At 66.2% G+C, this 57,671-nt stretch carries 51 protein-coding genes (2 of these 51 cut by a window edge); 21 read left to right on the top strand and 30 right to left on the bottom strand.

The genetic code is table 11. The features are described 5' to 3' along the window. The 7 genes from WFK36_RS07065 to pheS form a co-directional block, all read right to left on the bottom strand. Window positions 1–551, bottom strand: partial view of an acetylornithine transaminase gene (locus WFK36_RS07065; protein ID WP_336790877.1) — the 5' portion only. 640 nt of this gene lie to the left of the window's left edge; only the first 551 of its 1,191 coding nucleotides appear in the window; it begins with the start codon at window positions 549–551; the stop codon falls past the left edge of the window. After that, window positions 548–1,444, bottom strand: coding sequence for an acetylglutamate kinase (gene argB, locus WFK36_RS07060; protein WP_336790875.1), 897 nt, complete (start codon window positions 1,442–1,444; stop codon window positions 548–550). Before argB ends, WFK36_RS07065 begins: the two co-directional genes overlap by 4 nt. Beyond that, on the bottom strand, window positions 1,441–2,685 hold the full coding sequence (gene argJ, locus WFK36_RS07055) for a bifunctional glutamate N-acetyltransferase/amino-acid acetyltransferase ArgJ (protein WP_085950673.1): 1,245 nt from the start codon (window positions 2,683–2,685) through the stop codon (window positions 1,441–1,443). Before argJ ends, argB begins: the two co-directional genes overlap by 4 nt. A 128-nt stretch (window positions 2,686–2,813) precedes the next feature. Continuing rightward, entirely contained in the window at window positions 2,814–3,851 is a 1,038-nt protein-coding gene (gene argC, locus WFK36_RS07050; RefSeq protein WP_336790873.1) for an N-acetyl-gamma-glutamyl-phosphate reductase, read from the bottom strand. Between the two features lie 112 nt (window positions 3,852–3,963). After that, window positions 3,964–5,103, bottom strand: a complete 1,140-nt coding sequence (locus WFK36_RS07045; protein ID WP_336790871.1) for a metallophosphoesterase — start codon at window positions 5,101–5,103, stop codon at window positions 3,964–3,966. Next, window positions 5,100–7,580 (bottom strand): phenylalanine--tRNA ligase subunit beta, encoded by a 2,481-nt coding sequence (pheT, locus tag WFK36_RS07040; protein ID WP_336790869.1) that lies wholly within the window; start codon window positions 7,578–7,580, stop codon window positions 5,100–5,102. Before pheT ends, WFK36_RS07045 begins: the two co-directional genes overlap by 4 nt. Before the next feature lie 34 nt (window positions 7,581–7,614). Beyond that, complete coding sequence (pheS, locus tag WFK36_RS07035) at window positions 7,615–8,619, bottom strand: phenylalanine--tRNA ligase subunit alpha (protein WP_336791007.1); 1,005 nt, start codon at window positions 8,617–8,619, stop codon at window positions 7,615–7,617. Window positions 8,620–8,858: 239 nt separating this feature from the next. On the opposite strand from pheS, the gene WFK36_RS07030 reads away from it, so the two are divergent. Both WFK36_RS07030 and WFK36_RS07025 read left to right on the top strand, forming a co-directional pair. Beyond that, on the top strand, window positions 8,859–11,099 hold the full coding sequence (locus tag WFK36_RS07030) for a protein kinase domain-containing protein (RefSeq protein WP_336790867.1): 2,241 nt from the start codon (window positions 8,859–8,861) through the stop codon (window positions 11,097–11,099). 120 nt (window positions 11,100–11,219) lie between these two features. Continuing rightward, entirely contained in the window at window positions 11,220–13,568 is a 2,349-nt protein-coding gene (locus tag WFK36_RS07025; protein WP_336790865.1) for a protein kinase domain-containing protein, read from the top strand. Window positions 13,569–13,634: 66 nt separating this feature from the next. Here WFK36_RS07025 and WFK36_RS07020 read toward each other — a convergent pair whose 3' ends face one another. The 8 genes from WFK36_RS07020 to infC all read right to left on the bottom strand — a co-directional run bounded on the left by WFK36_RS07020 (window position 13,635) and on the right by infC (window position 19,782). Beyond that, on the bottom strand, window positions 13,635–14,618 hold the full coding sequence (locus WFK36_RS07020) for an ABC transporter substrate-binding protein (protein ID WP_008379947.1): 984 nt from the start codon (window positions 14,616–14,618) through the stop codon (window positions 13,635–13,637). A gap of 65 nt (window positions 14,619–14,683) precedes the next feature. Then, window positions 14,684–15,520, bottom strand: coding sequence for an ABC transporter ATP-binding protein (locus tag WFK36_RS07015; protein ID WP_008379948.1), 837 nt, complete (start codon window positions 15,518–15,520; stop codon window positions 14,684–14,686). Next, complete coding sequence (locus WFK36_RS07010) at window positions 15,517–16,587, bottom strand: FecCD family ABC transporter permease (RefSeq protein ID WP_008379950.1); 1,071 nt, start codon at window positions 16,585–16,587, stop codon at window positions 15,517–15,519. Before WFK36_RS07010 ends, WFK36_RS07015 begins: the two co-directional genes overlap by 4 nt. Next, complete coding sequence (locus WFK36_RS07005) at window positions 16,584–17,642, bottom strand: FecCD family ABC transporter permease (RefSeq protein ID WP_008379951.1); 1,059 nt, start codon at window positions 17,640–17,642, stop codon at window positions 16,584–16,586. Before WFK36_RS07005 ends, WFK36_RS07010 begins: the two co-directional genes overlap by 4 nt. A gap of 34 nt (window positions 17,643–17,676) precedes the next feature. After that, the gene (locus WFK36_RS07000; protein WP_157436035.1) at window positions 17,677–18,471 is read right to left on the bottom strand and encodes a TrmH family RNA methyltransferase; all 795 of its coding nucleotides are present in this window, start codon (window positions 18,469–18,471) and stop codon (window positions 17,677–17,679) included. A gap of 42 nt (window positions 18,472–18,513) precedes the next feature. Then, the gene (gene rplT, locus WFK36_RS06995) at window positions 18,514–18,894 is read right to left on the bottom strand and encodes a 50S ribosomal protein L20 (RefSeq protein ID WP_008379955.1); all 381 of its coding nucleotides are present in this window, start codon (window positions 18,892–18,894) and stop codon (window positions 18,514–18,516) included. Between the two features lie 40 nt (window positions 18,895–18,934). Then, entirely contained in the window at window positions 18,935–19,129 is a 195-nt protein-coding gene (rpmI, locus tag WFK36_RS06990) for a 50S ribosomal protein L35 (protein ID WP_008379957.1), read from the bottom strand. Window positions 19,130–19,215: 86 nt separating this feature from the next. Continuing rightward, window positions 19,216–19,782: a translation initiation factor IF-3 gene (gene infC / locus WFK36_RS06985; protein ID WP_075051990.1), complete on the bottom strand. Its 567-nt coding sequence runs from the start codon at window positions 19,780–19,782 to the stop codon at window positions 19,216–19,218. Window positions 19,783–20,023: 241 nt separating this feature from the next. Between infC and WFK36_RS06980 the strand changes: the two genes are divergently transcribed. Next, window positions 20,024–20,425 carry a DUF1844 domain-containing protein gene (locus tag WFK36_RS06980; RefSeq protein ID WP_008379960.1) on the top strand — a complete coding sequence of 134 codons (402 nt, stop codon included), beginning with the start codon at window positions 20,024–20,026 and terminating at the stop codon, window positions 20,423–20,425. 42 nt (window positions 20,426–20,467) lie between these two features. Beyond that, window positions 20,468–20,773 carry a hypothetical protein gene (locus WFK36_RS06975; protein ID WP_008379962.1) on the top strand — a complete coding sequence of 102 codons (306 nt, stop codon included), beginning with the start codon at window positions 20,468–20,470 and terminating at the stop codon, window positions 20,771–20,773. Window positions 20,774–20,787: 14 nt separating this feature from the next. Here the strand turns inward: WFK36_RS06975 and WFK36_RS06970 are convergent, their stop codons facing one another. Further along, the gene (locus WFK36_RS06970; RefSeq protein WP_336790857.1) at window positions 20,788–21,735 is read right to left on the bottom strand and encodes an esterase/lipase family protein; all 948 of its coding nucleotides are present in this window, start codon (window positions 21,733–21,735) and stop codon (window positions 20,788–20,790) included. A 40-nt stretch (window positions 21,736–21,775) separates the two neighbouring features. Then, window positions 21,776–24,649 carry an excinuclease ABC subunit UvrA gene (uvrA, locus tag WFK36_RS06965; protein WP_008379965.1) on the bottom strand — a complete coding sequence of 958 codons (2,874 nt, stop codon included), beginning with the start codon at window positions 24,647–24,649 and terminating at the stop codon, window positions 21,776–21,778. A gap of 117 nt (window positions 24,650–24,766) precedes the next feature. Between uvrA and WFK36_RS06960 the strand changes: the two genes are divergently transcribed. From WFK36_RS06960 to WFK36_RS06950, 3 genes are all read left to right on the top strand, one after another. Then, window positions 24,767–25,459, top strand: a complete 693-nt coding sequence (locus WFK36_RS06960; protein ID WP_336790855.1) for an MBL fold metallo-hydrolase — start codon at window positions 24,767–24,769, stop codon at window positions 25,457–25,459. Between the two features lie 129 nt (window positions 25,460–25,588). Beyond that, window positions 25,589–26,320 (top strand): DoxX family protein, encoded by a 732-nt coding sequence (locus tag WFK36_RS06955; RefSeq protein ID WP_336790853.1) that lies wholly within the window; start codon window positions 25,589–25,591, stop codon window positions 26,318–26,320. A gap of 86 nt (window positions 26,321–26,406) precedes the next feature. Further along, window positions 26,407–28,698, top strand: a complete 2,292-nt coding sequence (locus tag WFK36_RS06950; protein ID WP_336790851.1) for a HelD family protein — start codon at window positions 26,407–26,409, stop codon at window positions 28,696–28,698. Window positions 28,699–28,766: 68 nt separating this feature from the next. Here WFK36_RS06950 and WFK36_RS06945 read toward each other — a convergent pair whose 3' ends face one another. Both WFK36_RS06945 and uvrB read right to left on the bottom strand, forming a co-directional pair. After that, the gene (locus WFK36_RS06945) at window positions 28,767–29,210 is read right to left on the bottom strand and encodes a universal stress protein (RefSeq protein WP_205332120.1); all 444 of its coding nucleotides are present in this window, start codon (window positions 29,208–29,210) and stop codon (window positions 28,767–28,769) included. A 159-nt stretch (window positions 29,211–29,369) separates the two neighbouring features. Next, on the bottom strand, window positions 29,370–31,523 hold the full coding sequence (gene uvrB / locus WFK36_RS06940; protein WP_008379978.1) for an excinuclease ABC subunit UvrB: 2,154 nt from the start codon (window positions 31,521–31,523) through the stop codon (window positions 29,370–29,372). 121 nt (window positions 31,524–31,644) lie between these two features. Here uvrB and WFK36_RS06935 point away from each other — a divergent pair, with 121 nt between their 5' ends. The 4 genes from WFK36_RS06935 to WFK36_RS06920 all read left to right on the top strand — a co-directional run bounded on the left by WFK36_RS06935 (window position 31,645) and on the right by WFK36_RS06920 (window position 34,590). Beyond that, window positions 31,645–32,115 (top strand): QcrA and Rieske domain-containing protein, encoded by a 471-nt coding sequence (locus tag WFK36_RS06935; protein WP_336790846.1) that lies wholly within the window; start codon window positions 31,645–31,647, stop codon window positions 32,113–32,115. A gap of 21 nt (window positions 32,116–32,136) precedes the next feature. Next, entirely contained in the window at window positions 32,137–32,676 is a 540-nt protein-coding gene (locus tag WFK36_RS06930) for a ribonuclease FAU-1 family protein (protein ID WP_336791004.1), read from the top strand. Next, a complete protein-coding gene (locus tag WFK36_RS06925) occupies window positions 32,673–33,632 on the top strand; it encodes an LppU/SCO3897 family protein (RefSeq protein WP_336790844.1) in 960 nt (319 codons plus the stop codon). Before WFK36_RS06930 ends, WFK36_RS06925 begins: the two co-directional genes overlap by 4 nt. A 115-nt stretch (window positions 33,633–33,747) precedes the next feature. Beyond that, window positions 33,748–34,590 (top strand): LppU/SCO3897 family protein, encoded by an 843-nt coding sequence (locus WFK36_RS06920; protein ID WP_336790842.1) that lies wholly within the window; start codon window positions 33,748–33,750, stop codon window positions 34,588–34,590. A gap of 57 nt (window positions 34,591–34,647) precedes the next feature. Here the strand turns inward: WFK36_RS06920 and WFK36_RS06915 are convergent, their stop codons facing one another. Beyond that, on the bottom strand, window positions 34,648–35,397 hold the full coding sequence (locus WFK36_RS06915; protein WP_336790840.1) for a TetR/AcrR family transcriptional regulator: 750 nt from the start codon (window positions 35,395–35,397) through the stop codon (window positions 34,648–34,650). A gap of 205 nt (window positions 35,398–35,602) precedes the next feature. On the opposite strand from WFK36_RS06915, the gene WFK36_RS06910 reads away from it, so the two are divergent. Further along, window positions 35,603–37,270 carry a DEAD/DEAH box helicase gene (locus WFK36_RS06910; RefSeq protein ID WP_336791002.1) on the top strand — a complete coding sequence of 556 codons (1,668 nt, stop codon included), beginning with the start codon at window positions 35,603–35,605 and terminating at the stop codon, window positions 37,268–37,270. Further along, the gene (locus WFK36_RS06905) at window positions 37,267–37,806 is read left to right on the top strand and encodes a hypothetical protein (RefSeq protein ID WP_336790839.1); all 540 of its coding nucleotides are present in this window, start codon (window positions 37,267–37,269) and stop codon (window positions 37,804–37,806) included. The genes WFK36_RS06910 and WFK36_RS06905 overlap by 4 nt, the downstream gene beginning before the upstream one ends. Window positions 37,807–37,858: 52 nt before the next feature. On the opposite strand, the gene WFK36_RS06900 is transcribed toward WFK36_RS06905, so the two are convergent. Further along, entirely contained in the window at window positions 37,859–39,421 is a 1,563-nt protein-coding gene (locus tag WFK36_RS06900; protein ID WP_336790837.1) for a hypothetical protein, read from the bottom strand. Here WFK36_RS06900 and coaE point away from each other — a divergent pair. Then, the gene (gene coaE / locus WFK36_RS06895) at window positions 39,366–40,271 is read left to right on the top strand and encodes a dephospho-CoA kinase (protein ID WP_336790835.1); all 906 of its coding nucleotides are present in this window, start codon (window positions 39,366–39,368) and stop codon (window positions 40,269–40,271) included. The genes WFK36_RS06900 and coaE overlap by 56 nt on opposite strands. Before the next feature lie 45 nt (window positions 40,272–40,316). Here coaE and dmpG read toward each other — a convergent pair whose 3' ends face one another. From dmpG to WFK36_RS06880, 3 genes are read right to left on the bottom strand one after another with little or no spacing between them, the layout of a single operon-like run. Next, complete coding sequence (dmpG, locus tag WFK36_RS06890; protein WP_336790833.1) at window positions 40,317–41,342, bottom strand: 4-hydroxy-2-oxovalerate aldolase; 1,026 nt, start codon at window positions 41,340–41,342, stop codon at window positions 40,317–40,319. After that, on the bottom strand, window positions 41,339–42,298 hold the full coding sequence (locus WFK36_RS06885) for an acetaldehyde dehydrogenase (acetylating) (protein ID WP_008380002.1): 960 nt from the start codon (window positions 42,296–42,298) through the stop codon (window positions 41,339–41,341). The genes dmpG and WFK36_RS06885 overlap by 4 nt, the downstream gene beginning before the upstream one ends. Next, window positions 42,291–43,106, bottom strand: coding sequence for a 2-keto-4-pentenoate hydratase (locus tag WFK36_RS06880; protein WP_008380004.1), 816 nt, complete (start codon window positions 43,104–43,106; stop codon window positions 42,291–42,293). Before WFK36_RS06880 ends, WFK36_RS06885 begins: the two co-directional genes overlap by 8 nt. Before the next feature lie 120 nt (window positions 43,107–43,226). Here WFK36_RS06880 and WFK36_RS06875 point away from each other — a divergent pair, with 120 nt between their 5' ends. Continuing rightward, window positions 43,227–43,952 carry an IclR family transcriptional regulator gene (locus WFK36_RS06875; protein ID WP_052005425.1) on the top strand — a complete coding sequence of 242 codons (726 nt, stop codon included), beginning with the start codon at window positions 43,227–43,229 and terminating at the stop codon, window positions 43,950–43,952. An 87-nt stretch (window positions 43,953–44,039) separates the two neighbouring features. Here WFK36_RS06875 and WFK36_RS06870 read toward each other — a convergent pair whose 3' ends face one another. From WFK36_RS06870 to WFK36_RS06845, 6 genes are all read right to left on the bottom strand, one after another. Beyond that, the gene (locus WFK36_RS06870) at window positions 44,040–45,371 is read right to left on the bottom strand and encodes an MFS transporter (protein WP_419717465.1); all 1,332 of its coding nucleotides are present in this window, start codon (window positions 45,369–45,371) and stop codon (window positions 44,040–44,042) included. A 171-nt stretch (window positions 45,372–45,542) separates the two neighbouring features. Next, window positions 45,543–46,544 carry an amidohydrolase family protein gene (locus WFK36_RS06865; RefSeq protein ID WP_336790830.1) on the bottom strand — a complete coding sequence of 334 codons (1,002 nt, stop codon included), beginning with the start codon at window positions 46,542–46,544 and terminating at the stop codon, window positions 45,543–45,545. Window position 46,545: 1 nt separating this feature from the next. Continuing rightward, entirely contained in the window at window positions 46,546–47,067 is a 522-nt protein-coding gene (locus tag WFK36_RS06860) for a 3-hydroxyanthranilate 3,4-dioxygenase (RefSeq protein WP_336790828.1), read from the bottom strand. 32 nt (window positions 47,068–47,099) lie between these two features. After that, the gene (locus WFK36_RS06855) at window positions 47,100–47,534 is read right to left on the bottom strand and encodes a RidA family protein (protein WP_336790826.1); all 435 of its coding nucleotides are present in this window, start codon (window positions 47,532–47,534) and stop codon (window positions 47,100–47,102) included. Continuing rightward, on the bottom strand, window positions 47,531–48,319 hold the full coding sequence (locus tag WFK36_RS06850) for a 2-keto-4-pentenoate hydratase (protein ID WP_336790995.1): 789 nt from the start codon (window positions 48,317–48,319) through the stop codon (window positions 47,531–47,533). The genes WFK36_RS06855 and WFK36_RS06850 overlap by 4 nt, the downstream gene beginning before the upstream one ends. A 29-nt stretch (window positions 48,320–48,348) precedes the next feature. Then, entirely contained in the window at window positions 48,349–49,824 is a 1,476-nt protein-coding gene (locus WFK36_RS06845; RefSeq protein ID WP_336790824.1) for a 2-hydroxymuconic semialdehyde dehydrogenase, read from the bottom strand. Window positions 49,825–50,000: 176 nt separating this feature from the next. Here WFK36_RS06845 and WFK36_RS06840 point away from each other — a divergent pair, with 176 nt between their 5' ends. From WFK36_RS06840 to WFK36_RS06815, 6 genes are all read left to right on the top strand, one after another. Then, entirely contained in the window at window positions 50,001–50,867 is an 867-nt protein-coding gene (locus WFK36_RS06840; RefSeq protein WP_336790823.1) for an alpha/beta hydrolase, read from the top strand. Window positions 50,868–50,871: 4 nt separating this feature from the next. Further along, window positions 50,872–51,816 carry a LysR substrate-binding domain-containing protein gene (locus tag WFK36_RS06835; RefSeq protein ID WP_336790821.1) on the top strand — a complete coding sequence of 315 codons (945 nt, stop codon included), beginning with the start codon at window positions 50,872–50,874 and terminating at the stop codon, window positions 51,814–51,816. Between the two features lie 124 nt (window positions 51,817–51,940). After that, on the top strand, window positions 51,941–53,410 hold the full coding sequence (locus WFK36_RS06830) for a class I adenylate-forming enzyme family protein (RefSeq protein WP_336790819.1): 1,470 nt from the start codon (window positions 51,941–51,943) through the stop codon (window positions 53,408–53,410). 31 nt (window positions 53,411–53,441) lie between these two features. Continuing rightward, a complete protein-coding gene (locus tag WFK36_RS06825) occupies window positions 53,442–55,289 on the top strand; it encodes a DUF3556 domain-containing protein (protein ID WP_336790817.1) in 1,848 nt (615 codons plus the stop codon). Further along, a complete protein-coding gene (locus WFK36_RS06820) occupies window positions 55,286–56,710 on the top strand; it encodes a phytoene desaturase family protein (RefSeq protein WP_336790815.1) in 1,425 nt (474 codons plus the stop codon). The genes WFK36_RS06825 and WFK36_RS06820 overlap by 4 nt, the downstream gene beginning before the upstream one ends. Beyond that, a protein-coding gene (locus WFK36_RS06815; RefSeq protein WP_336790813.1) for a PucR family transcriptional regulator crosses the window boundary here: on the top strand, window positions 56,710–57,671 show its 5' portion. Its footprint extends 304 nt past the window's final position; only the first 962 of its 1,266 coding nucleotides appear in the window; it begins with the start codon at window positions 56,710–56,712; its stop codon lies off the right edge, out of view. Before WFK36_RS06820 ends, WFK36_RS06815 begins: the two co-directional genes overlap by 1 nt.

The following is a 57,671-nucleotide window of genomic DNA, read 5'->3' as shown; positions in this document are numbered from 1 at the left end:
GGCTCCAAGATCACCGCGGCCGTCTTCTCCGACACAGCGGCCTCGAGTGCCGCGACGTCGCCGTAGGGAACGAAGTCGACGCCTCCGGGCATCGGCTCGAACGGCGCCCGCTTGGCCGGTTGCCCGGTCATGGCGAGCGCACCCATCGTCCTGCCGTGGAACCCGCCTTCGGCGGCGATGATCTGCGGACGCCCGGTGCGCCGCGCGAGTTTGAAGGCGGCTTCGTTCGCCTCCGTCCCCGAGTTGCACAGGAACACCCGGCCGTCGTGGCCGAATGCCCCGAGCAGCCGCTCGGCGAGATCGATCACCGGCGGTGCGATGTACAGGTTCGACACGTGGCTGAGCGTCGACAGCTGAGCGGTGACGGCGTCGACGATCGCGGGGTGCGCGTGCCCGAGCGCGTTCACCGCGATGCCGCCGAGCAGGTCGAGGTACTCCTTGCCGTCGGCGTCGTACACGACGGCGCCCTCGCCGCGGACCAACGCGACCGGAGGTGTGCCGTAGTTGTTCATCAGCGATGCGTTCCACCGCTGCTGCAACGGTGCGGTCATGATTCGACCCCTTCTCCAAGGTCCGCGACGACCGACGTTCCGGCCGTCGACGCGGTGAGCAATGCGGCCAGCACCGCGTGCGGTTCCCGGCCGTCGATGACGTGAGCTGCGCCGATGCCCGATTCGACGGCCCGCATGCACGCCTCCATCTTCGGGACCATGCCGGCGTCGAGCCTCGGCAGCAAGGCCGCGACCTGCGAGACGCTGATAGTCGAGACGAGCGACGACCGATCGGGCCAGTCGGTGTACAGACCCTCGACATCGGTGAGCATCACGAGGTGTTCAGCTTGCAGAGCCGCAGCGATCGCCCCCGCAGCGGTGTCCGCGTTGATGTTGTGCACCACGCCGTCGGCATCGGGCGCGATCGTGGAGATCACCGGGATGCGACCCGCGGCGATCAGATCGTCGACGGCAGACGTGTCGACCGCGGTGATGTCGCCGACGAGGCCGATGTCGGTGGGCTCACCGTCGACCATCACGGAACGACGCGACGCCGTGAACAGGTGGGCGTCCTCGCCGGTGATTCCCACCGCATACGGGCCGTGCCGATTGATCAGGCCGACGAGTTCACGTCCGACCTGCCCGAACAGCACCATGCGGGCCACGTCCATCACCTCGGGGGTCGTGACGCGGAAACCGCCCCGGAACTCGCCGTCGAGGCCGAGTCGGGCGAGCATCGCGGAGATCTGCGGGCCTCCGCCGTGCACCACGATCGGATGGATGCCGCAGGCCCGCAAGAGGACCATGTCGGCGGCGAAAGCCGCCTTGAGCTCGTCGTCGACCATCGCGTTGCCGCCGTACTTGACCACAACCCGCTTGCCGTGGAGGGCTTGCAGTGCGGGCAGTGATTCGGCGATGATCCCGGCTTTCGCCAGCGGCGTGAGGTCGGTCATGACGAGTACGCCGAATTCTCTTCGACATACGCATGCGACAGATCCGTTGTCCGGATCGTCGCGGCGCCGTCACCGAGTTTCAGATCGGCCACGACGTGGATGCGATCGCCCGACAGGTCGACGTCGCGGGCGCCCGGAACACCGGTGCCGTTCTCGCACACCATCGACCCGTTGAACGAGACGGCGATGGCGTCGGGATCGATGATCACCGGGGTCACCCCGATCGCAGCGAGCACACGCCCCCAGTTCGGATCGGAGCCGAACAACGCGGTCTTCACCAGCGAGTCCCGCGCGACCGACCGTGCGACGACAAGCGCGTCGGCGTCGGTCTTCGCACCGGTCACGGTGATCTCAACCCGCTTGGTGACACCCTCCGCGTCGTTCTGCAGCTGTGCGGCGAGGTCGTCGCAGACGGCGAACACCGCTGCGTCGAGCTCGTCCTGCGACACCTCGATGGCGCTGGCGCCCGACGACAGAAGCAGCACGGTGTCGTTGGTCGACATGGCGCCATCGATGTCGAGCCGGTCGAAGGTGCGTTCGGTCGCGTGCCGGAGCGCGACGTCGAGCTGCTCCGGCGTCACCTTCGCGTCCGTCGTCAGAACGATCAGCATCGTCGCCAGCGACGGAGCGAGCATGCCCGCACCCTTCGCCATCCCGCCGACATTCCAGCCACCGGGATGATGCAGGGCGACCTGCTTGGGGATGGTGTCGGTGGTCATGATCGCGTACGCCGCATCGGTCCCGCCTTCGATGCCGCCGCCCATCTCGTGCACGATCTCGGTGACGCCCGCCAGGACCTTGTCCATCGGCAGCCGATCACCGATCAGGCCCGTCGAACAGACCGCGATCTCACCGGCACCCGTCTCCGTGCCCCAGTTCGACAGTGCTGCGGCGAGCGCCTCCGCCGTCGCATGAGTGTCCTGGAAACCGCCCGGACCGGTGCACGCGTTGGCGCCACCAGAGTTCAGGATCACCGCGCGCAGACGCTGAGCCTTGAGCACCTGCTGCGACCAGCGAACCGGAGCCGCCTTGACCTGATTGGCCGTGAACACGCCCGCCGCGTCGTACTCGGGCCCCTCATTGAAGACAAGGGCGAGGTCGGCGTTGCCGTTGACCTTGATGCCCGCTTTGATGCCCGCAGCCCGGAAGCCCAGAGGCGCGGTCACACCCTGGCGACGAACCATGCGACCCCCTGACACCTCGTCGGTGAACTCCACCGGCGTCATCGGCGGATTGGTCATGGATCCGGTCACTGTCTCTTCAGCTCCTGTCGTCACGGCGTCATCAGTTCCTGTCGTCACGGCGTCATCAGTTCCTGTCGTCACGGCGTCATCAGTTCCTGTCGTCACGGCGTCATCAGTTCCTGTCGTCACGGTGCGACTCCTACGGTGGTCAGACCCTCTGCTTCGCCGAATCCAACGGCGAGGTTCATCGATTGGACGGCTGCGCCGCCGGTGCCCTTGGTCAAGTTGTCCACCACACCGATCGCAGTGAACGTACCGGTGCGGTCGTCGACGGCGATGCCGATCTGCACTGCATTCGAACCGATCACCGAGCTCGTCTCCGGGAACTCGCCCTCTCCGAGCACGAACACGAACGGCTCATCGGCGTATGCGGCCTCATACACGGCTCGGAGTTCGGCCTCGGTGGCGGCGGTTCGGGCCGTGCAGGTCGCAAGAATGCCACGCGACGTCGGCACCAGGACCGGAGTGAACGAGACGTCGACCGGTGCATTCGCCGCCGACGACAGTGCCTGAGTGATCTCGGGAGTGTGCCGGTGAGCACCGCCGACACCGTAGGCACGGACCGATCCGATCACTTCTGACGCCAACAGATTCGCCTTCGGCGCCCGACCGGCACCCGACGTGCCGGACATCGCCACCACACTGACCCGAGTGTCGACGAGACCCGACGCCACCGCGGGCAGCAACGACAGGATCGAGACGGTCGGATAGCAACCGGGAACGGCGATCCGCGTCGCACCGGTCAACGTCTCACGGTTTCCCGGCAGTTCCGGCATCCCGTACGGCCAGGTTCCGGCGTGCGTGCCGCCGTAATACTGCGTCCACTCGGAAGCGTCCTTGAGCCGGAAATCCGCACCGCAGTCGACGATGAGCGTCGACGGAGGAAGAGCGTCGGCGATGACCGCCGACTGTCCGTGCGGGAGGCCGAGGAAGACCACGTCGTGGCCTGCGAGGATCTCCGGGGTGGTCTCTTCCAGGATCCGATCCGCGAGCGGCAGCAGGTGCTTGTGGTGCTCGCCCAGCCGTGTCCCGGCGTTCCCACCGGCGGTCAGCGCACCGATCTCGAGCTCGCCGGTCGCGAGGCGCGGGTGTCCGCACAGCAGTCGGAGGATCTCGCCACCCGCGTATCCACTCGCTCCGGCGACGGCAACCTTGATAGTCATGCAATCATTATGCATCATCGCGTAAATAAATGCACTCCTCGTTTCGAACGAGACTTCCGCCCCGAACTCTCGCTGCAAGCGTGATTTCCAGGGGCGAGTGGGCGGCGAGGGATCACTGCCGCAAGGTCAGCACCGTGATCTCCGGGGGCGCCAACACCCGGACAGGCGGACCCCACGCACCCGTCCCCCGCGTCACATACACCGGGGTTCCGTCGACGTCGCCCCAGCCGGCGCGCACCGGCTGCTGCAGCGCGACGATGTAGGTGTTCGGCCAGAGCTGACCGTCGTGCGTGTGGCCGGACAACTGCAGTTCGGCGCCCCCGTACTGGGCTGCGTCGAACGCCTGCTTCGGCTGGTGTGCAAGCAGGATCAGCGGCCGAGAGGTGTCACGGCCGCCGAGAGCGGCGCGGTAGTCGGGTTCGTAGGGGGCGGGCGCGGTCGCGTCGTACACACCCGCCAGGTCGACCACACCCTCGCCCTTGCGAAGTTCCACGCGCTGATTGCGCAGCACCGTGATGCCGAGCGTCTCCCAGAAGTCGAGCCACGCACCGCCGTCGTCGACGTAATACTCGTGGTTGCCGCTGATCGCGAACACGCCGAGTGGTGCGTGCAGATCACGGAGAGGCTCGAGATCGGCGCCGACCTTCGCGACGGTGCCGTCGGTGAGGTCACCGCCGAGCACGATCAGATCGGGGTCGGTCGCGTTGACCCGATCGACGACCTCACGAGTGAATCCGACGCCGCGCGCCGGGCCGACGTGCACGTCGGTCACCAGGGCCACCCGGACGCCGTCGAACGACGCGGGCAGCTTGGCGACCCGCGCGTCGACGTCGACGATCCGGGGGTTCGCGGCCTCCGTCAGTCCGTAGCCGGTCAGCGCCGACGCCACCACGACGACGACCGCGGTCGCCGGTGCGAGCACACGTCGACTCATTCCCCCGCCGGATTCACCACGCAGTCGTCGGGCGAGCCTGACGACAAGGGATGCAAGACCGATCAGGACTATCCCGATCGCCAAGTAGTAGACGGCGGCCGCCCAGGTGAATCCGATGAAACCGATCGGCCGAGCCCACGACGGGTCGAGAGTGTCGCCGACCTGGAACGCAGCCGCCGTCGACGCTCCGAGCACCACGAGGGCGACGTTCGCGACCAGCGCCCGGCGTCCGGTGAGTCCGGGCGCCCTGACCAGCCTGCGATGCAGCCAGAAGGTGATCAGCCCGGCGACTGCGACCTCGACAACGGAGCGGATCACCGCAGGCGGGCTCCGACACGTTCCGTCGCACGCGCGACCGCTGACAGCTTGGCTGCGGTGGCGTCGTCCTCGGTGAGCGTCCGATCGTCGGCCCGGAAGGCGAGCGCGAATGTCAGCGACTTGTTGCCCTCGCCGACCTGCTCACCGGTGAACACGTCGAACAGGGTGATCGCTTCGAGCAGCTCGCCCGCGCCGTCACGAAGGGCGTCGAGCACCTGCTGGGCCGGGACCTCGGCAGCCACCACGACATTCACGTCCTGCAGAACTGCCGGGAAAGGCGACACCTTCGGCGACGGCAGCACCTGGACCAGCGGCAACGCGTCGACGTCGATCTCCACGGCGCACAGCCGTGCGGGCAAGCCGGAACGTTCGAGCACCGCCGGGTGGAGTTCACCGGCATGCCCGACGACTACTCCGTCGACCTCCAGACGTGCGCAACGACCGGGATGCCACGGAAGCTCGTCGTCGGCGACCAGCGTCAACTCGACGCCTGCGGCCGCAGCGATCTCGCGCGCGGCGGCGAACGCGTCGTACGCGTCGGCGGCGCGACCGGGACCCCACGGGCCCGCGGGATCGCGGAGTCCGGTGAGGACGGCGGCAGCGTGCAACGGCTGCCTCGGCAACGACGCGTCGAGAGCGGCCAACTCGTCGTCGGTCGGACGTCCGCTCACATCCAGTGCGCCGACCGTCGGGCCCTGGTCACCGCCGAGGACGACCTGTCCGATCGTGTACAGCGCAAGGTCTCGGCGTCCTCGCGCGATGTTGCGCGCCGCCATCTCGAGCAGCCCCGGCAGCAGAGTCGTATTCAGTTGGGGACGGTCGGACTCGAGCGGGTTCAGCACCGAGACCGCAGCCCGACGCGGATCGTCGTCCGCGAGACCCCAGGTGTCGAAGACACCCGCAGGCATGAAGGGATACGGAAGCACTTCGACGAAGCCGTCGGCAGCGAGCGCGACACCGATCGCCCGGCGGCGACGCTGCGCCGCCGTCAGTCCGGTGCCACCCGGGGCGCGCGGAACAACGGCCGGAATGTCCTCGAGCCCTTCCAGGCGCAGCACTTCTTCCACCAGATCTGCCCGCTGCCGCAGGTCGGGACGCCACGACGGCGGGGTCACCGCCAGCAACTCGCCGGAGTCGTCGACGGAGCAGCCGACTTCCCGCAGCCGTGCGGCCGTGGTGCCTGCCGCATACGTCACGCCCGCGGTCGTGTCGGGCTCGTCGGCGGCGATCTGAATCGCGGCGACCGGCGCCACGTCGACGCGAACATCGGCGATCGGGCCTGCGACCTGCCCACCCGCCAGTTCGACGATCAGCGACGCGCCCCGATCGGAGGCCACCGCTGTCAGTTCCGGATCGACCAGACGCTCGAAGCGCTTCTGCGCCTCCGAGCTCATCTTGTGCCGCTTGCCGGTCCGGAACACGCGGACCTGATCGAAGTTCGCAGCTTCCAGGAGGACCGCGGTCGTCGAGTCGGTGACCTCGGTCGACGCGCCGCCCATCACACCGGCAAGTGCAATCGGGCCCGAGTCGTCGGCGATGACCACGTCTTCCGGGTCGAGCGTGCGGACCACACCGTCGAGCGTCTCTAGAGTCTCGCCGACCCGCGCCGAGCGGACAGTGACCGTGCCCTGCACCTTGTCTGCGTCGAACGCGTGAAGCGGCTGGCCCAGTTCGATCATCACGTAGTTCGTGACGTCGACGATCGCCGAGATCGGCCGGATGCCAGCCACCATGAGCCGCTTGGCGATCCACCACGGCGACGACGCCGTCGCGTCGACCCCGGTGATCACCCGGCCGGTGTAGCGGGTCGCCGCACTGTCGGCGTCGATCGTGACGGGCCACGGCTCGCGGTCCACGTCGGCGGCGAGCGGCTCACCCGGCAATCCGGCGTCGACGAACGGCACCGAGAACGCACTCGCCAGTTCGCGGCCGAGCCCGCGCATCGAGAACGCGTACCCGCGGTCGGGCGTCACGTTGACGTCGATCGCCGTGTCGTCGAGGCCAAGCACCTCGCGGGCGTCCGCGCCCGGCTGCGCCGTGCCGGGGGTCAGGACGAGGATGCCGGAATGGTCGTTGCCGACCCCGAGCTCGGTGACCGAGCAGATCATGCCGTCGGACGTCTTGCCGTACGTCTTGCGCGTCGCGATCTCGAACGGGCCAGGCAGGACGACTCCGGGAAGCGCGACGACGACGAGGTCGCCGACTGCGAAGTTCCGCGCGCCGCACACGATGTCGCGGGGCGCGTCCTCCCCGACGTCCACCTGGCAGAAGCGGATCGGCTTCTTGAACTCGGTGAGCTCTTCGATCGCGGCGACGCGGCCGACGACGAGCGGCCCGGTGATCTCCGGGAACGGCTCGACGTCCTCGATCTCGAAACCGACGCGGACGAAGCCTGCGTCGATGGCGGCGGTCGACGCCGACCAGTCGGGGGCGCCCTTCTGCAGGACTTCGGTCAGCCAGGACTGTGGGAGTCGCACGGGGTAACCAATCTTCTTTCGTGTCGAACGGGTCTTAGAAGGCAGGGCCGAACGGGACGGTGAAGCGCACGTCGCCCTCCACCATGTCGCGCATGTCGGGCAGGTCGTTGCGGAACTGCAAGGTGCGTTCCAGACCCATTCCGAACGCAAATCCCGAGTAGACATCGGGGTCGATTCCGTTGGCGCGCAGGACGTTCGGGTTGACCATTCCGCAGCCGCCCCACTCGACCCAGCCGGGTCCGCCCTTCTTGGCGGGGAACCAGACGTCCACTTCGGCGGACGGCTCGGTGAACGGGAAGTAGCTGGCGCGCATGCGGGTGGTGGTGTCCGGGCCGAACAGCGCCTTCGCGAACACCTCGAGCGTGCCACGCAGGTTAGCCATGGTGAGCCCCTTGTCGACGGCCAAACCCTCGATCTGGTGGAACACCGGCGTGTGTGTCGCATCGAGTTCGTCGGTCCGGAAGGTGCGGCCGGGGCACGCCACGTAGATCGGCACGTCACGGTCCAGCATGGATCGGACCTGCACCGGAGAGGTGTGGGTCCGCAGTACCTGACGCGAGCCCTCGGGCGCGATGTAGAACGTGTCCTGCATCGACCGGGCCGGGTGGTCCGGCAGGAAGTTGAGCGCGTCGAAGTTGTAGTGCTCGGTCTCCACCTCGGGACCTTCGGCGATCTCCCAGCCCATGCCGACGAACACGTCGGCGACCTGCTCGGCGATCACCGTGATCGGGTGCCGCGCGCCGGTCCGGCGGCGATCTGCGGGAAGCGTGACGTCGATCGACTCGGCCACCAGGACGGCCGCGTCCCGTTCGGCCGTCAACACGGCGGTCCGCTCGTCCAGGGCTGAGGCGACTTGCGCCCGGAACACGTTGACGAGCTTGCCCGCCTCGGCACGTTCACTCTTCGGGATCGAGCCGAGTGCACGACGCGCGAGGGCGATCGGCGACTTGTCGCCGACGTGGGCGATCTTCGCGGTTGCGAGCTGGTCGAGGTCGGCCGCTGCGGCGAACGCTTCACGCGCCTCGTCGACGACCGACACGAGCTGCTGCTCGGTCGGGAACTCATTGGCTTCGCTTGGGGTACTGACGTCGGCCACCTGGCTCGCATCTCCTACACCTGGGGTGGAAAAGGACCCTTTCAGGGTAGTCGACCGTGCGGTGACGCCCCGACGCGGTCGACCCGGCGACACGTCGCGTATCCGAACGACATCGTCACGGAGTCGTACATCTCACGCGATAAGGTCGACTCGTTCTGAATCGACCGAGGGGGATTTCTCGCGTGCCTGCCCAACCTGGTACCACCATTGCCGGCTACCGGATCGTCTCGCTGCTCGGCTCCGGCGGCATGGGAGACGTCTACGTCGTCGAGAACCCTCAGTTGCAACGCCGCGAGGCGATGAAGGTGATCTCCGTCGCCGGCGCGTCGAACCCCGAGTTCCAGGAGCGCTTCGCGAACGAGGCCAGGACCGCCGCCTCCCTGGCCCACCCGAGCATCATCACGGTGCACAGCTACGGTGTCAGCACACCCGACTCGGCGGCGACCACGGGGCTGCCGTGGTTCACGATGAGCTACCTCGACGGCCCGGATCTCTCGGCGACACGATTGACGCCTGCCGAGACCATTGACGCGATCACGCAGGTCGCATCGGCACTCGACTACGCGCACGGACGCGACGTGGTGCACCGCGACGTCAAGCCCGCCAACATCGTCGTCACCCGCGATGGTCAGGGCCGGTTGGCTCGCGCGGTGGTCCTCGATTTCGGAATCGCCAAGCTGTCCGATTCACCGCAGCTCACGGCGATGAACTCCGTCGTCGGCACGATGGCCTACACGGCCCCGGAGATCATCTCCGGCCAGCCTGCGACCGGAAGATCCGACCAGTACTCACTTGCGTGCTCGGTGTTCGACGTGCTGTCGGGCCATGCGCCCTTCCGGGCCGAGACGGCCACCGCGTTGATGATGGCCCACGTTCAACAGCCCCCGCCTCCGCTCGGCCAGTCGCGGCCCGATCTCGCGCCGCTCGGACCCGTCATCGAGCGCGCCATGGCGAAGAACCCCGCCGCCCGCTACCCGGACTGTGCGACGTTCGCCGCCGAACTCCGACGCGCCCTCGCGGAAACGGTGTCGGGCACAGTCGCCGGGGTTCACGCAGCACCGGGGCACGCTGCTCCCTCACAACCCACGACCCCGTCACCGCAGTCCTTCCACCCGGCCCCGAATCACCCCAGTGGCCCTGCTGCGGTGCCGCACCCGCAGTACCTGTCGAACCCGCAGGCGTCCAACCCCTCACAGCCGGGCCTGCCGTTCGGACCGCAGTTCACACAGCCGAGGCCGAAGAGCAGGCGAGGGCTGTGGATCGGCCTCGCCGCCGCCGTCGTCGCGATACTGGCGGTCGCCGGGACATCTCCGCTCTGGTGGCCGTCGTCCGACGCTGGGCCGGCCGCCCCCACGGACAATCAGCAGATCTCCGCAGGGTTCGGCACCGTGTGCGCCATCAAAGATGGCGAGCTGTACTGCTGGGGCGACAACAGCACAGGGCAACTCGGCGACGGCACGACAACCAGTAGGTCGACGCCGACCAAAATCGCCCAGCTCAGCAATGTCACAGGAGTGACCGTCGGGGGTTTCGTCGGCGACAACAGCGCATATGTCACCACGACGTGTGCGATCGCCGACCGCGAGCTCCACTGCTGGGGCGCCAACGGAAACGGACAGATCGGCAGCGGATCGGCCGACACATCACCCCACACCACCCCGACCAAGATCGCGAACCTCACGGACGTCACGTCGGTCGCCAACGGTTTCGGCGCCACGTGCGCGGTATCCGGCGGAGAAGTCTACTGCTGGGGTTATGGCGCCAACGGCCAGATCGGGAACGGCTCGACTGACAAACAGGTTCTCGCCCCGACAAAGGTGCCGGGGTTGAGCGAGGTGCGCGCTGTCCGAATGAACGGCGGGACTGCGTGCGCTGTCACCATGAATGAAGAACTGCACTGTTGGGGCTCGAACAGCACCGGCCAACTCGGGGACGGCACCACTGCACAGCGATCGACACCTGTGAAGGTCTCCGGCCTGCAGAACGTGACATCGGTCGCACTTGGATTCAGTACCACTGACAAACGCGTCGTTGTCGACACCTGCGCGATCGCCGATGAAAAGCTCTACTGCTGGGGCAACGGCATACAAACGTCGCAGCAGTCGACGCCTGCGCTGGTCTCCAGCGTCGACGCCGCCCGGTCAGTCAGCACCGACGTCGGCACAGTGTGTGTGACGGACAATGCCAATGCGATGTTCTGCTGGGGCAATAACCGTTTCGGCCAGGTCGGAAACGGAACGACGGAAACCGTGAAGACGCCGACCAAGATCCCCGGTCAGGAAGTGACGTCTGTGGCAGTCGGGTCGAGCACAACGTGTTCTCTCGGCGAAGCCGGCGCCTACTGCTGGGGCACCAACAATGCGAAGCAGCTCGGCGAGTCCGCTGGCGAGCGGGCCACGAATCCAGTCAAGATCACGTTCTGACCCGCATGCCCGGTCCGCAAGGGCGGCGTCCGGCTCGGCATCCCTCAGTCGAACGACCCGCACCACGTCCACGGTCTAGGCTGTACAAAATTCACGTCCGCCCCTCGAAAGGATCTCGACGTGCCAGCGCAACCGGGTAGCAAGATCGCCGGATACACAGTCGTCTCACTGCTCGGTTCGGGCGGCATGGGCGAGGTGTACCTCGTCGAGAACGACCAACTGCAGCGTCGAGAGGCGATGAAGGTCATCTCGGTGGCCGGCGCGTCGAATCCCGACTTCCAGCAGCGGTTCACCAACGAGGCCCGTACGGCGGCGTCGTTGGACCATCCGAGCATCATCACGATCCACAACCACGGCATCACCGACGAGTCGCCCTGGTACACGATGTCGTACCTCGAAGGCCCCGACCTGGCGTCCACTCGATTGACGCCCGCCGAGGTCGGAAACGTGCTGCGCCAGGTCGGCGACGCTCTCGACTACGCCCACCAGCATCATGTGGTGCACCGCGACATCAAACCCGCGAACATCGTCGTGACCCGTGATAAGGACGGTGCGATTCGCCGCGCCGTCGTCCTCGACTTCGGAATCGCGAAGCTGGCGAACTCTCCCCAGCTCACCGCGATGAACTCGATCGTCGGCACGATGACGTACACCGCACCCGAGGTGATCGGGGGCCAGACCGCCGGGCCCGCGGCCGACCAGTACTCGCTGGCGTGCGCGACTTACCAGATGCTCGCGGGCAACCCGCCGTTCGCCGCCGACAACGCGACCGCATTGATGATGGCGCACGTCCAGCAGCCTGCGCCGCACTTGGGAGCCCTCCGGCCAGACCTGGCCGCGGTCGGAGCGGTCCTGCAACGCGGAATGGCGAAGAACCCGGCCGAGCGGTTTCCTGACTGCAGCACGTTCGCAGCGGAGTTCAATCGGGCGTTGAGCACGACGAGTTCCGGCACACAGACCACGGTCTCGCCCACCCCGCAGGGCGGATTCGGCGCACCGTCCGGTTCGGCCGCGTTCAGCCCGATTCCGCAGTCTTCCGGCGGTTCGCACCCCTCGGGCCCCCAGGCGCCGCCGTTCCCATCAGGACCCCAGTATCCGTCCGGGCCGCAGTATCAGTCCGGACCGCAGTATCAGTCGGGGCCGCAGTTCCAGGGTGCTCCCCCGCACGTGTCGGGCCCGCAGTTCCAGCCGGGTGCCCAGTTCCAGCCGCAGTCAGGTCAGTTCGGGCAACAACCGTACGGCGCATTCGGCGCAGCGCCGAAGAAGTCGAAGAAGGGCCTGTTCATCGGCCTGGCAGTGGTCGCCGTGCTGATCGTCGCGGTCGCGGGAACCTCGCCTCTGTGGTGGCCGTCGTCCGACGCACCGGCACGCGAGGCGTTGATCGCACCACTGCTCGCCAGCGCGAGCGGAACGACATGTGTCGTCGACGAGAAGAAGGAACTGTACTGTTGGGGCGACAATGAGCAGGGGCAGCTCGGCGACGGCTCGGAGAGCCGTCGTTCGACGCCGGCGAAGGTGGCCGGACTGACTGATGTCACCGCTGTCTCGGTCGGCGGTTACTCGCTCGACGGCGACTTCCGCGGCACGGCCTGCGCGGTCTCCGCGGGCGCAGGCTACTGCTGGGGCGCCGGACTGCTCGATCAGATCGGCGACGGCGGAAGCACCGACCGGTCGACTCCCACCAAGGTGCCCGGACTCGGAGTGGTCACCGGCATCGCCACATCCGACGGAAACACGTGCGCGATCTCCGACGGCGACGTGTTCTGCTGGGGATTCAACATCGACGGCCGACTCGGCACCGGCCCCGGCACCGCGGGTGTCAAAGCTCCGACGAAGGTCAGCGGCGTCTCCGGCGCCACCGCCATCGCGACCAATCTCAGCACCACGTGTGCGGTGGCGAGCGGTTCACTGTTCTGCTGGGGCGACAACGACCACGGGCAGATCGGCGACGGCACGACGACAACTCGTCAGTCCCCGACCAAGGTGACCGCGCTGTCGGACGTCACCGCGGTCTCGGTCGGCACAGGAACCGATGACGGAACTCCGTTCGCGAACACGTGCGCGGTGGCGGGCGGCGACGTCTACTGCTGGGGCGACAATTCCTACGGCCAGCTGGGCGACGGCGGGACCACTGATTCGACCAGCCCGAAGAAGGTCGCGGACATCTCGGGCGCGTCCAACGTGACGACCGACGTTGCGAGCACATGCGCCGTGATCGACGGCGCCGCCAAGTGCTGGGGCAACAACAGTCGTGGCCAGCTCGGCACGGGAGGCACGTCCAACGTGTCCGCGCCTACTGAGGTGACGGGACTCGGCGATGTGCGCCAGGTGGTCACCAGTTGGAGCATGACGTGTGCGATCAGCGACGACAAGCGCTATTGCTGGGGACTCAACCGTGATAATCAGCTCGGTCGCCCGGACGTCTCCACGAGCGAGCAGACCACGCCGTTGGAGATCACGCTCGGCTGAGCGCAGCAACACGAGAAGACCCCCTGCACGCCGTTGTGCAGGGGGTCTTCTCAGCGCTGTCGGCTCTTACTTGACCGCGGCGAAAGCCGGGTTCAGCTTGTCGAGCAGCGCCGGGATCGAGAGCGCCGACGGCGTGTTGAGGCCGAAGATGTCGACATACGACGTCCAGGCGACCGCGCCGTTGCGCACCGAGGTGAGCGACTTGTACGACGGAAGGTTCTGCAGGGTGTTCTTCAGTTCGTCCGACACCGCGGCGATGACCAGCAGGTCGGAGTCCAGGATCTGGACGTTCTCCGGGCTGACCTGGAAACGCGGCGTGCCCTCTGCCTTGGCGCGATCAAGCTGCGCTTGAGGGAAGGACAGACCGAGTTCGGTGAACAGTGCCGCTGCACCGTCGTTGTTGTCGGCGAGCAGAGTGATCATCGTCGGAGACTGGAACGCCGCGAACGAGTAGGTCTTGCCGGCGAGCTTCGGGTTCTCCTTCTTGATCGACGCGATCTTGTCGTCGATCGACGTCTTGACCTCGGCTGCTTCGTCGGTCTTTCCGAGCGCCGTGCCTGCGGCGGCCAGCAGGTCCTGCCAGGAGTCGACCTGCTGCTTGCCGACGGCTGCGATCACTGGCACGCCGGTGTCCTGCAGCTTCTTGAGGGTCGGCGCATCGGTGATGCTTCCCTGGGTGAAGATGACGTCGGGATCGAGGTCTGCGATCTGGGTGACGATGTCCTTCTTCACGTCGATCTCCCGGCCGTCGCCGACCTTGCCCGCAAGCCACGGCGCGACGGTTCCGGTGGTCGCCTTCACCGCGTCGTAGTAGGCGACGGGCTGCTGGCCGAGCGCGACGACGGTCTCGGTCCACTGTGAGCCGATGGTGACGATCTTCTCCGGTGTGCCGTTGATCGTGACCGGACCGTTGGCGGTCTGGACCTGGACCGAGCCGGATGCGCCGTCGGAGGCGGTGTCGTCCGTCGACCCGCAGGCGCTGACGGCGACGACTGCGGTCGCCGCGGCGAAGGCGGCGAGGACGCGCCGCGTGGTGATGCTGACCTTCATGTGGTTCCAGACTCCTTGCTCATGCACTCCATCCAACCGACGAAGTAAGTGAGCCTAACCTTATATCAGACTGACGGCTTGCTGAGAAGGGTGCCCTTACGTCGACGCGCGGACGCGACGGTGGGGACCACGAGCGGTCCACCGGTCTCCGGATCGGTCAACACCTGCGCGGACAGGCCGAAGGCGTCACGCAGCACCTCGACGGTCAGCACCTCGGCCGGGGTTCCTCGCGTCAGTACGACGCCGTCGCGCATCACGATGAGGTGATCGCTCGACCGCGCCGCCAGATTGAGATCGTGCAACACCATGACCACGGTCTTTCCGTGATCGTCACGAAGTTCGTCGACGAGGTCGAGGACGTCGACCGCGTGCGCCAGGTCGAGGTAGGTCGTCGGCTCGTCCAGCAACACGAGGTCGGTGTCCTGCGCGAGCGTCATCGCGATCCATGCTCGTTGTCGCTGACCACCGGACAGATCCTCGACCGGACGATCCGCGAGGTCGAGAATCGAGGTGAGGCGCATGGCGCGCGACACCGCTTCCTCGTCGTCGGAGCTCCACTGGCGGTACCACGATTGGTACGGGGACCGCCCGCGGGAGACGAGGTCGAGAACGGAGAGGCCAGACGGCGCGATCGGATTCTGCGGCAGCATGGCGAGCCGTCGGGCGATGTCTCGCGGCCGCAGCGAGGCCAGGTCGACACCATCGAGGCGGACGTGTCCTGCGGCGGGAGTCAGCAGCTTCGACAGGGTCCGGAGCAGTGTCGACTTGCCGCATCCGTTGGGGCCGATGATCGTGGTGACCTCGCCCGCGGCGATGTCCACGTCGAGGTCCGCGACGACGATGTCGCCGTTGTAGCCGACCGACAGTCCATGTGCCGACAGGATCGGGTTGGTGGTGGTCACAGACGTCCCTTCATCTTGGCGATCACGAGTGATGCGACGAGCACGGGCCCGCCCACTCCGGCGGTCACGACCCCGACGGGAATGCTGCTGGGCAGCACCGTTCGGCAGAGGAGTTCACTGAGCAGAACGAGCAGTGCGCCGCAGAGACCACTGGTCAACGGCCCTGGCACCGTCCCGCCCGCCACGCGCAGCGCGATCTGAGGCGCGAGGAGCGCGACAAACGCTATCGGCCCCACACCCGACACCGCGACTCCGGCGACCACAACGCCGATCGCCATCGTGACGCCTGTTGTGAGGGCGGGTCGGGTACCGAACGACCGGGCGAGGTCCTCACCCATGCTGATGGCCGCCAGGCGTGCGCGCAGCAGCAGCGAGGCGACGATGCCGATCGGCACCACGACCAGCACCGGCGTCAGGGTGTCCCAGGACGCCCCCGACAGGGATCCGACGATCCACCGTTGCGCCTCTTCAACCTCCCAGACTTGTGCGCGCGTCAGCAGGTAGCTGGTGAGCGCAGTGAAGAACCAGGTGGCGGCCACGCCGACGAGCACCAGGCGTGTCGTCTCCAACCCGTTCTTCCACGCGAGCGCGTACATGGCCAGCGCGGTCCCCGCCGCACCGACGAGGGCGGCGCCGGGAACACCGATGCCGTCGAACCAGGCGCCCCACGACCCTGCGAAGGCGATGGCCAACACCACCATCGTCGACGCCCCTGCTGTGATGCCGAGCATGTCTGGCGTGGCCAGCGGATTGCGTGCCACGGTCTGCATGTTCGCACCGGCCACGGCGAGCCCGGCGCCGGCGAACGCGCCGAGCAGGACGATCGGGAGCTGTCCGTCGACGATCGCCTGACGAGGAAGACGTCCGCCACCGCCGAACAGCGCCTTCGTGACCACGTCCGGGGGCAGCGTCTCGATGTACAGCAGTCCGAATCCGAGTGCGGCCACCGATGCTGCGAGCACCAGCCCGACGACCACAGCACGCGGTCGCACGATGACGCTCACCAGTCCGGCGCGGATCACGTTGCGCCTCAGGGGCCGGTGGCCCACGTCGAGGGTTGCGGTCACAGGGTCACCAGCTTCTTCCGACGAATGATCGCGATGAACACGGGCGCTCCCACCGCCGCGAGCACAACCGCCACGGAGATCTCCCCCGGGCTGCCCAGGACGCGGCCGATCACATCGCAGTAGAGGAGGAGACACGCACCGAGCACCGCCGAGAACGGCACCATCAGGCGGTAATCGGGTCCGGTGAACACGCGCGCGACATGTGGGACCACCAGTCCGAGAAAGGCGATCGGCCCACAGGCTGCGGTCGCAGCGCCTGCGAGGACCGCGACCGCGGCGACGCCGGAGAATCGGATCCATCCGACGCGCGACCCGAGGGATTTCGCGACCGAATCGCCGAGCGCGAGGATGTTGAGGAAGTAACCGCCTGCGAAGGCGACGACCAGGCCGACGACGATGAACGGTGCGGCCGCGCCGACGACGTCCCAGTCCCGTCCGCCGGTGGCGCCGACGTTCCAGTACCTCCACGCGTCGAGCGAGCGCACATCGGACAGCACGATCGCTGAGGTCACCGCCACGAGGAACGCCGACATGCCCGCACCGGACAGAATGAGTGTGAGCGGCGAACCGGCTCCCCCGCCGACTGCGAACGCGAACACCGCGGCCGCAGCGATCAGGGCGCCCGCCATGCCGAACCACATGTAGGCCCACGGGGATGCGACGCCGAAGGCGAAGACGCCGACGACAACGCCAAGGCTCGCTCCCCCGTTGACGCCGAGCATCCCTGGATCGGCGAGCGGGTTTCTGGTGTGGCCCTGAACGAGAGCGCCTGCCGCACCCAGTGCCAGCCCGACGAGGAGCCCGAGAACGGTGCGGGGGATGCGCTGGGAGAACACGATGTCGTTGGCTCGAGTCAACCCGGTCGACGACGCGAGTTGATCGGCGGACGCCCACAGGGAGGTCCACGCGTCACCGACAGACAGGTGCTCACCCGAACCGAACAGCACCGAGACCACGAGGCCGCCGGTGAGCGCGATCAGGCCGAGCACAAATCCGATCGCGGTGCGCGACGCGGTCCGCTGCAGCGGTTCGGCGACGGCCTTGGTCACGGTCATCGCATTAGGTTAGCCGAACCTACTTCAAGGTGTTCTACGAACCCTGTGCTCGTGCGCTCGCGTACAGGCAGATCGCGCTTGCGGCGGCGAGGTTCAAACTCTCCGCACGACCGCGAATCGGAATGGACAGACGGTGATCGGCGCCTGCGAGGAGTTCTGCAGGAAGTCCGTGCGCTTCGTTGCCGAACAACCAGGCGTGTGGTCCGGCGAGGACGGACGCAGCATCGTCCAACGACAACTCGCCGTCCATCGTGGTGGCGAGAGTGACGATCCCGCGTCGACGGACGGCTTCGAGAGCACGCTGCACGTTCACCTCGCGGACCACCGGGATGTGGAAGATGCTGCCCGCTGAGGCACGAACCGCCTTGGCATTGTGCGGGTCGACGGTGTCGCCGAGCAGCAGCACTGCGTCAGCGCCCATCGCGTCAGCGCACCGAGTGAGCGTGCCGACGTTGCCGGGCTCGCGCGGCTCGACGGCCACGACAAGCAGGGTCGGGTCGCCGGCGAGCACGTCGTCGAGGTCGGTCGTGACGAGTGTGCACTCGGCGAACACACCGGGCGCGGTCGTCGTCTCGGACAGCCTGTCGGCAGCCTTGTCCGACAACCAGTACAGCGGAATGTCCGCTTCGAGCACTCGGTCGACAAGCCCGACGTGCTTGTGGGAGTCGGAGTCGCGTACCAGAACAGACAGGACCCGGCCCGTCGACAAGGCGGCGTCGACCGAGTTGAATCCTTCGACGAGGAATCGCCCCTCGGCTTTGCGCGCCGAGGCCCGTCGATACTTGACCAAAGAGACGACCCGCGACGAACGTTCGGAGAGAACGTCCATCGCGGGTCGATACGAGTTCATATCTCGCGTCTGCTCAGATGATCAGGCAACCGGAGCGTTGACGTCGGCAGGCAGTGCTGCGCGAGCGATCTCGACGAGGCCGGTGAAGGCTGCCGGGTCGGTGACGGCGATGTCGGCGAGCACCTTGCGGTCCACCTCGACCTCAGCCAGCTTGAGGCCCTGGATGAAGCGGTTGTAGGTGATGTCGTTGGCGCGGGCGGCCGCGTTGATGCGGGTGATCCACAGCTTGCGGAAGTCGCCCTTGCGAGCCTTGCGGTCGCGGTAGGCGTAGGTCAGCGAGTGGAGCTGCTGCTCCTTGGCCTTGCGGTAGAGGCGCGACCGCTGTCCGCGGTAGCCCTTCGATGCCTCCAGAACGGAGCGGCGCTTCTTCTGGGCGTTGACGGCCCTTTTCACACGTGCCATTAGTCAGTAATCCTTTTACGTCTTAGTCGTCAGGGGAAGATCAGCGGTTGAGCAGTCGCTTGATGCGCGGGGCGTCGTTCTCGCTGACGACCTCGGTGCCGCTCATACGACGGGTGACACGCGACGACTTGTGCTCCAGAAGGTGGCGCTTGCCTGCCTTCTCGCGGACGATCTTGCCGCTGCCGGTCACCTTGAAACGCTTCGCGGTGCCCTTGTGGGTCTTGCTCTTCGGCATGGTTTTCCTTAATTCGGGCGAACTCCACCGGCACCGCCCTCGCGGTGCTCGTGTGGAATCCGCTGGTGCGGATGTGGTGCTGCGGCCTATTCGGCGGTCTGCTGGGCCTTGACCCGGGTCTTCGCGCCCTTGTGCGGGGCGAGGACCATCGTCATGTTGCGGCCGTCCTGCTTCGCCGAGGTCTCGACGAAGCCGTACTCGGCGACGTCGTTGCCCAGGCGCTGCAGCAGTCGGAAGCCCAGTTCGGGGCGGGACTGCTCGCGGCCGCGGAACATGATGGTGACCTTCACCTTGGAACCCGCCTCGAGGAACCGGACGACGTGACCCTTCTTGGTCTCGTAGTCGTGGTCGTCGATCTTCGGGCGGAGCTTCTGCTCCTTGATGACGGTCATCTGCTGATTACGGCGCGATTCGCGCTGCTTCTGCGCTGCCTCGTACTTGAACTTGCCGTAGTCCATGATCTTGCACACGGGCGGGCGAGCGTCAGGCGCCACCTCGACCAGGTCCAGGTCGGCTTCGTAAGCCAGGCGGAGCGCATCTTCAACACGCACGATGCCCACCTGCTCTCCCCCGGGACCGACAAGACGGACCTCGGGAACGCGGATGCGCTCGTTGATGCGGGTTTCAGTGCTGATGTGGCCTCCTCGATAAATGTGTACTCACGTGGCCGGCCAGAAAATACTGGCAGCAGGAGACATCGAGACCGAAAAACACTCGCCACGCGCGGAGCCAACCGAGACGAAGTATCATCTCGCTGCTCCGTCGTCTCGCGACGGTGTGACCGGAACCGGACAACTCCTCACCCGAAGGCGCGTGTCGTACGGTGGGACCTCGAACATCCTCTTGCTACCCCGGGGTTAGCCGGAGCGGTCATGCTGTGAAAGTCTAACAGGCGTGAGCGCTAACTCCTATTCGACCGGCCAGCCCTCCTCTGACGACGCGCATACGCACGTCGCTCCAGGAGGAGCCGAAGACGTCAACGTCCGCGAGCTCGCGACCATTCCCGCGGTCGAGGTGACGACCCGTGCAGCGATCATGCTGATGAGCGCTGCGGCCGAGAAGATCGGCCCGGACGCGGGTGGCGAGGAGGAGCACAAGGACCTCCCGGAAGCACGTGCCCTGATCACCGCACTCGCAGGCCTCGTGACGGCGGCATCGATGGATCTCGGTCTCCATCGCAAGCCGATCCAGGACGGACTCAAGGCCCTGCAGCTCGCGTTCCGCGAGGCGTCGTCGTACCCCGACGCTCCCGGCGAGGGTCCCGGCGAGAAGTACACCGGCCCGGTCAAAGGCTGAGCGTTCGGATCGGCGGCGCGGCGGTCGGACTACGCTGGTCCCATGACCACAGGTGACGACGATCTGGAACCGATCGACGCGGAGATCGTCGAACCGGTCGGCTCGCCCGACTTCACTCCGACGGTTACCGCACCGTCGTTCTCCGACGTCACCGGCTACACCGAGGCGGGTGTTCCGACGTTCGACCATGTCCGAGACAAGATCGAGAAGCGGACCACCACGGCGATCGGCAGCCAGGAGCTCTCCGAGATGAGTCGCGAAGCGGCCGAGCTCGATGAGGCGATGGCCAAGCGTGACGAAGCTGCGAAGAAGAAGCTCGACGAGATGCGGAAGTCTCTCGGCTTGTGACCAGCGGGTCGTGATCAACCGCCGGTGATCGGTGCGACGGGCACGCACGGCACCGGACGGGGATGCGCCGGGTCGAGTGCGTTCAGCACGATGGCTGCACTCCGCCGGTTCGAAGTGATCGACATGTGGTCCGACCTGTCTTTTGCACATCCGTCCTGGACGACGATGTTCGTGACGTGTGTACCGGCTGGTCCGGGGAGCAGTCCGGCGGTGTACGGCGTCACCATCTCGTCGTCGCGGGTCACGATGTTGGTGTAGCGAACCCCCGGGAGATAGGGCGTCGGTAGTCGGACGGCACGGTTAAAGTTCAGGTCCGCAGGCGGCGGCGTGCACTCCGAGCATGCCGGTCTCGTCTGCTCCGGAATGCCGAGGCGTGCGCGGAAGTCGGCGATCATCTCCCCTCGAGCGTCGTCTTCATCGGGTCCCTGTCGCCAGTAGGGCGCGAGGGAGACGTAGTGGGCGACCCGCCCTCGCCCACCGAGGTACTTCATCCAATAGACGCCCATCTCGGTGCCGAGCGAGTGTCCGACGATGTCGAGTTGCGTCGCACCGGTCCTGGTCAGGACCTCATCGGCGAACATTTTCACATCCCATGCACTGTCCGGCTTCGGGCCGAGGCCACCGAGTGCCGACGCAGGCCACGCCGTCGACAGTTTCCCGTAGGTCGGCGCGTAGACGCAGTATCCCTCACGTGTCAGGACCGCGGCGATGCTCGCCCAGTTCGTCTGACGACCTCCCCCGCTGCCATGCAGCAGCATCACCGGGCGGGGGTGACGGGGGCTCGGACGGCACGAGTAGTCGTTGGTCCCTGTAAGACTCCCACCCGGGTTGGTCAACTCGGCCCGGATGCCGTCGAGAAAGTTGTACGCGACCGGAGCCGCTTGAGCGGGGGCACCGACAAGGCCCGCAGCGAGCAGTGCCACGATGCTCGCCGCGAGCAGCTTCGAGACGCTCCTGATCATGCAGCCAGGCTAGCCCCGGTCCGCAGGATCTGAGGTCCGATCAGCCGACCTCTTCGACTGCGGGCAGGAGGTCGGCGATGAATCCACCCGTGTGCGACGCCGCGACAGCTGCCACGTCCTCCGGCGTGCCCTGGGCGACGACGGTGCCACCGCCGCTGCCGCCCTCGGGTCCCATGTCGACAATCCAGTCCGCGGTCTTGATGACATCGAGATTGTGCTCGATGACGATGACCGTGTTGCCTTTGTCGACGAGTCCGTTGATCACCAGGAGCAGCTTCCGGATGTCTTCGAAGTGCAGGCCGGTGGTCGGTTCGTCGAGGATGTAGATCGTCCGCCCCGTCGACCGCTTCTGCAGTTCGGCGGCCAGCTTCACACGCTGAGCCTCGCCACCGGACAGGGTCGGCGCAGGCTGGCCGAGCCGGACGTAACCGAGGCCGACGTCGACCAGCGTCTTGAGGTACCGGTGGATCGACGTGACCGGCTCGAAGAAGTCGGCGGCCTCGTCGATCGGCATGTCGAGGACCTCGGCGATCGTCTTGCCCTTGTAGTGCACTTCGAGCGTCTCGCGGTTGTAGCGGGCGCCGTGACAGACCTCGCACGGAACGTACACGTCGGGCAGGAAGTTCATCTCGATCTTGATGGTGCCTTCACCCATGCACGCCTCGCAGCGTCCGCCCTTGACGTTGAAGGAGAACCGACCGGGCTGGTAGCCGCGCACCTTGGCCTCGGTGGTCGCGGCGAACAGCGTGCGGACCTTGTCGAAGACGCCGGTGTACGTGGCCGGGTTCGACCGCGGAGTGCGGCCGATCGGCGACTGATCGACCTGAACGAGCTTGTCGAGCTGTTCGACGCCCTTGATCCGAGTGTGATGCCCCGGAACCTGCCGGGCGCCGTTCAGCTTGTTCGCCAGAACGGTCGCGAGGATGTCGTTCACGAGCGTCGACTTGCCCGAACCGGACACACCGGTGACCGCTGTCAGGACGCCGAGCGGGAAAGACACGTCGATGCCGTCGAGGTTGTTCTCGCGGGCGCCGACGACCGTCAGCTGACGCTTCTTGTCGACGGGCCGTCGGATCGCCGGAACCTCGAGCGCTTCGCGGCCCGACAGATATGCGCCGGTCAACGACTCCCGATTGTCGAGCAGCCCCTGGTAGTCGCCGCTGTGCACCACACGACCACCGTGCTCCCCCGCGCGCGGGCCGATGTCGACGATCCAGTCGGCGGCCCGGATCGTGTCCTCGTCGTGTTCGACGACGATCAGAGTGTTTCCGAGGTCGCGGAGTCGGACGAGGGTGTCGATAAGCCTGCGGTTGTCTCGCTGGTGGAGGCCGATCGAAGGCTCATCGAGCACGTAGAGCACACCGGCCAGACCTGCGCCGATCTGAGTGGCCAGGCGGATGCGCTGGGCCTCGCCACCGGACAGCGAGCCCGCGGCCCGAGACAGCGACAAGTACTCGAGTCCGACGTCGAGCAGGAAGCGGATGCGTGCTTGGACCTCTTTGAGGACTCGGCCGGCGATCGCGGCCTCACGTTCCCCGAGTGCGAGCCCGTCGAGGTAGTCGGCACATTCGGCGACCGACAGAGCGGTGACGTCGGCGATCGACTTCGGTCCGTGGACGGGGTGATCGAGCGTGACGGCGAGGATCTCAGGACGTAATCGGGTACCCGAGCACGCACCGCAGGGCACGTCGCGCATGTAGCCCTCGTACCTGTCCTTCATCTGCTCGGACTCGGTCGTGTCGGCTCGGCGTGACAGGAACGCCATGACGCCCTCGAACTCGGTGTAGTACGAGCGCGTGCGCCCGTACCGGTTCTTGAACTTGACGTGCACCTGATGGTCCGAGCCGTTGAGCAACGCCTTGCGTGCGTTGCGCGGCAGTTTGTTCCACGGTGTGTCGACGTCGAAGCCCATCTGGTCGCCGAGTCCTTCGACGAGTCGGAGGAAGTAGCTCGCGTTGTGCCCACTCGACCAGGGTGCGATCGCGCCGTCTCTGAGCGTGGTGTCCGGGTCGGGGACGACGAGGCTCTCGTCGACCTCCTTCTGAACACCGAGACCGTCGCACTCCGGGCATGCGCCGAAGGGCGAGTTGAACGAGAACGACCGAGGTTCGAGATCGTCGATGGCGATGGGATGAGCGTTCGGGCAGGCCATCTTCTCGGAGAAGCGGCGCTCGCGGTCGGCGTCGTTCTCATCGAGGTCGACGAAGTCGAGAACGACGATCCCGTCGGCGACGCGCAGAGCAGTCTCGATCGAGTCGGTGAGTCGCTGTTTCGCCGACGGCTTCACGACGAGTCGGTCGACGACCACGTCGACATCGTGCTTCTCCTGCTTCTTCAGCTTCGGCGGATCAGCGAGCTGGTGGACGACACCGTCGATGCGTGCGCGGGCGAAACCCTGTGTCTGCAGATCCGTGAACAGATCGACGAACTCGCCCTTGCGTGTGCGGACGACGGGCGCGAGGACCTGGAAGCGTGTGCCCTCGTCCATCGCGAGGATCTGATCGACGATCTGCTGCGGCGTCTGACGAGCGATCTTCTCGCCGCACACCGGGCAGTGGGCAGTGCCTGCTCGCGCGTACAGCAACCGCAGGTAGTCGTAGACCTCGGTGATCGTGCCGACCGTCGACCGCGGGTTGCGGTTGGTCGATTTCTGGTCGATCGACACTGCAGGCGAGAGACCTTCGATGAAGTCGACGTCCGGCTTGTCCATCTGACCGAGGAACTGCCGCGCGTACGCCGACAGCGATTCGACGTATCGTCGTTGGCCTTCGGCGAAGATCGTGTCGAACGCCAACGACGACTTGCCCGATCCCGACAGGCCGGTGAAGACGATCAGCGAGTCGCGCGGCAGATCGACGTCGATCCCCCGCAGATTGTGCTCGCGCGCGCCACGAACGATGAGCCGATCAACCACTAGTTTTCCTCACATTGCACGACTATCTTCCCCGGTCGACCACAGTACGCGGACCCTCTGACAATTCCGGTCGAGCGCGCATCGGACTGTGTCTGAGGCGACAGCTACGGTGGAGCCATGACGCAGCAGATCACAGTCTCCGACGACTACACCGGCGCCGTCTCGTCCGACGGCGAGCAGCAGAATCTCGCACAACGCCGGACACTCGACAACGCGACGATCGTCAAGGTGTCGGTCGGTCCGATGGACAACAACTCCTACCTCGTCACCGACACCGCCACCGGCGAGGCTCTGCTCATCGATGCCGCAAACGACGCGGGTGTGCTGCTGACGCTCACCGACCAGGAGGCGGGCACCGTGCGTCAGATCGTCACCACGCACGGGCACTTCGACCACTGGCAGGCTCTCGTCGAGGTGCGCGACGGGCTCGACGTCCCGCACGCGATCGGCCATGACGACGCTGGTGATCTGCCCATCACCCCTGATCGTCGTCTCTCCGACGGAGACACGATCGACGTCGGCGAGCTGACGTTGGAGGTGATCGGCATCCGCGGCCACACCGCGGGCTCGGTCACGCTGGTGCTCACCGAGAAGTCCGGTCGTGCGCACCTGTTCACCGGCGATTCCTTGTTTCCCGGCGGTGTCGGCAAGACGTGGCAGCCGGGCGATTTCGAGGTGCTCCTCGGCGACGTCGAGACCAAGCTCTTCGGCCGATTCGACGACGCCGACGTTTATCCGGGCCACGGCAAGGACACCACTCTCGCCGCCGAGCGTCCTTCCATTCCGGAATGGCGCGAGCGCGGCTGGTAGGAGCGATCGGCCGCCGTGGGTCACGTTTACCGCGGCGGCGAAATGGGTACCGTCGAGAGGGACGGCGTCTTCGATCCAGAACCGACGCGCGCCGTTCCACACCGCTCGACGAGACGAAAGGCATACGCCATGATCCTTCGACGAATCGCACGTCCGCTGCTCGGAACGGCTTTCATCGCGTCCGGAATCGACGCCGTCACAGCCCCTGGCGGTCCAGCGCGAACAGCTGAACCACTTCTGGAGAACGTCCCCGCCGACACCGAGACCGTCATTCGCGTGGCAGGCGCCGTGCAGGTCGGCGCCGGACTCGCGCTGGCTTTCGGCAAGGCGCCGCGTATCGCGTCCACCGTGCTCGCCGGGACCCTTGTCCCGACCACTGTCTTCGCCAGCGATTTCTGGAACGAGAACGACCCGGCGGTCCGGAGCGCCAAGCAGTCGGCGTTCGTGAAGAACCTCGGTCTTCTCGGTGGCGTGCTGATCGCGTCCGCAGACACCGAGGGACGCCCTTCGTTGGGTTGGCGCGGACGGCGCCGGTTGGTCGACGCTCGCGAGTCGATCGTCGAGGCCCTGCCCGGAGAGTCGGGGCAGGACACGTTCACGGCATCGGTGAACAAGGCGGAGCACTGGGCGCATCAGGCCGCCGATCGTGTGCCGACCGACAAGATCGCGGCGAACGCGTCAACACTGGCTGCTTCGGCCAAGTCCCGCGCCGAGGAGTTGGCGCACACCGTCGCAGACCGAGCGCCCGAGGTGTTGGACGCGACCCGCCATCGCGCAGAGCAGTGGGCCGACGAAGTCGCCCAGCATGCACCCGAGGCCGCGGACACCGCGCGCCGATGGCGACGATCGCTCGCACGCTGACCTCGTGAGCCGGTGGCCACGCCGGTGACGGGCACCACGTTCTGAGCCCGCCACCGGCGGCGATCCGCCGGTAATATGGAACGACTGTGACAGCCGAAACGCCTGATCCCCGCCTGCCAGACGAGCAGATTCACCTCGACGCGGTCTACGCGCGCCTCGACCGCATGCGCGCGACCACCCGCCGTCGCCTGAGCGAGACGCTGCGTGAATCCGCGGGGACACCGCAGGCCTTGTCCGAGCGCGAATCGTACGAGCGCATGTACACGGACGAACTCACCAAGATCGACGCAGCCGAGCACAATCTGTACTTCGGGCGACTCGACATGATCGACGACACCGAGGAGGTCCGGCGCATCGGACGCATCGGCATCCTCGACGACGACGACCGAGACACCACCCTGCTGCTCGACTGGCGTGCGCCCCTGTCGCGTCCGTTCTACCTCGCAACACCGGCGACTCCCGAGGACGTGGAACGTCGACGCCACATCCGGACGCGATCCCGCGCGGTCCGCAGCGTGTCCGACGAGAATCTGATCTCCGGCGAGATCGTCGACTCCGATTCCTCGAATGACGTCTCCGGTGCGAACGTCGTCAACGAGTCGGCGCTGGTCGACGCTCTGAACGCCGCGCGGACCGGCGAGATGACCGACATCGTCGAGACGATTCAACGTGAGCAGGACGAGATCATCCGCTCCACGCATCGCGGCGTCGTGGTGGTGCAGGGCGGTCCCGGCACCGGCAAGACCGCCGTCGCACTGCACCGCGCGGCCTATCTCCTGTACACCCACCGTGATCTGCTGTCGCGGAGTGGTGTCCTGATCCTCGGTCCGAACGAGGACTTCCTGCAGTACATCGGTCAGGTGCTTCCGTCACTCGGTGAGACAGGAGTGCTCCTCTCGACTGTCGCCGATCTGTTCCCCGACGTCCGCGCCCGCGGTCGTGACACACGCGAGGCCGTGGCTCTCAAGGGCGACCAGCGGATGCTGAACGTGCTCCGGGCCGCGGTTCGGGCCCGCGAGTCGTTGCCCACGGCCGGACTCACCACCCGGTTCGACGGGTACGACCTGCCGATCGACGCCGAGATCGTCAAAGCGGCTCGCGCCGATGCTCGGTCGACTCGTCGTGCGCACAACCTCGCCCAACGGACCTTCCTCCGCACCGCACTCGACCGGCTCGCCGCCGTTCACGCCCGCCGCATCGGATCGAGCCAACTCGACGGGTCGCAGCTGTTGACCGCGGGCGACCTCGACGACATCCGCGTCGAGCTCGAAGCAGACCCGGACGTGACGGCGACGCTCCTCGAGTTCTGGCCGACGCTGACGCCGCAGGGTGTGCTCCGCGACCTGTACGACGACCCGTCGTTCCTCCGGAAGTCGACTCGGGGCTGGACGGACGCCGAGCGTGACGCGCTGTACCGCAAGGCCCGTCCCCTCCGCGAGGACGCGGACCTGTCCGCGTCGGACGTCCCGCTGCTCGACGAACTCGCCGAACTCATCGGATATCGGACGGACGAAGCCGATCGGGTGAACCGCGCGCGATGGCGACAGCAGTTGTCCGAGGCGCAGGACGCCCTCGACATCCTGACCGGATCAGCCCCGCAGGACCTCGAGGACGACCTCGATCCGGAGATCCTCATGGCGTACGACCTCATCGATGCCGAACAACTCGCCGAACGACAGGTTCACACCGCACGCCGGACGACCGCTGAACGCGCCTACGAGGATCGGACGTGGACGTTCGGTCACGTCATCGTCGACGAAGCGCAGGAACTGTCGTCGATGGCGTGGCGAATGGTGATGCGACGGATACCGAATCGCTGGATGACGGTCATCGGCGACACCGCCCAGACGGGTGACGCCGCGGGCGCCACGTCGTGGTCGGAGGTGTTCACCCCGTACGTCGCCAATCGGTGGCGACTGCACGAACTGACCGTCAACTACCGGACACCATCGGAGATCACTCACTACGCGAACCGCGTGCTCGACTGGATCAACCCGGACCAGTCCCCACCGACATCGTTGCGCTCGAACGGGATCGAACCGGTGGCGATCGCGACCGACGACGTCGCGTCCACTGTGTCCGAGCTCGTCGTGACGTCGGACTGGGCCGGTCTCACCACAGTCATCACGTCCGACGGAACAGCCGACGCTCTGCGCGGCGCGCTCGCCGACGTGGGCGCCGACGTCACGGTGCATCCGATCACTGCGGCCAAGGGACTCGAGTTCGACACGGTGATCCTCGTCGATCCCGCAGATCTGATCAGTGAGTCCCCTCGCGGCTACAACGACCTGTACGTGGCCCTCACGCGCGCGACCCAGCGTCTCGTCGTGGTGCACTCACGAGCGCTTCCGCCTGACCTCGTCGACATGCCGCGCTGATCCGCCGAACGCAGAAGGCTCACCTCCGTGACGGAGGTGAGCCTTCGTGCCGTAATGCCCGGGTGGGACTACGTCGTGTGAACGATCAGAACATCGCATGCCGCCTTGCGAGCGACATCGGCCGGAACCGAGCCGAGCAGACGTCCGGCGATCGAGTTGAGGCCCTTGTTGCCGACGACCAGAAGGTCGGCCTGGACGTCGACGACGAGCTGCAGGAGCGCGTCGACCGGTGCACCCTGAACGGCGCGCTGCACTACGGTCGCGGCACCCGCGGCCTTTGCGCGCTCTTTCGCCGTGCGGAGGATCTCCTCGGTGGGCGAGCTGCCCATCACCTGGTATGCCTCGTCGCGCAGGGTGTCGGACGCAGAGCTGGCAGCCTTGCCGTCGTTCGGGAAGTAGGCGCAGGCGATGACGACGGTTGCGTCGCCGGCGATGGCGCCCGCACGCTCGACGGCCTTCAGCGAAGATTCCGATCCGTCGGTGCCGACGACGATCGTCGAGTATCCGCTCATGTGTGAGTTTCCCTCCAGCTGATGAATCGCAGATTCTCATCTCCATTGTGGAGACGAATTCTTATCCGTTCATGAACATACCCTGCGCACGGCCCATTGCCAGGTGCTTGTGTACGACTTGTCGCCCAACGAGCATCTTTGATCGGTGTGCAAGATACGTCACTTAATGCCTGCGGCGTCCATTCCGCGCAGTTCCTTCTTCAAGTCGGCGATCTCGTCGCGGAGTCGGCCTGCGAGTTCGAACTGCAGATCGCGTGCCGCATTCATCATCTGGTCGGTGAGTTCGTGCACCAGATCCGCGAGTTCGGCCCGCGGCATCGAGGACGTGTCACGCTGTTCGTAGACTCCAGCGCTGACCGACTTCGACACCTCGCCCTGAGCACGGCGACCACGGCTCGCGTTCCGTCCCGACCCGCCGATGTCCACGGTGTCCTCCGCTTCTGCGTACACCGTGTCGAGGATGTCGGCGATCTTCTTCCGAAGCGGCTGAGGATCGACGCCCTTCTCGTTGTTGTAGGCGATCTGCTTTGCGCGGCGACGATCGGTCTCTTCGATGGCGTTCTGCATCGAGTCGGTGATCTTGTCCGCGTACATGTGGACCTGCCCTGACACGTTTCGCGCAGCACGTCCGATGGTCTGGATCAGCGAGGTCGTGGAGCGCAGGAAGCCCTCCTTGTCGGCGTCGAGGATCGCGACGAGCGACACTTCGGGGAGGTCGAGACCCTCACGAAGCAGGTTGATTCCGACGAGGACGTCGTACTCGCCGCTGCGCAGCTGCCGCAGAAGTTCCACACGACGCAGCGTGTCGACTTCGGAGTGCAGATAACGGACCCGGATTCCGAGCTCCAGAAGGTAGTCGGTGAGGTCCTCGGACATCTTCTTGGTCAGAGTCGTGACGAGCACACGTTCGTCTCGGGCCGTGCGCTCACGGATCTCGTGAACCAGATCGTCAATCTGCCCCTTCGTCGGCTTCACCACGATCTCGGGGTCGAGGAGTCCTGTCGGTCGGATCACCTGTTCCACGAACTGCCCGCCGGACTGGCCCAGCTCGTACGGCCCCGGTGTCGCCGACAGGTACACGGTCTGTCCGATGCGGTCGACGAACTCGTCCCAGGTGAGCGGGCGGTTGTCGACCGCAGACGGGAGCCGGAAGCCGAACTCGACGAGGTTCCGCTTACGCGACATGTCGCCTTCGTACATCGCCCCGATCTGCGGCACCGTCACGTGCGACTCATCGATCACCAGAAGGAAGTCGTCCGGAAAATAGTCGATCAGGGTGGCGGGCGCAGTGCCCGGACCACGCCCGTCGATGTGCCGCGAGTAGTTCTCGATGCCGGAGCAGAAGCCGACCTGCCGCATCATCTCCAGGTCGTACGACGTGCGCATGCGCAGACGCTGGGCTTCGAGGAGCTTGCCCTTGGCCTCGAGGTCGGCGAGCCGTTCTTCGAGTTCCTTCTCGATGCTCGCCATGGCCTTCTCCATGCGCTCCGGCCCGGCCACATAGTGGGTGGCCGGGAAGATGCGCAGCGAGTCGACCTGTCGGACGACGTCACCGGTGAGCGGATGAAGGTAGTAGAGCGACTCGACCTCGTCGCCGAAGAACTCGATGCGGATCGCGAGTTCCTCGTACGACGGGATGATTTCGACGGTGTCGCCGCGCACGCGGAAGCCGCCGCGCGTGAACGACATGTCGTTCCGGGTGTACTGCACATCGACGAGAAGCCTGAGCAGAGCGTCTCGATCGATCGTCTGCCCCACCTCGAGCTCGACGGACCGGTCGAGATACGACTGCGGAGTACCCAGACCGTAGATGCACGACACCGACGCGACCACCACAACGTCGCGCCTCGACAGCAGACTCGACGTCGCCGAGTGGCGAAGGCGTTCGACGTCGTCGTTGATCGAGCTGTCCTTCTCGATGTAGGTGTCGGTCTGCGCGATGTACGCCTCGGGTTGGTAGTAGTCGTAGTACGAGACGAAGTACTCGACGGCGTTGTTGGGAAGCATGTCGCGGAGTTCGTTGGCGAGCTGCGCGGCGAGGGTCTTGTTCGGCGCCATGACAAGCGTCGGGCGCTGCACTCGCTCGATCAGCCACGCAGTAGTCGCCGATTTTCCCGTGCCGGTGGCGCCGAGCAGAACGATGTCCTTCTCCCCTGACGTGAGACGCTGCTCGAGGTCGGCGATGGCGGCGGGCTGATCGCCTGCGGGCTCGTACTCGCTGACGACGACGAAGTCGGCTCCCGACCGCTCGATGTCGCCGACCGGCCGGAACTCCGAGTGCGCGACGATCGGCCGCTCTGCTGCGAATGCCATGCGTCCAGCGTAGACATCACCTCTGACATTTTCGTTTCGGTCCACTTCGTTCCTGTGACGGCTGCCAGGTTCGGCTGGTCCAATGGGTGGCGATCACAGTTCCACCAGCCAGGGAGCCACGATGACCGACCCGACCACTACCGCGCCCGAATCGACCCCGCGTCACGGGGTGTCTCGCCGAACCGTGCTCGCCGCAGCGCCGATCGCCGTCGCCGCGATCGGCGTGGGGATCACGGCGTGCGGTAGCGACGACTCGTCGACCTCGACCGACACGTCTACTCAGGCCGCCGACACCGGTGCCGACAGCAGCGCGGGGGCCGACGTCCTCGCGTCGACGACCGACGTGCCGGTCGGCGGCGCGAAAGTCGTCGGCGACGTCGTCGTGACGCAAGCGAGCGCCGGGACGTTCGCCGCGTTCTCGACCAAGTGCCCGCACATGGGCTGCGCTGTCGCGCCTAAGGGCTCCGCACTCGACTGCCCGTGCCACGGAAGCGAGTTCACACTCGACGGATCCCTGGTCAAAGGCCCGGCGACGACGGGACTGACCGCCGTGCCGGTGAAGGTCGACGGGACAGACATCGTGAAAGCGTGATCTCTCGTGACGGCCCATGAGATGCACCCGCCCAAGCGGGAGGTGTTCGACGTGCCCGCCATGACGAACACTGACAACAAGGGCTTCGTTCGCCCCGTCGAGGTGTATCGCGAGACGCCGTACGGGCTGTACATGTCGAGGACCGCCGACCACCCGAGGTTCGATCACCTCGAACTGTGGCTGCTGCCTGCCCTCGGACTGCGAGCGAACATCTTTCACTTCACCGGCGGGTATCGGTCGAGACAACGCCTGTACCTCGACATCGGCGAGTTCAGCGGCCCCGACGACGCCGGACGCTGGCATTCGGTCGATTGGTACCTAGATCTCGTCGACTCCGCCGACGCGCCGCTTGAGCTCGTCGACGTCGACGAGCTGTTCGACGCGCACGCGGCCGGTCACCTCACGACATCGCAGTGTGAAGCGGCGATTCTCATCGCGATGCGAACGATGACCGGCTCCGCGGCCGTCCACGGTGTGCAGACGTGGCTGGACGCGCAGGTCGGCGAACGCCTCACCTGGCTCGATCGACCGCAAGCAGGCATGCCAGACTCGGGCATATGACGACGCCGCCTCACGGAGGGCCCTACCCTCAGCAGCCGAATCCGCAGCAGCCGGGGAACTACGACCAGACTCAGATCGGTCAACCGGCCTTCGGGCAACCCCAATACGGACAAGCGCAGTACGGGCAGCCGACGCCTCCGCAAGCCCCCGGTTCGCAGGGACCGCAGCAGGCGTACGGTCAAACGCCCGCCTACGGTCAGAATCCGTTCAGTCAGCCGCCCACAGGCCAGGCCCCATACGGGCAACCCCAGTACGGACAACAGCACTACGGCCAGAGCCCGTACGGCCAGCCTCCGTTTCAGCAGTCTCCGGCACCGAACAACGGCTCCACGCGCATCGTCATCGCGGTAGTCGCGGTCATGGCGGTCATCGCCGTCGGCGGCCTGGCGTTTCTGATCTTCGGTGGAGACGACAAGGAATCCACCGATGTGGCGGCCTCGTCGTCGTCGAGCGCTCCGTTCACCCTTCCCACTTCGACGACCGAGGACGGGACGACTGTCGATTCGAGCCCGGTCGGCTCGTGCATCACGGTCCGCGGATCCACGTCGGTCACCACCCAGTCCGCTAGTTGCAGTTCCAGCCGTCCGACGTTCATCGTTGCGGCGAAACTCTCCACCAGCAGCGGGTGCGACGCCGCGAAGTACCCGTTCTCGGTCACTGAGTACGGCACGGGCGCAAGCAACAACGTCCTGTGCCTGGTCCCGAATTACCAGGTGGGGACGTGCTACACGCAGTCCCAGTTCTCGGTCGGCATCTCCCTCGAGACGGTGTCGTGCAGCCAGGATTCGACGACGAACACCACGAACTTCAAGATCACCGAGCGGTCGGAGTCGAGCTCGGTTCCCAATTGCTCCGACTCGGACAAACAACGGATCGACACGTTCACCATTCGCACGTCGCCTTCGCAGACGATGAGCATCTGCCGCGAGATCCTCGGCGACTACGTGTGGAAGTGAGCCGATTCACGAAGGCAGACCGAGAGTCAGGCGGACTCGGCGCGCGGTGTCGACCGAACGTATGTCACACTTCTGACTGAATCTCTCATCTGTCTCACAGGAAAGTCCGCCAACCATGACGACGCCTCCTCCCGGCCAGCCCGGCCAGCCCGCCCCCGGAAACCCTTTCGGCGCCCAGGGCCAGCCGGCCCCCCAGCAGCCCGGCCAGCCGGTTTACGGCCAGCAGCCGCCTCAGCCCGCACAGCCGTACGGCGCCCAGCCCGGTCAGCCACAGCCGGGGCAGCAGCCCTACGGCACCGAGCCGGGCCAGCCTCAACTGGGACAGCCGGGCGGGTATGCTCCGGTCGCCGGAGGCACCGACTACGCAGGGGGCGCACCGCAGGCCCCGCGCCCGAATCCACTTGTGCGCATCCTCAAGTTCGTCGGTCCTATCATCGCCGTGATCGCGATCATCGCCATCGCAACGCAGGTGTTCGGCGACAAGGACAGCGGCACGACCGTCGAATCGAGCCCCATCGGCTCGTGCATCACGGTAGAGGGCTCGACCTCGGTCACGACCAAGGCGATCGACTGCAGCACGACCGAGCCGTCGTTCATCGTCGGGGCCAAGCTGGACAACAGTGACGCTTGCGAGAGCGCAAACTACGAGTTCTCCGTCACCGAGTACGGCAACGGCGCCAGCGACAAGGTCTTGTGCCTGGTCCCGAACTACCAGGTCGGCACGTGCTACACCCAGTCGAGCTTCTCTATCGGGATCGAACTGAAGACTGTGGCGTGCTCTGAGGAGTCGACCATGTCGACGACGAACTTCAAGATCACCGAACGCAGCGAGACCGGTTCCGTCCCGAATTGCACTGATTCGGACACGCAGCGTAGCGACACGTTCAACATCCAGGCCGACCCGGCACGTCAGATGACGATCTGCCGCGAGATCCTGGGCGACTACACCTGGAAGTAGTTCGACAGCATCACCTGGTCAGAACCGCCCCGACGACAGTTGGTCGGGGCGGTTCTGTCATGTCCGGACCAGTCCGGCGATGAGTGCGGTGAGACCGAACTCGTAGGCGTGATCGGCGTTGCCCGGCCCGGAGAAGAGTTGTCCGACGGTCGTTCCGACGCGCGATGAGATCGGGTAAGCCCCGGCGGGCATGGCGTCGGCCAGTGCCGGTCCGGCGATCTGCCACCACTGCTCGTCGTCGAGACCGGACGCCGCGTGCTCGGCCACTTGGTCGATTCGCATCCGCGCGTTGCCGGTCGCGAAGGATCGCAGGGAGGCGATGACGGCGTCGAGGGTCACGTCATCGACGGCGGAGTCGCCGTAAGCGCGTGTGAGAGCGGCGAGTTGTTGTTCATAGCGCCGGGACGATCCTGGGCCCGGAACTGGTCGCCACGCCGGAACGTCGCCGAGCCACGGGTGTCGCAGCAGTTCATCGCGGTACTGGTCGGCGATCAGTCGCATGCATTCGGTCACGTCGAGCCCCTTGTCGAGGTCGGCGGCCTCGAATGCGACGGTGTCGACCATCAGCGCGACGAGCACGTCACGGTTCGGCACGTACGTGTACAGGCTCATGGGCTTGAGGCCGACACGCGCTGCCAGCGAACGCATCGACACGAGCGCAAGCCCATCGGAGTCAGCGAGTTCGATTGCCGCTCGCACCACATCGTCTACGTTCGTGCGCCGCCCCGGGCCAGACCTGGCGGCTGTCGCGTCACGTCGCCACAGCAGGTCGACGGTGCGTCGGACGTTGTTGTCGTGATCGGCCACGGGGCTCCCTCCAGCGATCTTGCACGCAAACACCGTAAGGCGTACGGTGTTAATTCCGTACAGCATACGGTATCTGCTCGGCCGACCCGAAGGAAGACCACTGCCTGCTTCGACGACTCATCCGAACGCCACTTACTTGACTGATCGCCACGTGTTCGCGCTGTGGACCGGCGAACGATCCGCTCCCGACGAGCCCGCGCTCCGAATGCCGATCCCGGTCGGCTACGGCCGTGAGAAGCAGTTGGTTCCGACCGCGCTCGCGTATCGGATCGTCGACGTGGCCGACCTGCCGGACGATGCCACCGCATCGGTTCGGGCATGGCATGCGCTTCGTTCGGATCCCCCGGCGGACGTCGTGTTGCCGGCCTCGGCGCATGCGGTTCTCAACGCGGTCGGCGACGCCGTCGTCTCCGCGGAGTACGCCCGTCAGACGTTCAGCGCCACCATTGAGGTCGAGGCCGGTCTCGCCGACCGCCTGACCGCAGACCTGCGGCCGTACCAGGTCCGCGGGATCTCGTGGCTGGACGAGGTGTGCGCGGACGGCGGCGGCATCCTCGCCGACGAGATGGGCCTGGGCAAGACTCTCCAGTCGATCGGGCACCTCGCGCTCTCGGCGTCGGGGCCGGCTCTGGTCGTCGGTCCGACTGGGCTGGTCACCAATTGGCTCCGCGAGATCGCGCGATGGGCACCCGACGCGCTCCACGCCGTCGACTATCGAGGCGGTGACCTGCCGGAGCTCGGCGGGGATGTCCCGACAGTCGTCGTCACCGGCTACCCGACTCTTCGTCGGCACACCGAAGCATTGGCTGCGGTCGAATGGTCGCGGGTGGTCTTCGACGAAGCGCAAGCGTTGAAGAACTCGCGTACCCAGGTGTCGAAGGCGGCGCGACGCCTGCGAGCCGATGCGACGATCGCGCTCACGGGCACACCCGTCGAGAACAGCCTCGAGGAGCTCTGGTCGCTGTTGAACCTGGTCGCCCCCAGTGAATTCGGCAACCGGGCGTTGTTTCGGCGACGGTATGCCGCGCCCATTCAAGCCGGATCGTCGGAGGCGAAACTGCGGATGCATGACGCGATCTCCGGTCGCGTCATGCGGCGGACCAAGTCGGATGTCGCAGCGAGCCTCGGACCGAAGATCCACACGGACATCGAATGCGACCTGTCGAGCGAGCAGGCCAGGCTGTACGACGCGATCCTCGATCAGGCCTCGGACGACGGCTTCGGCGACGGCATCGGTCGACGCGGAGCGATTCTCGCTGCCCTCACCAAGTTGAAGCAGGTCTGCAACCACCCTATGCTCGCGGGTGCGGGCCGCCCCGGCGACGTCGACGGTCGCTCCGGCAAGCTCGACGTCGCGACCGACATCGTCGTCACCAACCTCGAGAACGACTCGCCCACAGTTGTGTTCACGCAGTACCGCGAGACCGGCGAACTCTTGGCCGCTCATTTCGGCGCAGTTCTCGACGTGAGGGTTCCGTTTCTCCACGGAGGCCTGTCGCGTGCCGAACGCGATCGGATCGTCGACGACTATCAGGCCGGACGCGGCTGCGGGGTGCTCGTCGCAAGCTTGAAAGCTGCGGGTACCGGCCTGACACTCACTCGCGCGGCCGACGTCATCCACTTCGACCGCTGGTGGAATCCCGCCGTTGAAGCCCAAGCGACCGACCGCGTCCACCGGATCGGTCAGGAGCGCGTCGTCACCGTCACCACACTCACGACGGCCGGCACGGTCGAAGAACACATCGCGGCCATGCACGACCGCAAGTCGGCCCTCGACCTCGACGCCGACGCGGGCGCGCTGGCGGTGTTGACCGAACTGTCCGACGAGAAGCTGATCGAAGTGCTGCGTCGCAACCGAGAGGAGACCGCATGACCAACGTCAACGCCGAGTACGGCTATACCGTCTGGGGTCGGGACTTCCTCCGTGTGGTGGAGCCGACCAGCATCACCAAACCGGAGCCGATGCTCCCCCGCGCGCGCAGTCTGGCGCGGAACTCCGTCAGCGGCGTCGTCGTCGACGGCAGGCACGTACGCGGAACCATCGCCCGCGGAGGTTCCGCGTCGGTCGCCTACCTGGAGTTCGCACCGATGGACCGTGCCGCCGCAGAAACGTTGGCAGCCGTCGTCGGATCGGCTCCGACAGCGGCTGCACTCACCGAACAGGCACACGACACGATTGCGGGCACGCCCGAACTCGCGGTCGTCGACTGCTCGTGCAAAGCACGGACCGCAAGGTGCATTCACGTCCTGACACTGCTGTACGACACCGTCAGACGAGTGGACGAGGATCCGCGGATCGCGTTGCAACTGAGGGGATTCCACGACTCCGTCGACGCACCCCCGGAGTCGGAGGCGGTTCCGCGCTGGACTCCACTCTCCGCCCTCGACCCCGCCACCTTCTACGGCTGATCGCTTAGTGCCGTTGATCGTCACCACATAGTGGTCACGATCAACGGCACAGTCACTTGTAGTGGGCGAGGAATGCATTCCCGGCAGATTGGAGGAGAAATAGGCGTCGCCCGAACTGCCTCCAGATCGCTTTCGAGTCGACCGGCTCTGAGTCCCACACTGCTTCTCCGGTTCGCATGTCGTACGCCGTCAGATGCGGCACGTTCGGCGAGTGGTCGGCATTGCCGTCTCCGGCGAGCACGAGCCGTTCACCATCGAATCCGACCGCTGTCTTTCCGAACCCGGTGGAGACCGCTCGGCTGCGCTCACCCGAATCCGCATCGACGATTGTCCAGGATTTGGTGTACCCGCCATTCGCTGCATACACGTCGCCAGTACTCAGAAGGTAGTGGTTCTCGTCTACCAGGGTGACATCGTCCGCGATCCCCGGCACAGTCCATTTCACGGCGTGCGTGCCGGCCGACACGACGCCGAATGCAGGACGTTTCGCCAGCAGCACCGGTACGCGCTTGCGGTCGACCGTTGCGGACGGCCAGTTTCTGTACGACGCCAACTGCCAGCCCTTCAGCCCTCCCTGGTATCGCCCCGCGCTGTCGTGAAAGGCGACTGTCGAGCTGAGCGTGTACCGCCCTGACCCGATCACGAATCCACCCTCGTAGAGCAGGTATAGATCACCACTTCGTGACGAGGTGTGCACTCGTTCCCTGGTGTCTGCCCGATAGATCGAGAATCCGGCCCCTTTGCGATCCTCGAGTGCCACCATGTCCGTTCCGGCCGACTGCTGAAGACGGAGGTGGTTCATCGGCGGATCAATTGCCCAGCGTTCGGTTCCCGTCGATGAATAGCCGACCATTCGGCCCTGCTGATCGGGGAGTTCGCTCGCGAAGCTGGCCGTCGCGAGAAGCTCTGCGTCAGGGTCGATCTCAGACAGCAAACCGATATTCGCCGTTCCCTCCACAAGAACTACGAAGCCGTCCTCAACAGCAGTGATCGATGGCCAGCCGGGATACCGGATGGTCTGAGATTCACTCACGACGCCAGTCTGCAAGTCGAAAAAGTCGACACGAGTAGCGACCAGGCCGTCGACACGAGCATTGTCCGCACAGGCCAACACCCCGCCGGCACCGATCGCGCAGTTCCAGGACTCGCCGATTCTCGGTTCATCCCACATAGGTTCGCCGGACTCCGCATCAACAGCGATCAGTGCAGTGCCTGGTCGGGGCGTCGACACGCGCCCGGATACGACTAGTACCCCGTGACCATCCGCCACGACCTCCAAGTTGTCAGCGGCGGCATCAGGACCGAAAAGATCCTGGGCCGAACGCTTCCACACCTGGCTCGGTACCGTTTCCATGGTTTCGAGCGCCACCGCCCCCACGTGGTCCGCCGTTTCGGCATGTCCCCTCGGCCACAGCACCACCCCGACGACGGCAACCATCGTCACCATCAGCGCAACGATCACAATGGGCAAACGCGGTCTCACCGACATGTCCCCCATCCAATCAGCTGAACGGGCTACTGTCTGAGTTCTCACGAACGGATCTGACACACTGGCAGGCGTGATCAGAGTGGGACTGACAGGCGGAATCGGTGCCGGCAAATCGACGGTGGCCAAGACGTTGATCGATCAGGGTGCGTATCACGTCGACGCGGACCGGATCGCCCGTGAAGTGGTCGAGCCAGGCACCCCCGGCCTGGCTCAGCTCGTCGAGGCGTTCGGGCCGGAGATATTGGACGCCGACGGCGCGTTGAACCGGCCTGCGCTCGCGGCCCGCGCGTTCGTCGACGACCAGAGTCGGAAGACGCTGAACGGGATCACTCACCCACTGATCGGCGCCCGAACGCAGGAGCTGACCGACGCGGCCCCGGAGGACGCGGTGATCCTGCACGACGTCCCGCTGCTGGTCGAAGGCCACATGGCGCCGTTCTACCACGTCGTCGCAGTGGTGCACGCCGACGCCGACCTGCGCTTCGAACGACTCACCACACTGCGCGGCATGGACGCCGACGACGCACGCGCCCGCATCGCCGCACAGGCCACCGACGATCAGCGCCGCGCGGTCGCCGACATCTGGCTCGACAACTCCGGCGCCCCCGACGCGCTCGCCGCGCAGGCACTCGACGTGTGGAACAACCGACTGATTCCACTGCGCGACAACGTGTCCGCTCGTCGCGCCGTAGAACTGCCGACCGATGTCCAGGACTACGACCCCGAGTGGGCAGTGCTCGGAGCACGACTGGTGAACAGAGTGTGGGCGCTCGTCGGCGCGAACGCGACGGCAGTCGCACACGTCGGGGCGACGGCGACACCCGGCACCGCAGCCGCTCCGGTCATCGACATCGAGGTCACCGCCACGGGCGACGTCGCCGACGCCCTCGCCGCCGGCGGGTTCCCGCAGACCGCGCCGGGCGTTCACGTGAGCGCCGACCCGGCTCGTTTCGCCCGGGTGACGATACGCGTGTAGATCGTTACCCGATTCGGGTAACGATCTACACGCGAGATCACAAACTTACGAAGCCTGAGCTTCTTCGCGCTCCTCGACCAGGGTGAGGGCGATGTCGACGATCATGTCCTCCTGGCCGCCGACGAGACGGCGCTCGCCGCACACGGTGAGGATGTCGCGGACGTCGAGCCCGTAGCGCTGCGCGGCTGCCTCGGCGTGGCGCAGGAACGACGAGTACACACCGGCGTAGCCGAGCGTGAGGGTCTCGCGGTCCACGCGGACCGGACGATCCTGCAGCGGACGGACGATGTCGTCGGCAGCGTCCTCGAGCTTGTTGAGGTCGCAGCCGTGCTCGAAGCCCGACAGGTTCGCCACTGCGACGAAGGGCTCGATCGGGCAGTTGCCTGCACCTGCACCGTGCCCGGCGAGCGACGCGTCGACGCGGTACACGCCGTTCTCGACGGCGACGACGGAGTTCGCGACCGACAGCGAGAGGTTCTCATGCGCGTGGATGCCGATCTCCGTCTCCGGGTTCAGCACGTCACGGTATGCCTTCACACGGGCGACGACGTCGTTCATGGTGAGGCGGCCTCCCGAGTCGGTGATGTAGACGCAGTGCGCGCCGTACGACTCCATCAGCTTGGCCTGCTGCGCCAACTTCTCCGGCTCCGACATGTGCGACAGCATCAGGAAGCCCGACACGTCCATGCCGATCTCGCGGGCTGCGGCGATGTGCTGCGCGGAGACATCCGCTTCGGTGCAGTGCGTGGCGATGCGGACCGAACGAACGCCCAGGTCCCAGGCCTTCTCAAGGTGCTCGACAGTGCCGACACCGGGGAGCAGCAGCGTGGTCAGACGAGCGTTCTTGAGAACGCTCGCGGCCGCTTCGATCCACTCCCAGTCGGTGTTCGAACCGGGACCGTAGTTGACCGAGCCGCCGGCGAGGCCGTCTCCGTGAGCCACCTCGATGGCGTCGACGCCCGCCTCGTCGAGAGCGCTCACGATGCGCTTCACGTCGTCGGTGCTGATCTGGTGGCGGAGTGCGTGCATACCGTCACGCAGGGTGACGTCCTGAACGAAGATCTTGGTCATGCGCTGGCCTCCTCGGCCTTGAGTGCTGCGATCCGCTCGGCGTACTGAAGGCCGGCCGAGGTCATGATGTCGAGGTTTCCGGCGTAGGCCGGGAGGTAGTGAGCGGCGCCCTCCACTTCGAGGAACACCGACACCTGGTGGGTGGGAGCCGACTCGGGCTCCTCTGCCATCAGGGTGCCGACGGGCGACGTCTCGGCGATCGGGTTGATCTGCACCTTCTGCTTCAGGCGGTAGCCGGGGACGTACGCCGACACGTCGGCGACCATCTTCTCCACGGAGTTGCGGATCTGGTCCTGGGTGTCGAGGTCGGGCGCGTCGACGAGGGCGTAGACGGTGTCGCGCATGATCAGCGGCGGTTCGGCCGGGTTCATGATGATGATCGCCTTGCCGTTGACGGCGCCGCCGACCGACTTGATCGCGTTCGACGTGGTCTCGGTGAACTCGTCGATGTTCGCGCGGGTGCCGGGGCCGGCCGACTTCGATGCGATGGAGGCGACGATCTCGGCGTAGGCGACGGGCGCGACGCGAGAGACGGCCGCGACGATCGGGATCGTCGCCTGCCCGCCGCACGTGACCATGTTGACGTTCTGCGCGTCCAAGTGCTCATCGATGTTCACCGCGGGCACCACGTACGGACCGATGGCCGCGGGCGTGAGGTCGACGAGGCGCTTGCCGAGCGGGGCGAGAATCGACGCGTTGTACTCGTGGGCCTTGGCCGACGTCGCGTCGAACACGATCTCGATCTCGTCGAAGTTCGGCATCTTGACGAGGCCTTCGACACCTTCGTGGGTGGTCGGGACACCCATCCGAGCGGCGCGCGCGAGACCGTCGGACTCGGCGTCGATGCCGACCATCGCGCCCATCTCGAGGTGCTTGGCAGTGCGGATCACCTTGATCATCAGGTCGGTGCCGATGTTGCCCGAGCCGATGATGGCGACCTTGGTCTTCTTACTCATGTGCGTTTCCTTCACTGAACTTCGCGACGACCGTGCCGAGACCGGTGATCTCAACGGTCACCTCGTCGCCGGATTCGATCGGCCGCATGGGACCGAGTGCGCCAGACAGGATGACCTGACCTGCGCGAAGAGGCTCGCCGAAGTCGCGGGCGGCCTTGGCGAGCCATGCGACAGCGTTGAGGGGATCACCGAGGCAGGCCGCACCGTTTCCGGTGGAGACCTCCTCGCCGTTGATGAGCATCCGCATGCCGACCTCGACGGGCGCGAACTCGTCGAGCGTCTTGCGGTCACTTCCGAGCACGTAGACGCCTGACGACGCATTGTCGGCGACGGTGTCGGCGAAGGCGATGTCCCAGCCGTCGATGCGGCTGTCACACACTTCGAGAGCTGCCACACCGTAGTCGACGGCGTCGCGGATCTGCTCGATGTCGAGTGGGCCGTCGGCGAGGTCCTTCTTCAGGACGAACGCCACTTCGGCCTCGGCCTTCGGCTGGAGCAGGCGGTCCATCGGAACCACTTCGTCGCCGGTGTACGCCATGTCGTCGAAGAGGACGCCGAAGTCGGGCTGGTCGACGCCCATCTGCTCCTGCACTGCGGCAGAGGTGAGGCCGATCTTGCGGCCGACGATCTGCGCGCCGCCGGCCACGCGCCCGGCGGTGAGTCGTTCCTGGACACGGTAGGCGGCAGGCAGGTCAGTGGGCCCGATGAGATCGCGGACCGGTGTGCATGCGGTGCGGGTCTGCAATGCGGTGAGGAGTCGCTGTGCCGCCTGGTCTTCGGCGACATCGCGATCAACAGAAGATGTCATGAGACGATCGTCACCCGGTTCCCCGACGACGCCAAGGGTTCCGTCTCGCTGAGTGAGACGCAGGGCTACAATCGCCATGTGACCAGCGCAGATCAAGCCCAGACCGTCATCGGCAAGGTGATGCTGATTCTGCATTCGTTCACCGTCGACGACCACGATCTGACACTCGCCGAGATCGTCCGCCGCTCCGGTCTGCACAAGGCGACCGCCCATCGGCTCGCGGGTGAACTGGTGGCCGCACGCCTTCTCGACCGCACGGAGAACGGCTACCGCCTGTCCGGAGGACTGTTCGAGCTCGGGATGCGCGCGTCGGTGGAGCGCGGCTTGCTGGAGATCGCGATGCCCTTCCTGCAAGACCTGTACCAACGGACAAGGGAGACAGTGCACCTCGGCGTGCTCGACGGCCACGAAGTGGTTTATGTGGCGAAGATCGGCGGGCATCGGCAAGCGAGCGCCCCGTCGCGCACCGGAGGACGAATGCCCCTGCATTGCACGGGCATCGGCAAAGCACTGCTGGCGCACGCCGATCCGACGCTGCGTCACGACGTGCTGAGTGGTCCGTTGGCACGGCTGTCGCCGCGGACGATCGTGGCGCCCGGTCTGCTGGCCGCCCAGCTGGACGCGGCCCGCGAGACGGGCGTCGCCTACGAGTTCGAGGAGTCGACCCGAGGCATCGCGTGCGTCGCCGCGCCGATTCTGGACGTCGGGACGAACGACGTGGTGGCGGCGATCAGCGTGACCGGTCCGCTCAGCCGCTACCGCCCGGAACCCCACGCCGACGCGGTCCGGGCCGCTGCCGGCGGAATCGCATCCACCCTGCACCGTCGCCGCGCCCTGCAGGGTTAGAAACACAGCGAAAAGCCACAGAAGTCACGCAGTGGCCGTGTTCGTCCACGACCACTCCGTGACTTCTGCGGCTTCCCGCGTCGTTGGTCAGACGGCGGTCGGAGCCTCCGCCGGTTCGGCCGGAGTGGCAGTCGGAGTCCGGAACAGGAATGCGGCACACACCAGGCTGAGCGCACAGACGATGGCGAGATACACGGTCACGCCGGCCGAGCCGCCGGACTCGCCCACCAGAGCGGACGAGATGATCGGCGCCAGTCCGCCGCCGAGGATCGCGCCGACCTGGAGGACGAGCGACGTGCCGGAGTAGCGGACCGACGCAGGGAACAGATCGGCGATGATGGCCCCCTGAACACTGTGGGTCACCGGGACGATGAGACCCATGCCGAGGAACGCGATCGCCGCGACGGCGTTGCTGCCGGTGTCGAGCAGCGGGAGGAACGCCACACACCATACGAGCAGCGCGATCGATCCGCCGATGAACATCGTCCTGCGACCGCTTCGGTCGGCGACACCGGTCCAGTACGGGATCGTCGCGAACCAGATGACCGCCGCCACCGAGACGCATGCGATCAGGAACGTGCGGTTGTAGTCGAGATGTTTGGTGCCGTACGACAGAGTGAAGACCATGAATACGTAGGCGGCGGCCGAGTTCGCGACCATGAGACCGACGGTGAGCGCCATGCGTCCGACGCCGACACGGACTGCTTCACGCAACGGGAAGCGTTCCACCGCGCGGTGGCTGACAACGGATTCGAACGTCGGCGACTCCTCGACGTGGAGGCGGATCGCCAATCCGACGACAACCAGCAGACCGCTGAGCAGGAACGGGATCCGCCATCCCCAGGAGTCGAACGCATCGGACGGCATCAGCGCATTCGTGGACAGGAACACCACATTGGCGAGAACGAGGCCCGCGGGGGTGCCCATCTGCGGGAAGCCCGCATACAGGTTCCGTTTGTCGGCGGGAGCGTGCTCCATCGACATGAGCGTCGCACCGGCGCCTTCGCCGCCGAGGCCAATGCCCTGCACCACGCGGAGAAGCACGAGCAGTACCGGCGCCCACACTCCGATCGACGCATAGTTCGGGACGACGCCGATGAGTGTCGACGCGATGCCCATCATCAGCAGCGACACGATCAGCGTGTTGCGACGGCCGATCCGGTCGCCGAAGTGCCCGAAGACGAGGCCGCCGATCGGGCGTGCGACGAAGCCGACAGCGAAGGTGCTGAATGCGGCGAGCGTGCCCGCGGTGGGACTGAGCGACGGAAAGAACTGCTTGTTGAAGATCAGCGCCGCGGCAGTGCCGTAGAGGAAGAAGTCGTACCACTCGAGTGTGGTGCCGACGAGCATCGCCGATCCGACTCGGCGCCGCTTCTGCATGTCTGTCACCGCCTGAGGCGACGAGGGTTTCTGAGTCATCGGGGAGCCTTTCTGGAACTGCTCGGGAGGGGGCAAATCGTTGTCAGAAGGCGATCCGGTCGGCGACTCGCCTCTTGTCAAGCCAATGTCAGTGCTTCATGTCACACAAATGCTCTTTATTGCTGCCGCCATGCCCGCGTGAGCATGGGCGTGAGGACAGATCGGGGCAGGTCACGACGCCGGCAGGCCGAGGAACCGTTCAGCGTTCCCGCGCAGAATGAGATCGCGTGTCGCGGGCTCCAGGAACTCGCTCTTGACGACCACCTCGCCGACGGGCCGCTCCCCCAACGGGTACGGGTAGTCGCTCCCGACCATCACGCGCTCGGAACCGATCGTGTCCACGAGCAGACGCAGCGCACGCTCGTCGAACACCACCGAGTCGACGTAGAACCGTCCGAGATAGTGCGACGGCGGGAACTCCGACGTTCCGATGACGTCGTTGCGGCGGTGCCACGCGTTCTCCATGCGGCCGAGCCAGAACGCGAAGGATCCACCACCGTGGGCGAACCCGATCTTGAGCCGGTCGTCGACTTGATCGAAGACGCCGCCGAGGATCATCGCGAGGATCGAGAGATGCGATTCGGCGGGCATTCCGACCAACCACTTGGCCATCCACCGGTCCAGCCTGGGCGATCCGGTCATGTCCCAGGGATGCACGAACACCGGCACGTCGCGGGATGCGCAGTGCTGCAGAAACTCGACGACGCCCGCATCGTCGAGGTCGCGGTCGCCGACGTGATTGCCGATCTCGACGCCGCGGTGGCCGTTGTCCAGGCACCGGTCGAGTTCCTTGCAGGCGAGGTCGGGATCCTGCAGTGGCACCTGGCAGAACGGGATCATCCGGTCCCCCGCGGGCCCGGTGATGTCGAGGGCGAGGTCGTTGAAGATCGTCGCGATCTTCGCCGCCTGCGCTCCGGTGCGCGCGTAGTTGAAGAACACCGGGGTCGGCGAGACGACCTGCGTCTGAACCCCGTCTGCGTCCATGTCGGCCAGGCGGACGTCGGGGTCCCAGGCGTCGGACTGGATGCGCCGGAACTCGGTTCCGCCGGTCATCATCATCGCTTCACGTTCGGACTCAACGCGCAGCCACGGCGCGTCCGGGCCGGCGACGTCACTGACGTCGGGCCACCCATGAGGAACGTAGTGAGTGTGGACGTCGATGGTGCCCGGCATCTCAGCCCTTCCCGGGGTGGAGGGTGCCGCACTGACCGCACGTCCGTGCGCCGAGATCGTCGTGGAACGCGGCGAACACCGGGGGCATGTCCTTCACGAGGTCCCTCACCTGCAGGCGGACCTCATGAACCAGCGCGTCACATTCCAGGCAGTACCACCGGAAGTTCTCCAGCGTCCCCTCGTGCCGCACCCGTTCGATGACGACTCCGATCGACTCCGGGTCGGGTCGCTGCGGCGAATGCGCGATGTTCGCGGGCATCAGCCACGTCTCACCCTCACGGATGTCCACGCGCACGGGTCCGTCGTCGGTCATCAGGTTGACGTGCATATCGCCCTTCACCTGGTAAAACCATTCTTCGTACGGCTCGAAGTGATAGTCGTAGCGTTCGTTGGGGCCGCCGACCACCTGGACGATGAAGTCGTCTCCCAACGCCATCATCTGATTGTTCACCGGTGGCTTGAGCAAGTGCTGGTTGTCGCGAATCCAGCCGTGGAAGTTGATGACCGGAGGAATGCTCGTCATGTTCGGATCTCCTGTTGGTGGGTGGTGGCCGGTCACGCCCGGGTAGGGCGGTGGGCGATCGCTTGGATCTCGATGAGCAGATGCGGGTGCGGCAACTGGTGGACGGCGACGGTCGTCCGCGTCGGGCCGTTCTCGTCGAAGTACTCGCCGTACACCCGGTTGTAGACCCCGAAGTCGTTCATCGACACGAGGTAGGTGGTGAGTTGGCAGACGTCGTCGAGACCCGCGCCCACCTCGCCGAGGATGTCGCGGATGTTCTCGATGACGGCCCGGGTCTGCTTCTCGATGCTGAGGTCGGTGGTCCCCATCTCGTCGACTTCGACACCGACGAACGTGTTGTCGGGCCGCCGCGAACTGGTGCCAGAGACGAAGACGAGGTCGCCCACGACCTTCACGTGCGGGAATCGTCCGCGAGGCTTTGCGCGGCCGGCGAGGACTCCGCCGGTCGACGTCGTCGTGTCACTCATGCGGTCACCTCCGACACCTGTGCGGTGAATCCGACTGAGCCGACTCCGTCGACCAGACACGTCACCGATGTCGCGGTGAGCTCGGTGGCCGCGGTGGCCGCGCCGGCCAGCACGATGTGGCCCGCGCGCAGCGGGATGCGGTGGCGGCGACACATGTCGAGCAGCGCAGTCAGCGCGTTCGCCGGATCGTCGAGGATCGCCGCTGTCGAGCCGGACACAACGTGATCCCCGACCGTCATCGTGACGGCGCAGTCGGCGGCCTCGCGCAGCGGAATCCACTCACCGACGGCGAATCCTGATGCCGACGTGTTGTCGGCGACGACGTCCGCGTAGGTGAAGACGAAGTCGAGGTATCGGGAGTCGATCACCTCGACGGCCGCAGCGACGGCATCGACGTGATCGCGTATGTCGACGTCGGGGTCGTCGAGGTCCACGTCGCGGGCGATCCGGTAGGCGACTTCCGGCTCTACCTTCGGGTGGATGAATCGGCCGAGGTCGGCGACCCCGCCGTCGTCGATCGCCATGGCATCGGTGAGGCGTCCGACGATGACGTCGGACACTCCCATCTGGGCCATCTTGGCCTTGCTGGTGAAGCCGAGCTTCACGCCGACCACCTTCTCGCCGCGGGCCTCTCGTCGCGCGATCACCTCGTTCTGCACGCGATAGGCGAGAGCCACGTCGAAGTCCGGCCACCGCTCGCGGTCGGCCTCGATGCTCGTCGTCTCGGTCCGGCTGATCTGTGCGTCGTCGAGCCGCTCTGCGAGTGCGGCCACCTGATCATTCATTCGGGTCTCCTTGTTGATGGTCGTGGTGCTCACAGGCGCACGCACACGTTCGTCGGCTCGGTGTAGAAGTGCAGCGACGATTCGCCGCCTTCTCGCCCGATCCCGGACAGCCCGACACCGCCGAACGGCGACCGCAGGTCGCGCAGGTACCAGGTGTTGACCCACGACAGACCCACGTTCATCCGGCCTGCAACCCGGTGCCCACGCCGCAGGTCGTTCGTCCACACGGCGGACGCGAGTCCGTACTCGGTGTCGTTCGCGAGAGCGATCGCCTCGTCCTCGGTGTCGAAGGGAACAAGGCCCGCGACGGGACCGAAGATCTCCTCGCGCATCGTCCGGTCGACGTTGGTCAGGCCGGTCCACAAGGTCGGCTGCATCCAGAATCCGCCATCGAGTTCCGTTCCGAGCGTGGGCGCTCCGCCGCCGACCAGCACGTCGGCCCCCTCCGAGACCGCAAGGTCGAGGCAGGCCTGCACCTTGTCTCGGTGCTTCGCCGAGATCAGTGGGCCGGTCGTGGTTCCGGGGTCGGTCGGGACACCGAGGGTCAACGCGTTCGCTGCGTCCACCAGACCCGCGACGACATCGTCGAAGACGTTCTTCTGGATGTAGACCCGCTCGGTGCAGAGGCACACCTGTCCGGTGTTGGTGAATATCGACCGGCTCAGACCGTTCACCGCCTCGTCGACGTCGACGTCGTCGAAGACGATCGCCGCGTTCTTTCCGCCGAGTTCCAACGAGACCGGCCGAACCCGCGGTGCCACGGTCTTCATGACGTGCGATCCGGTCGCCGACGAACCGGTGAACGTGACGCCGTCGATCTTCGGGTGCGACGTGAGGAACTCGCCTGCCGAGCCGGCGCCGAACCCGTGGACCACGTTGTACACACCGCGTGGCAAGCCCGCCTGTTCGAGGACTTCGGCGAGCAACGACGCGCTGCCCGGCGTGTCCTCACTCGGTTTCACCACTACCGCATTGCCGCACGCCAATGCGGGTGCGACCTTCCACGTCAGCAGGAGGAGCGGAAGGTTCCACGGCACGATCACGGCGACCACGCCGAGAGGTTTCCGGACCGTGTAGTTGAGCGCCCTTCCACCGTCTGCAGTCTCCGTGGTGAACGACTGCTCTCCCGCTGCGGCGACCATGTCGGCGAACGCACGGAAGTTCGCGGGTGCACGTGCGACGTCGAGCGACCGTGCTTGGGTGATCGGCTTCCCGGTGTCGGCGAGCTCGGCCGCGATGAACTCGTCGAACCGTTCCTCGATCAAGTCTGCGGCGCGGCGGAGAATCCCGACGCGGTCGGCGACGGGTCGATCGGCCCATCCGTCGTCGAGGGCCCGTCGGGCCGAGGTCACGGCGCGGTCGACCAGGTCGCGGTCGGCTTCGTGAACACGGGCGTACACGTGCCCGGTCGAGGGATCCACGGCATCGAACGACAGTCCCCAGCCGGGATCGACGAAGGAACCGTCCACATAGTTGCGGATCCACTGTGATGCGTCATCGGTCATGCACCTACTGTGATCCATGTCGCCATGCTGAACAAATGCCTAATCGCGTGAACGTCATACCCTTTTGCGCATACCTTGGCATACCAAAGAGGGCATACCCACGGACATGATCGGCATTGGACACGAATAGCCGACCTGACGGAACCTGGCGGACGCCACCCAGAGAGGACCCAGCTGTGCCGAACCAGACCGCTCACGCGTACGACGCGCAGGCCACTGTCACCCCGGACCGCTTCGGCCGCATCATGGCCGACTATCTCGAACAATCCGCGCGCGCCACTGCCGACCTGCCCGGGTACACCGACGTGGTCTACGACCAGCCCAGCGGTCAGCGCCTCGACGTGTGGGGCGTCGGAGACACCCCACGCCCGACGTTCTTCGTCGTGCACGGCGGATACTGGCGGGCACTTTCCCGACAGCACACCGCTTTCATGGCCGCCCTCCTCGCCGAACGCGGGATCGCCACCGTCGCAATCGACTACGCTCTGGCCCCGGCCACCACGCTGCCGGAGATCGTCCGGCAGGTTCGCGCCGCATACGCGTTCGTCCGCCTTCGAGGTCATGATCTCGGTATCAACACCGAACGGGTGGTCGTCGGCGGAAGCTCAGCCGGCGCGCACCTCGCCGCGATGACGATGGTCGGCGGACGATGGGCGCACGACGCCGGCCTCGACGGGCGCACCGCCACCGAAGGCCTTCTGATCAGCGGGCTCTACGATCTCCGCCCACTCGTAGACGCGCCCGCCAACGCCTGGTTGCACCTCACCGAAGACACCGCTTCGGAGGTGAGCCCCGCCCTCGCACCGCCGCCGAGCCGAGACTCGACCGTTGTCGTCGCACGCGCCGCGAACGAAGCCGCCGGATTCTCCGCCCAGAGCGACGACCTCCACTCACTCTGGTCCCCGTCCCTGACATGCCGGTCGATGACCGTCCCTGATCGTGATCACTTCGATGTGTTCCTCGACCTCGCCGATCCGACGAGTTCACTGTCCGCTTCACTCGCAGCCCTCATCGAATCCACCGACGTTCGAACGGAGAGCTGATCAGATGGACGTCCCGAAACTCCTCGACGGCCGGCTCAAGATCCGGCACCTCGTGTTGATCGACGCGCTCAGCAGACAACGAAGTGTCGTCGGAGCAGCCGCCGAACTTCACATCACTCAGCCGGTCGCAACCCGCAGTCTGCGCGACATCGAGACCGTGCTCGGTGTGGAGCTCTTCGAGCGCGGACCACGCGGCGTGACGCCGACGATCTTCGGCGTCGCCTTCACTGAACACGCACGAGCGATCCTCGCGCAGTTGAACCAGGCGGGCCGACACGTCGTGGAGTTGGCCGACGCCGATCGGGGGACGGTGTCCGTCGGAACGCACCTCGCCGGCTCCAATGTCCTGCTGCCGCAGGCGATCGCCGACCTCAAAGCAGACCGCCCCCTCCTCACCGTGATCGTCCGAGAAGGCTCGCCGGAGGCACTGTCGAGTGAACTCGAAGCCGGCCGGATCGACATGATCGTCGGCAGGCTCACGGCGCCGAGCACGTCGACCCTCACCCGGATCCCGCTGTACGAAGAGAATGTCGAGGTGTTCGCAGGCGCCGGGCATCCGCTCGCTCACACCGACCGCCTATCGCTCGCCGAGTTGTCGAACCTTCCGTGGATCCTCCCCGGTACCGAGACAGCGCTCCGACACGAACTCGAGGAGGCTTTCGCCCGGACGGGTGTGCCGCTGCCCGAAGACCGCGTCGAGGCGACCAGCTTCCTGACCGTCCGGGAACTGCTCCGACGAACCCGGACGATCGCGGTGCTCCCCAGCCTCATCGGCCGGGCCGATTCTCACCTCGTCCGCCTCCCGGTGGATCTGCCGAGCGTGGGCCACAGCGTCGGCCTCACCGTCGTGGCGCATCGGGCGCTCAGCCCCGCGGGCCGAACCCTGTTCGACAGCCTCCGCCACGTGGCCGAGCAGCGGCTCTCCGGCGAGAGCGCAGCCGAGGTCTGACCTGCCCCGAGGCGGTTGTGCCGCGAGCACAAACGCGCCCGAAAACTCTGGCCTCGCAGGCCGTATCAAGTCACATCCTCCATCCATAGTGTCAGTGGTCACAGCAATGAAAGGACTTGCTCCCTTGACCACCAACGGATACTTCGCATGGAACCTCGCCGACCGCGGCGAGCGCCCCTGCGTCCGCGACGACCACACCGAGTTGTCATACCGGCAGTTCGCCGACCGCGTGGATGCCGCGGCACAGCATCTCCAGAAGATCGGGGTGACACGGGGCGACGTCGTCGGCACGTTCCTTCCCAATCGCGTCGACCTCGTGGTCGCGCTCATGGCCGCATGGCGCCTCGGTGCGACGGCGACCCCTGTGAACCCGAACTTCACCGCAACCGAAGCCGAGTATCAGCTCGACGACGCCGGCGTGCGAGTTGTCGTCGGACGAACCCCGGGCGGCCCGGCGACGGGACGGGTCGAACTCGATCCGGACGACCTGAACATCACTCCCGATCGGACGTGGATCGCACCGAGCGAACCCGCACCCACCGACGTCGCGCTGATCATCTACACGTCAGGGTCTACCGGGTCACCGAAGGGCGTCGAGCAGACCCACGCGAACGCGTTGTACATGGCCACGGCGATCTCCGACCATCTCCGCCTCGACGCGGACGACCACGCCCTGCTGATCCTCCCGCTGTTCCACTCGAACGCCCTGTACGCCAGCTTTCTGCCGATGATGCTTGTCGGCGGGCAGCTCAGCATCACCGGATCGTTCTCCGTCCGCCGCTTTTTCACCGACGTCGCCACCCTCCGCCCCACCTACTTCTCGGCGGTGCCGACCATCTATGCCCTGCTGACGTCGTCGCCCGACATCGACGACGCCGACGTCAGCAGTCTCCACTTCGCGATCTGCGGCGCAGCCCCGATCTCGAAGGAACTGCTCGACGCCTCCGAATCGAAACTCGGCGTGACCATCGTCGAAGGCTACGGACTGACCGAGAGCACGTGTGTCGCCACCTGCAATCCCCGTTTCGGCGTGCGCAAACTCGGAACCGTCGGAGTCGCCCTGCACGGTCAGGTCGTCGAGGTCGTCGACCCGCAGGGCGACGTGGTGCCGACGGGCGAACGCGGAGAAGTCGTGATCTCCGGACCCAATGTGATGCGTGCCTACCTCGAGCGGCCCGACGCCACGGCCGCCACGATCGTGAACGGGCGCCTGCACACCGGCGACATCGGGGTGCTCGACACCGACGGCTACCTGTCCATCGTCGACCGCATCAAGGACATGATCATCCGCGGCGGCGAGAACGTGTACCCCAAGGAGATCGAGGCGGCGATCGCCACTCACCCGAGCGTGCTCGAGAGCGCCGTGGTCGGAGGCCCCGACTCAGTCCTCGGCGAAGTGCCCGTCGCCTTCGTCGTCACGTACCCGAATGCCCTGCTCGACAGCGACGAGCTCGCCGAGCATCTACGCGCCGTCCTCACGAAGGCCAAGCGCCCCACCGAGATCCACATCGTCGACGCCCTCCCCCGCAACCCTGTGGGAAAGGTCGACAAACCGTCGCTCCGGCAGCAGACCCGCACTGCCGTCGACGCCTGACACCACCCACCCACTGAGATCGGACAGCACCATGGGACTGCTCAAGCCCAACTTTCCCCCCGTCGACCCGGAGACGTTCCTCGACCGACCGTTCATGGACCGACTCCGGGTCCTCGGCGCCCACTGGGCCGAGTACGGATTCGGCACACCGAAGATCCTCAACATCATCTACCTGGTGAAGGTCGCCGTGCTGCACATCGCGCTAGGCGTCACCATCGCCACGACGACCTCGGGTCTCGGGGTCTTCGACATCACGACCTGGTGGAATCAGCCCATCGTCTACCAGAAGCTCGTCCTGTGGACGATGCTCCTGGAGATCCTTGGACTCGGTGGATCCTGGGGACCGCTCGCAGGCCACTTCAAGCCGATGACAGGCGGGTTCCACTTCTGGCTCAAGCCCGACACCCTCAGGATGGCGCCGTGGCCGGACAAGGTCCCGTTCACCGGAGGTGACCGGCGAACCCTCTTCGACGTCACGCTGTACGCGGCGATCCTGATCAACATGATCGTGGCGCTCGTCGTGCCCGCCGTCGACAACACGACCCTCGAAGCGCTCCGTCCCGGCTCGGCGGGGCTGGTGAACCCCGCCGCCCTCTACTCGCTGATCGCGCTGGTCGTCGTCATGGGATTGCGTGACAAGGTCGTCTTCCTCGGAGGTCGGAGCGAGCAGTATCTGCCCGCAGTCGTCTTCTTCGCCGTGATGCCGTTCATCGACATGATCGTCGCGTTGAAACTGCTCATCGTGATCGTGTGGGTCGGCGCCGGAGTGTCCAAGCTGGGGCATCACTTCTCGATGGTTATTCCTCCGATGCTGTCGAACACACCGTGGCTGCCGTTCAAGGGGGTCAAGCGCGCCCATTACCGCCGATTCCCCGACGACATGCGGCCGTCAGTCCTGGCAGGCGGAGTCGGCCACGTGCTCGGCACCGTCGTCGAGATCATCACTCCGCTCGTCCTGCTGTTCTCGACGAACCGAACCCTCACTTTGTGCGCTGTCGTTCTGATGGTCGCCTTCCACCTGTTCATCTTCTCGACGTTCCCACTGGCCGTGCCGTTGGAGTGGAACATCTTGTTCGCCTACGCAGCGGTGTTCCTCTTCTGGGGTTTCCCCGCGTGGGACGGCTTCGGCGTGGCCGACGCGACTACGCCGTGGGCGATCGTCCTCGCCGTCGCAGTGATGCTGTTCTTCCCGATCCTGGGCAATCTTCGACCCGATCTCGTGTCGTTCCTCCCGAGCATGCGGCAGTATGCAGGCAACTGGGCATCGGCCACGTGGGCCTTCGCGCCCGGCGCCGAGGAGAAGCTGGAGGAGTTCGTGGTCCGTGGAGCACAGAACACGCGCACACAGTTGCTCGGCAGCTACCCGCCCGATGTGGCCGACGTAGTGATGCACCAGCTCATGGGCTGGCGTTCACTGCACAGTCAGGGGCGCGCGCTCTTCTCCCTGATGCAGCGCGAACTCGGCGACGACATCAACACCTACACGCTGCGCGAGGCCGAGTTCTCGTGCAACTCGATCCTCGGCTTCAACTTCGGCGACGGTCACTTCCACAACAAGCACCTGATCGACGCTCTGCAACGCCGGTGCGACTTCGCGCCGGGAGAGTTCATCGTGGCCTGGATCGAATCTCAGCCGATCCACAAGGGCACGCAGGAGTACCAGATCATCGACGCCGCACTCGGCGTGGTGGAGCGAGGCACGTACCGGGTGAAGGACGCGATCAACACGCAGCCGTGGCTGCCCGACGGTCCGATCCCGTTCGACGTCCACTCCCGTGCGAACGTCGCCCCGCTGGCAGGCACTCGATACGCACAGGCGAGCGCTTCGACAGCGACCGGAACCGCATCGCCGGCCACAGACGAGATGGCGAGTCGATGACCAACGCGGTGATCGTCGGCGGCGGGCCCAACGGGCTCGCCGCCGGTCTCCACCTCGCTCGCAACGGTGTGGACGTCCACGTGATCGAAGCGAACGACGACATCGGAGGTGGAGCTCGCTCCGCGGAGTACACGCTCCCGGGTGTCATCCATGACGTGTGTTCGGCGTTCCACCCGATGGGCGTCGGGTCTCCGTTCTGGAAGGAGGTCGACCTCGAATCGTACGGTCTGCGTTGGCGGTGGCCGGAGATCGACTGCGCGCACCCACTCGACAGCGGGTCCACCGCGCTGCTTCACCAGTCCATCGACGCGACGGCAGACGGTCTGGGTGTCGACGGTCGGCGCTGGAAGGTGGTTTTCGGGGACATCACACGAAACTTCGACGATCTCGGCCATGACCTTCTCCGCCCCATCGCCAACGTCCCCGCGCACCCGATCAAGTTGGGTCTGTTCGGTCCTCGCGCTGTCCTTCCGGCCAGTGTGCTGGCCCGCGTGTTCCGCACTCCGGAGGCTCGTGCGCTGTTCGGTGGCATCGCCGCGCACGTGTACACCAGACTCGACCGGCCCCTCACCGCATCACTCGGCCTGATGATCGGGGCCAGTGGACACCGCTACGGATGGCCCGTCGCCGAAGGAGGGTCGGGGTCGATCACCAAGGCCGCCGCGGCTGCGCTCACCGACGCCGGCGGGTCGATCACGACCGGCACCCCCGTCACATCGCGCTCAGACATCCCGTCCGCGGACATCGTGCTCCTCGACCTGTCTCCGGCGCAGGTCGTCGCCCTGTACGGCGACACGATGCCCACCGGGATCCGTCGACGCTACGAGAAGTATTCGATGGGCTCGTCCGCGTTCAAAGTCGACTTCGCCGTCCGCGGAGACATCCCGTGGACCGACCCGGACTGCGGGCGCGCGGGCACTGTCCACGTGGGCGGAGACTTCGCGGAGATTCGGGAATCCGAGCGCCTGCGGGCCACCGGGGTGATGCCGGATCGCCCGTTTGTTCTGGTGGGCCAGCAATATCTCGCCGACCCGTCCCGCAGCAACGGCGGCGTGAATCCGATCTGGGCGTACGCGCACGTCCCGTTCGGCTACACCGGCGACGCCACGGACGCGGTGATCGCCCAGATCGAACGCTTCGCACCTGGGTTCCGCGACATCGTCGTCGCGACGCATGTCACATCCGTCGCAGGCATGGCGGAGAAGAACCGGAACTACGTCGGCGGTGACATTCTCGGTGGTTCGAATGCGGGCCTGCAGATGCTGCTGCGGCCGCGGCCGGCAGTCGATCCCTACCGGACCGGCGTCGACGGCGTGTACATCTGCTCGCAGTCCGCACCTCCCGGTGCTGGAATCCACGGACTGTGCGGATACAACGCTGCGGAATCGGCCCTGCGTGGACTTGGTCGGCGGCGCCCGTGATGGATTCCGTGCAACTCACCTCCCACACCCACGTCATCGCCCGGAGACTCCGCGACGACGAGGTCGCGGCAACGGCGTCGGTGACCGGTGAGATCCTCGAACGCATCGAAGGTCTCGGCGAGGACGCTGTGCTCGCTGAGATGCTCGACGCCAGCGTTCATGGAAACGTCACGACGATCATCCACGTGCTCGCCAACGACATCGCGATCAGCCGACTGCAGCCGACCACCGCGGCCGTCGAGTTCGCGCGACGACTGGCCCAGCGCGACGTGCCGTCGAACTCGCTGGTCCGTGCCTATCACGTCGGACAGAGTGTGCTGCTCCGGGACGTGTACTCGAAGGTCGACGAGCTGTCGTTGAGTACAACGGATTCGATGCAGGTGGTGCGGCACATCTCCGACACCGTGTACGAGTACATCGACTGGATAACCAAGTACGTGTTCGAGGCGTACGAGGACGAACGCCGCCGGTGGATGGGTGTGGAGAGCAACGTCCTGACCTCGGCGATCCATGCCCTCCTCGACTCCCCCGCTGCCGATCCGGGTCATCTCGAACGGGACAGCGGCTATCGCCTCGACCAGCGTCACGCGGCGATGATCGTGTGGTCGACCGACGAGGAATGCAGCGTCCGCGATCTCGACCGCGCCGTACGGACACTCGCCGGCCGGTTACGGGCCGAGGGGGATCCGCTGATCACTGCGATCGACCGCAGGACCGTCTGGGTATGGGTGCCTCTCGGCAGGCGTCCGGACCGGACCATCGACGTCGAGACCGTCACGTCCGCCCTCGACCACGACAGTCCGATCGCCGTCGCCGTCGGCTTCGCCGGAGACGGAGTCACCGGTTTTCGGCGGAGCCACCAGCAGGCGAAGGCTGCGTTCAGCGTCGCTACGTCAGGCGCCGTCGACGACCATCGGCGACAGGGCAGCCGGGTGGTCGGGTACGGAGACCGCGGGCTCGG

The organism is Gordonia malaquae, assembly GCF_037148075.1.
Taxonomy (GTDB): domain Bacteria; phylum Actinomycetota; class Actinomycetes; order Mycobacteriales; family Mycobacteriaceae; genus Gordonia; species Gordonia malaquae.
This window is presented reverse-complemented; position numbering and strand designations above follow the sequence as displayed.

Excerpts from the sequence above, each read along its gene's own strand:
- WFK36_RS06880 (WP_008380004.1), bottom strand. The coding sequence starts at position 43,106 with ATGACATCTTCTGTTGATCGCGATGTCGCCGAAGACCAGGCGGCACAG.
- WFK36_RS06905 (WP_336790839.1), top strand. The coding sequence starts at position 37,267 with ATGACCAACGTCAACGCCGAGTACGGCTATACCGTCTGGGGTCGGGAC.
- WFK36_RS06845 (WP_336790824.1), bottom strand. The coding sequence starts at position 49,824 with ATGACCGATGACGCATCACAGTGGATCCGCAACTATGTGGACGGTTCC.
- WFK36_RS06850 (WP_336790995.1), bottom strand. The coding sequence starts at position 48,319 with ATGAATGATCAGGTGGCCGCACTCGCAGAGCGGCTCGACGACGCACAG.
- WFK36_RS06930 (WP_336791004.1), top strand. The coding sequence starts at position 32,137 with ATGCACCCGCCCAAGCGGGAGGTGTTCGACGTGCCCGCCATGACGAAC.
- argJ (WP_085950673.1), bottom strand. The coding sequence starts at position 2,685 with ATGACCAATCCGCCGATGACGCCGGTGGAGTTCACCGACGAGGTGTCA.
- rplT (WP_008379955.1), bottom strand. The coding sequence starts at position 18,894 with ATGGCACGTGTGAAAAGGGCCGTCAACGCCCAGAAGAAGCGCCGCTCC.
- WFK36_RS06825 (WP_336790817.1), top strand. The coding sequence starts at position 53,442 with ATGGGACTGCTCAAGCCCAACTTTCCCCCCGTCGACCCGGAGACGTTC.
- WFK36_RS06855 (WP_336790826.1), bottom strand. The coding sequence starts at position 47,534 with ATGAGTGACACGACGACGTCGACCGGCGGAGTCCTCGCCGGCCGCGCA.
- WFK36_RS06885 (WP_008380002.1), bottom strand. The coding sequence starts at position 42,298 with ATGAGTAAGAAGACCAAGGTCGCCATCATCGGCTCGGGCAACATCGGC.
- WFK36_RS06935 (WP_336790846.1), top strand. The coding sequence starts at position 31,645 with ATGACCGACCCGACCACTACCGCGCCCGAATCGACCCCGCGTCACGGG.
- WFK36_RS07000 (WP_157436035.1), bottom strand. The coding sequence starts at position 18,471 with ATGGACGTTCTCTCCGAACGTTCGTCGCGGGTCGTCTCTTTGGTCAAG.
- argC (WP_336790873.1), bottom strand. The coding sequence starts at position 3,851 with ATGACTATCAAGGTTGCCGTCGCCGGAGCGAGTGGATACGCGGGTGGC.
- argB (WP_336790875.1), bottom strand. The coding sequence starts at position 1,444 with ATGACCGACCTCACGCCGCTGGCGAAAGCCGGGATCATCGCCGAATCA.
- WFK36_RS07005 (WP_008379951.1), bottom strand. The coding sequence starts at position 17,642 with ATGACCGTGACCAAGGCCGTCGCCGAACCGCTGCAGCGGACCGCGTCG.
- WFK36_RS06955 (WP_336790853.1), top strand. The coding sequence starts at position 25,589 with ATGATCCTTCGACGAATCGCACGTCCGCTGCTCGGAACGGCTTTCATC.
- WFK36_RS06870 (WP_419717465.1), bottom strand. The coding sequence starts at position 45,371 with ATGACTCAGAAACCCTCGTCGCCTCAGGCGGTGACAGACATGCAGAAG.
- WFK36_RS06910 (WP_336791002.1), top strand. The coding sequence starts at position 35,603 with ATGCCGATCCCGGTCGGCTACGGCCGTGAGAAGCAGTTGGTTCCGACC.
- WFK36_RS06960 (WP_336790855.1), top strand. The coding sequence starts at position 24,767 with ATGACGCAGCAGATCACAGTCTCCGACGACTACACCGGCGCCGTCTCG.
- rpmI (WP_008379957.1), bottom strand. The coding sequence starts at position 19,129 with ATGCCGAAGAGCAAGACCCACAAGGGCACCGCGAAGCGTTTCAAGGTG.
- WFK36_RS06820 (WP_336790815.1), top strand. The coding sequence starts at position 55,286 with ATGACCAACGCGGTGATCGTCGGCGGCGGGCCCAACGGGCTCGCCGCC.
- dmpG (WP_336790833.1), bottom strand. The coding sequence starts at position 41,342 with ATGACCAAGATCTTCGTTCAGGACGTCACCCTGCGTGACGGTATGCAC.
- WFK36_RS06875 (WP_052005425.1), top strand. The coding sequence starts at position 43,227 with ATGCTGATTCTGCATTCGTTCACCGTCGACGACCACGATCTGACACTC.
- WFK36_RS06860 (WP_336790828.1), bottom strand. The coding sequence starts at position 47,067 with ATGACGAGCATTCCTCCGGTCATCAACTTCCACGGCTGGATTCGCGAC.
- WFK36_RS07020 (WP_008379947.1), bottom strand. The coding sequence starts at position 14,618 with ATGAAGGTCAGCATCACCACGCGGCGCGTCCTCGCCGCCTTCGCCGCG.
- WFK36_RS06920 (WP_336790842.1), top strand. The coding sequence starts at position 33,748 with ATGACGACGCCTCCTCCCGGCCAGCCCGGCCAGCCCGCCCCCGGAAAC.
- WFK36_RS06835 (WP_336790821.1), top strand. The coding sequence starts at position 50,872 with ATGGACGTCCCGAAACTCCTCGACGGCCGGCTCAAGATCCGGCACCTC.
- WFK36_RS06945 (WP_205332120.1), bottom strand. The coding sequence starts at position 29,210 with ATGAGCGGATACTCGACGATCGTCGTCGGCACCGACGGATCGGAATCT.
- WFK36_RS06970 (WP_336790857.1), bottom strand. The coding sequence starts at position 21,735 with ATGATCAGGAGCGTCTCGAAGCTGCTCGCGGCGAGCATCGTGGCACTG.
- WFK36_RS06925 (WP_336790844.1), top strand. The coding sequence starts at position 32,673 with ATGACGACGCCGCCTCACGGAGGGCCCTACCCTCAGCAGCCGAATCCG.
- WFK36_RS06975 (WP_008379962.1), top strand. The coding sequence starts at position 20,468 with ATGACCACAGGTGACGACGATCTGGAACCGATCGACGCGGAGATCGTC.
- uvrB (WP_008379978.1), bottom strand. The coding sequence starts at position 31,523 with ATGGCATTCGCAGCAGAGCGGCCGATCGTCGCGCACTCGGAGTTCCGG.
- WFK36_RS06865 (WP_336790830.1), bottom strand. The coding sequence starts at position 46,544 with ATGCCGGGCACCATCGACGTCCACACTCACTACGTTCCTCATGGGTGG.